The sequence below is a fragment of the Flavobacterium muglaense genome, assembly GCF_014305155.1.
In the GTDB taxonomy this organism is placed as follows: Bacteria; Bacteroidota; Bacteroidia; order Flavobacteriales; family Flavobacteriaceae; genus Flavobacterium; species Flavobacterium muglaense.
Window position 1 is genome coordinate 1 of sequence record NZ_JACRUK010000025.1, and the last position, 50,486, is coordinate 50,486.

The window sequence follows — 50,486 nt, forward strand, 5'->3', positions numbered from 1 at the left end:
AATGTTCCTGATGCTGTTGGAGTACCACTAATTGTAATTGTATTCGAAGCAAAAGTAGCTGTAACTCCTGCAGGTAATCCTGTTGCAGTTCCTATTCCTGTTGCTCCTGTTGTTGTATGCGTAATAGCTGTTAAAGCGGTATTGATACACAACGTTGGTGTTGTCGAAGCCGTTCCTGCTGTATTAGCTGGTGTAACTGTAATAGTTCCTGTTGCATTCACAGTTCCACAACCACCTGTTAACGGAATGCTGTAGCTGAATGTTCCTGATGCTGTTGGAGTACCACTAATTGTAATTTTATTGGATGCAAAAGATGCTGCAACTCCTGCAGGCAAACCTGTTGCAGTTCCTATTCCTGTTGCTCCAGTAGTTGTATGTGTAATAGCTGTTAAAGCGGTATTGATACACAACGTTGGTGTTGTCGAAGCTGTTCCGGCTGTATTAGCTGGTGTAACTGTAATAGTTCCTGTCGCATTCACACTTCCACAACCGCCTGTTAACGGAATGCTGTAGCTGAATGTTCCTGATGCTGTTGGAGTACCACTAATTGTAATTGTATTCGAAGCAAAAGTAGCTGTAACTCCTGCAGGTAAACCTGTTGCAGTTCCTATTCCTGTTGCTCCTGTTGTTGCATGTGTAATAGCTGTTAAAGCAGTATTGATACACAATGTTGGTGTTGTCGAAGCTGTTCCGGCTGTATTAGCTGGTGTAACTGTAATAGTTCCTGTCGCATTCACACTTCCACAACCGCCTGTTAACGGAATGCTGTAGTTGAATGTTCCTGAAGCTGTTGGAGTACCACTAATTGTAATTTTATTGGATGCAAAAGTAGCCGTAACTCCTGCAGGTAAACCTGTTGCAGTTCCTATTCCTGTTGCTCCAGTAGTTGTATGTGTAATAGCTGTTAAAGCGGTATTGATACACAACGTTGGTGTTGTCGAAGCTGTTCCGGCTGTATTAGCTGGTGTAACTGTAATAGTTCCTGTAGCATTCACAGTTCCACAACCGCCTGTTAACGGAATGCTGTAGTTGAATGTTCCTGATGCTGTTGGAGTACCACTAATTGTAATTTTATTGGATGCAAAAGTAGCCGTAACTCCTGCAGGTAAACCTGTTGCAGTTCCTATTCCTGTTGCTCCTGTTGTTGCATGTGTAATAGCTGTTAAAGCAGTATTGATACACAACGTTGGTGTTGTCGAAGCTGTTCCGGCTGTATTAGCTGGTGTAACTGTAATAGTTCCTGTAGCATTCACAGTTCCACATCCGCCTGTTAACGGAATGCTGTAGTTGAATGTTCCTGATGCTGTTGGAGTACCACTAATTGTAATTGTATTAGAGGCAAAAGCAGCAGTAACTCCACTAGGTAAGCCTGTTGCAGTTCCTATTCCAGTTGCACCAGTAGTTGTATGTGTAATATTCGTTAAAACGGTATTGATACACAACGTTGGCGTTGATGATGCTGCTGTGACCGTATTGTTTGGGGTAACAGTTACCAAAACTGCTTTTACATCCGAACATCCGATCGCGTTTGTGCCTTTAATATAATAAGTTCCTGCCGTTGCAGCCGTTGGTGATGCATAAGCACTTGTTGCAGCCGAATTAGTCCAATAGGTATACGTTTGTCCAGAAGAACTGCCCGCTGTTATAGCTGCTGCCGTCAAATTAACTGTAGAAGGAGAACAAACTGCAGCTGGATTATTTATTGCTAAAACGTAAGCTGAGCAATCTGGATTTACAATAAGACATTGAGGCGTAAGATTTGATGCGATCCCTCCCGTTGTTGTTACATTAGAATTACTGTTTGTAAAAGCAGATGGATTACCTGAGCATGATGTATTATATTGTCCTAGTACATTGGTTATTTTAACTGTAAAAGTAGCTGTAGCACCTCCAGGTAATTTTAATCCCGAAACAGAAAAATTACCAGAACCTGCAACCGCCGTAACTGTTGCTCCAGAGCCTCCTCCTGTATAAGAAGTTGTCACCTGAGGACTAGCCGCAATTTTAATTTTACTTGGTAAAGTATCTACAAAACCTAAATTGGATAAAAGTGCCGCCCCTCCAGCAGTATTTTCTACTACCCATGTATATGTAGCAATTCCCCCATCGATAATAACCGAAGGAGAAACTGTTTTAGTTAAAGTTGGTGCCGAAACATCAATCGATATAAAATAGGAACCTGACGCCAGAAAATCCCCACCAGTTGATCTCTGCTGCAGACGAACATCCATTGGGTTATTAGAATTGGGTAAAATACCTGCTGCATCAAAAATATCAGCATCATAATCCCAAGCTTCAGCAGGACCATAGATATGACCACCACTTATTGGATTCCTTGAAGTAACGTTTCCTGACAAAGCTGGACCTCCATCTGAGGTCACATTATTATTTACCGAAACCGCTATACTACTATTCAAGGCATCATCTGTACGCCCTGTCATTGGATCTGCTAATCTCGTTAACGCTCCGGTAGTTTGTCCAAAACTTATTAAATCGCTATAATTTCTATCTCCATAAGTTCCTGTTACACCGATTACAGCGTTAACAACGCCTGAAGCTGGTACCGTTACACCTGTTACATCAGAATTTACCGTTGAATTATTAAAAAACTGCCAGTTATCAGCAACCGTTATATTTCGAGCTGGCGAAGCTGGGTTACTATATACCACAATAATAGACCAACCACCCATAGGTAAAGTAGTTGAATCTGGCAGAGGATCAGCAAGGAAATACCTTCCTGCAGTTCCACCTGAAGCCACACTAACATAACCATTTGCCGGCATCATTGAAGTAACATCCCAAATAGCTTGGTAATAAGAGTTTGTATTATTATTAGCTAAGGCAGTCGCAGTGGACAAAAGAGTGTATGAACCTGCACCCGGAGCTTTAAATTTTACCGAAGTAAACATCCCCCCTCCAATACCTTTTTCTATTGCTAAATAAGCTTTTTCAATAGTAGAACCAGCAGGAAGTATCAAATCCGAACTAGTCGAAAGCGTTGTACTGTTGTCATTATCTACATCTGGCGTAAGACGGGTATTACTAAAATACCCATTATTAGACGTAGAACTATAATACCATGAGTTTCCAAATAAGGTTGCCCCTCCTCTAATTACCGCTTGATAGCGGTTAGTGCTTTGAGCTAATGATACTGAACTAATCAATACCATAAAAACTACTAGAAATAACTGATTCTTTAGATTGTGTAATTTTTTAATCATGTATTTTTAATATAAAATATTATTAAAATATAAAATTCAATAACGTATGTTGATAAGCTTTTAATTCATTTTAAATAGTGTAGCTATGTTACTCAGTAACAATTTCAAGCACTACTCCTTATTCCTCATTAAACACGTTCGTAGTTATTAACAACAAAACGCCTTGTGTAGCAATTCCTACTAAATATTCAAAATAACCACTATGCCGCGAAAATATAATAATTTGAAGCACTTCAATATTATACTCGTCTATTCACATAAAAAATCGATTAAAGGTAATAATTTTCTAGATCATAGCAACAATTTCGGTCATCTACAACTATAAAATAGCTTTTTTTATAGTATTAAACTTACTCATTTATATTTTTTATTAACAATGAAAATCGTTAAAACAAGAGTTATCAACAATTGCCAAATAAATTATACTACACTATACCGCGATTGATTCTTGCATACCTCTTGAAGGTAGCGAATTATATTTAAAAATCCAAATTCTTTACCTACCTAACCTACATACGACATTAAGAGTTGAACGGTTTTAAAATAAAAAACCAAAATGACTCTTAAAACAAATTAATATTGTATTATCAATGGATCCATTTATTAATCGTTTTTTAATACTTCAACAGTCCCAAAAAAAAGAATGTTTGGTTACTTTTAAAAAATAGAAAAGTAAAAAATAGCAGAAAAATGAATATGAATTGTAAAACCATTTTGATAACACCACTAAATTGGGGCTTAGGACACGCTTCGCGATGTATCCCAGTCATTAAAGCATTACAAGAAAATAACTTTATCCCGATTATAGCTTCTGATGGTCCTGCATTAGATTTACTAAAAAAAGAGTTTCCCTATATCAAAACTTTAGTATTGCCTTCGTACCAAATTGAATATCCTAAAAATGGAGCTTACTTTAAATGGAAAATACTACTGAACAGTCCGAAGACCTTAATGGCAATTTGGAAAGAAAAAAAAATGATTGAAAAATGGATTCAGCAATATGAAATTGACGGCATTATCTCTGATAACCGCTTAGGATGTTATTCGACTAAAATCCCTTCTATTTATATTACACATCAAATCAACGTGCTTACTGGAAGCACAAGCTGGATTTCCAGTAAATTGCATCAACAGTCTATCCAGAAATTTACCCAATGTTGGATTCCTGACCTGGCCACAAAACCCAACCTAGCCGATGTACTAAGTCATACTAATGCCGCCAACTTAAAACTAAAACACATAGGCCCTTTGAGTCGAATGGTAAAAAAAGAACTTCCAATTCAATATGATCTAATGGTACTACTATCTGGACCCGAACCACAAAGAGGAATACTGGAAACGCGCTTAAAAACAGTACTCAAACGCTATAAAGGCGAAGTGCTTTTTATCAAAGGAATACTAGAGAAAACACAAACAAGAGAGAAGATAAAAAACATTAACTACTATAATTTTATGACTACCCGGCAGCTGGAACAAGCTTTTAACGAAAGTGAAACTATACTTTGTCGCTCTGGATATACCACCATTATGGATCTAGTTAAACTTGGAAAGAAGGCGTTTTTCATTCCAACACCGGGGCAATACGAACAAATTTACCTTGCCCAAAAATTTCAGAACGAAGGCATTGCACCCTACTCTAGCCAAGACGTCTTTACAATAGAACACCTATTTGAACTAAAAAAATACAAAGGTTTTGAGCGCATCAATAATCCCATTGACTGGGAGTCACTGTTTCAAGTATTTCAATAAAAAAACTGACTTTCTTTTAAAAAGAAAGTCAGTTTTTTTATTGAAATTACCTATCGTACAACGCTTACTTTTTATCTGTAAACTTTTCGTGTTTAATTGTTTTAGCATTGATCATAAAATAAACCGATTCGGCTATATTGGTGCAATGATCAGAAATTCGCTCGATATGCTTTAATGCTAATATTAAGTGCGTACCCGAAACAACAGTTTTAGAATTGTTTTTCATTTCACTTATTATATTTTCGATTGCTGTAGCACTTTTAGTTTTGATACTTGTATTCAACCTAAAGATATCTTCAATTATAGATTCATCCAAATTCTCAAAACACTGATTGGTTTTTAATGTTACCATCTCCACCTCGCTAGTAATCTCAGCAATATCAAACTTTGAGATTAGCTCATGCTTTTCTTTGATGCTCTTGGTTAATTTAATAATACTTATCGATAGATCACCTATTCTTTCGATCTCATTACTCATTTGCATTGCCGACATAATGAATCTTAAATCGCTAGCAACTGGTTGTTGTAATGCAAAAACACTTTGACAAATATCATCGATTTTAAGATCTAATTTATCAATTTTACTTTCTGTTTTTTTTAATTCTTTGTTTTCAGATCCTGGTTCAGATAGCAATGATTTTACCGCTTCGCTCACCTGAGATTCTGCCAAGCTTCCTATTTTTATTATAATATTTTTAAGCTTTCCTAATTCTGTTTCTAAGTGTGATGCCATTTTTTTTAAAGATTTAAGGATAAAGTTAAACGATTTTTGATTTAAATCAAAATCGGTATCAACCAAACCTTCCTGTTATGTAATCTTCCGTTTGTTTAATTGTAGGTTTTGTGAAGATTGTTTTTGTTTTATCATACTCAATCAATTTACCCATATAAAAGAAAGCAGTATTATCACTTACACGACCTGCTTGCTGCATATTGTGTGTTACAATAACGATCGTATATTTATTTTTTAGCTCGTAAATAAGCTCTTCTACTTTGGCAGTCGAAATAGGATCTAATGCTGATGTAGGCTCGTCCATTAACAAGACCGAAGGCTGAATAGCCAAAGCTCTAGCAATACACAAACGTTGTTGTTGTCCACCTGAAAGTTCAAAAGCCGATTTTTTTAACTTGTCTTTTACCTCATCCCAAAGCGCTACTTGTTCAATCGAAGTCACTACTCGTTCTTCGATTTCATTTTTATCCGTAATTCCGTTTACTCTTAAACCGTAAGCAACGTTTTCATAAATGGTTTTAGGAAAAGGATTGGGTTTTTGAAAAACCATCCCAACATTTTTTCTCAAATCATCAACATTCGTCTGTCTTTCATAAATATCAACTCCATCGATTAAAATACTCCCGGTCATGTGGGTGTTATCAATCAAATCATTCATTCTATTTAACAAACGTAAATAAGTAGATTTTCCGCAACCAGAAGGACCGATTAATGCCGTAACTGTGTTTTCCTTCATTGACATTGAAATGTCGTGCAAAGCTTGAAATTCTCCGTAATTAAAATTTACGTTTTTAGATTCTATTTTATGCATGTTAATTCGTTTTTACTTTGTTTCCATAATATTTACGAAGGGCATTCGCTAATAAATTAGAAATTAATACAATTATAATTAAAACAAGCGCAGTACCATAAGCCATTGCTCTTGATGCTTCAATATTTGTTCCGCTGGTTGAAATCACATATAAGTGATAAGGCAATGCCATGGCTTGATCAAAGATTGATGTTGGCAATTTAGGTAAAAAATACGCTGCAACGGTAAATAAAATTGGAGCGGTTTCCCCAGAAACTCTTCCTACTGACAAGATCAATCCTGTTATAATATTAGGGAAGGCAATAGGAAAAACAATTTTACTAGTTGTCTCCCACTTACTCGCTCCTAACCCATAACTCGCTTGTCTAAAAGTATCGTCTACTGCTTTTAATGATTCTTCGGTGGTTCTAATAACAATCGGTAAAACTAGTAAACCTAATGTTAAACCACCCGCTAAGATAGAATCACCAAAACCCATTTTATTTACAAACAATGACATCCCAAATAATCCAAAAACAATCGAAGGAACTCCCGCAAGGTTGTTTGTCATTTGCTTGATTATTTTTTTAATCCAACCGTCTTTTACATATTCGTTCATGTATATGGCAGCCAAAACCCCTACCGGAAAGGCAAACACCATACTTACTAGAACCAAACAAAGTGTCCCTACGATGGCAGGAAAAATCCCACCCTCGGTCATTCCGTTTTTAGGCATTTCAGTAATAAACTCCCAACTAATTACTCCGATTCCTTTTATAACAATAAAAGCTAATATTACAAACAACAGCGCCACGATCGCGTAACTAGTAAATGTAAATATTCCGAAAGCAATATTTTGATTTCTTCTTTTTTTCTTTGCTAAACTACTTTGTTGACTCATGCTTAATGTTTTTTATGAGAATTTCTATTAGTAACCAATTCTACTAACATATTAATTCCAAAAGTGATTATAAATAAGATACATCCCAAAGCAAATAGCGCTTCATAATGCAATCCTCCATTAGGCGCTTCGCCTAACTCAGCCGCAATAGTTGCTGGAATGGTACGTACTGGCTCTAAAAGCGTGTGTGGTATTACTGCCGCATTACCCGTAACCATCAATACTGCCATTGTTTCACCAATTGCACGACCAATACCTAATATCGCTCCTGCTGTAATCCCTGAAGCCGAATAAGGAATCACGATCTTGTAAATTGTTTGCCACTTACTTGCTCCTAAAGCTAAACTAGCTTCTTTCATAGCACGAGGCGTGTTACGCATTGCATCCTCGGATATCGTGATAATGGTAGGTAAGGCCATAATAGCAAGGACTACACTTCCTGCTAACCCTGTTTCTCCTACTGGTAAATCAAAGGTACTTTGTATTAAAGGAACAATGATCACCAAACCAAAAAACCCATAAACTACAGAGGGAATTGCTGCTAGCAATTCGATTAAAGGTTTCAACAAACTGCGGGTTCTTTTCTTAGCAATTTCACTTAAGTAGATTGCTGCTGCAAGTCCTATTGGCAAAGCCAACAAAATAGCTCCAAGACTCACCCATAAGGTTCCATAAATTAAGGGCTTCACTCCCATTTGCGCTATTGGCTGTGCGGTAGGAAACCACTCTTCACCAGATAAAAATTCAGACACTTTGATTTTATCAATATCTAGTTCTCTTCCTTTGAAATCTTTAGCCTTATACTTATCAGAGAAAAAGGCAATAATACCTGGAGTCTTTGCGATAAGCTCGTTTATTTTGTCTGGAAAAAATTCAAAGTTCTTTCCTAATTCTTCCTCCGTATAATAATCTGTAATATCGCCTGCTCTAAACAAAACGATCGGCAAATCCTTGCCTCCCAATTGTTTCCAATTGGTGATTTTTTGATCGTAGATATCTTTTATCTCTGAAGGTTTTATTTTTTTTACTTGGTTATCGACTGAGACTGCTAATAAAAAACCATCATCAATAGGTTTCTTTGTAAAAACTCCCGCTCCTTCGATAAATAGAAAAAAGACAATCAAAATAACCGTAATACTAGTCGCAGCGCTACTTAGCATTAAAATTGTTTCAATAATTTTTTCTTTAATCTGTTTAAAATTTGTTTTCAAATCAGTGTATTTTATTTTTAGCAAAATTACGCTAGGCCAGCCCCTTTAATGTTCACACAGCATTATCCTTATGTTAACTTAATGTTAAGCGAAAGTTGTACAAACACAAAAAAAGCTGCCTAAAAATAGACAGCCTTTCCTTCAATTATAATTATCTTTTATTATTTCAACGGTACGTATCCTACTTCTGAAACAATTTTTTGACCTTCTGGTGAAAGAGCAAAATCAACGATTGTTTTTACTTTTGCTGCATTTGTTTTATCAAACATGTAAAACAAAGGTCTAGAAATTGGGTATGATTTATCTTTAGCACTTGCTACAGATGGCTCAATAAAAGTTTTACCTTGATCATAAGATACTGAAAGTTGTTTTACTTCTTTTGTCTCATACGCTAAACCAATATATCCTATAGCTCCTTTAGTTTGCCCTACTGCTTGAACGATTGCTCCAGTAGCTGGTAAACTTAAAATGTTTGAAGCATAATTTTTCTTACCCATTACCTCATCTTTAAAGAACTCGTATGTTCCAGATGATGATTCTCTTGAATAAGCTACAATTTTAGCATCTTCTCCACCTACTTCTTTCCAGTTTGTAATTTGACCTGTAAAGATTTTTTCTAATTGCTCACGTGTCAATTTCCCTACTTTATTTGCTGGATTAACGATAACCGTTAACGCATCATAAGCAATAATCACTTCTTCTATTTCTTTTTTCATTTCAGAGAATTTCAATTTCTCTTCCGTCTTCATATCTCTTGAAGCCATTGCAATATCAGTAGTTCCATCGATCAACGCTGTTAATCCTACACCTGTACCACCACCTACAACAGTTACACTTACATTAGCATCTGCCTTCATTAAATCTTCAGCTTCTTTTTGTGCCAATGGCAAAACAGTGTCACTTCCTTTGATTGTTACCGATATAGCATTTGCTTTCGATTCCGCCCCTTTATCTTCTGTTTTTGCTTTACCACAACTTAACATACCAATCAATGGCAACATTAAAAACAATTTAGTTTTATTCATTTTTTTATTTTTTAGTTTTTTTTAATTTTTTACAAAAGTACCGACCCAATGTTAACTCTGTGTTAAGCTAATATTATCCAATATTTATTATTTATGTTTATAGAAATAACAATCCATTTCACAAACCAATTATTATATTCCTATTTCAACTTGAAAACGAGCAAACCAATTATTATCAACGCTTCCACTGTAATTTTTGACATTGTCATATGAGAACTCGCCTTGCACTTTTACTTTATGTCCAAATATATATTTAGATAATCCAATCGTGTACTCATCAACATTAGGACTTAATGTTTGAATATCGGCATCCACTTTTTGAGTAGAAAATCTACCGATAATTTGATAATCAGAAGGAAAAAGATAACTCAATTGAGCATCAACCCCATGCCCTACAAAAACCGCTTGTTTTTTAGTAGCATCTAAAGCACTAACGGTAATAGGATTATCAGCCATTCTTGACATATAAGCCGCAGATGCCGCCCATCCTTTGTACTTAAGCATGGTATCAAAAAACAAGGATTGCAGTGTTCTAGCCTCATATAAACTACTTCCTAATTGTCCCTGAGATCTTAACGCATTATTGTTTTGACTAAAAGCTCCAGAAACCATCCATTTTAAACTTTTTTCTCGCATTAAATCGGCTTCAAAATTAGATCCGTTCTTCGTAAAAGATCCTAATGGAAACAATTCTACTTTACCCGTTAAAGCGATTCCGTCGTCTTTAGTTTTTACCCAATTTCTACCTTCTCCTTTAGTAATTGCACCTTTCAATGAATAGGAAAAATGCTCTGGACTTCCTTTCGAATAATCTAAAAACACTCCAAAATCACGATCAATATTAAACTTTGAATTATTAATACTACGATCTGTAAGTTCTAATGAGTTAGAAGAAATTACACGCTGATTGTTTCCTGGCAATTTAGTCTGACCAAAACCAATTGTAAAATGAGGAGTAGCTTTGTAAAAAAGAACTCCGTCTAAAATTACATTCCCACTATTCCCTACTACTACAGTTCCTATATCTCTCGCTGAAAAACCTAGTTCTACTTTATAACCAAATCTAGGGTTATAAACAAAACCGTCTAATTTAAGACGCATTCTTCTAATTTCACCTTCTACAACTCCTGACTCACCATCTTCTTTACCATAACCTATTCTACTTTGAACTCTAAATCCAATATTCATTTGAAACAAGCTATCATTTGCTGTAAAGCCTAACTTTTTAGTTGAGTTAAGATACTGTGACAATACTGTTTTTTTAGCACCTTCATTTTCGTCTTTTTTACCTTCCTGAGCAGTGGTTACTAGCGTAAACATTAGCACTATACTTAATAAAAATTTCTTCATTTTAATTTTTTGTTACTGTTTTGTTATTCGGTTGCAAAATTAATGTTAATAAAGCCTTTTAGTATTAAGGTAAGGTTAACATAACAATAAGCTAAGGCCAATAAAAATCATTAATTTACTGATTTACAATAAATTAAATATTATTTACTATTTACCACTAATCCATTACTAAAGAATAATTCACTAAATTATAGACAAAAAAACTCCAAATACTCATTTTCAAAGCATTTGGAGTTTCTTCCTTTTACGTATCGTAATTTCTAAAAATTAAACTGCGCTTGCAACCTTAATAAATTTCCTTGTTGTCTATTGTTTTTTAATGCGCTATCCTCAAATGTTCTATCTGCAATCACCCAAGTGGCTGTTAACTCAAATACTTTGTAAGGCTGCCACTCTAGTCCCAACTCGTAATCTCTCACGGTATAACTTCTAGCATCTTTTTCAAATTTCTTTCCACCATCGTAGTACTGAAATTTAGCAAATGGATACATTAACTGGTGTTTTGGTAAATCCCATTTGTAATTTAAGGTGATATAACCCCCTTCTAAATGAGACACATCTACAGAGTTTGTGAGCTTGTTATAGCGAGGTCCTTTACCAATATTATATTCGGCTTGCACTCCAAAAGGTTTTGGATACAATACAAATGAAGCCGCTACCCTTTGATCTAAGGTGTTTTGCTTATTATTAACAGTTACACCCGTTGAGATTTCACTACCAAAAGCCCATTTACCCGTATACGCCTGAATTCCAGGTTCGATAATTTGGCTCCCAATTACAAATGGATAACTCACTCTCGTTACAACATGTAGGTTTCTATTTCCTTCTGATTTATTAGATGTTTGACCGTTGTAAGCCCCAAATGCAAAAACTCCATAATCTCCAGAACCTTTGTACCCATCTTTAACCAGCATCGCAAAACGCTCTCTTATTTCGCTTGGCGCCCAATAGAAAAACGCACCTAAATCACGCTCATTTGCAACAGCACTATTCAATGCATCATTACGATCCAGCGTTAAACGATTTTGACTTGATTGCATATTTTCAAATCCGTATGGCACTTTACTTTGTCCTATTCTAACTCTAAATTCTTTTTTAGCATCGAATGACAAATCAAAATAAGCATCTCTAATTTGCAGAAAGTTATTAACTCCTGTTGACGGTGAACTCGCTAAATCTGGCTGAATATAAAAAGACACGTTAGGTGTAATTTGACCAGAAAAAACAATACGTGCTCGTCTAATAAAAAAACCATTATTGGATTTCACATCATCACCTGTAGCGGTTGTACCCCACGATTTATCACATTGGTCACAAGATACTTTATCATTTGTAGACAGTAAACCATTGTAGCGTACTTGAGCATATCCTCGCATACTTATTTTATCATACCATTGGGCATCTTTCTTTGGCTTTGCCTTTTCTTCGGCTGTTTTTGCTTTGTTGATCGAATCTAAAACACGAACCACTTCTTTTGAAATAGCGGCTTTGTTACCATCTTGCGCTTGAAGTGCTCCAGCACCTAAAATAAATAATGCAAATAAAAGTTTTTTCATGGTTGAAATAGGTTCTTAATTTTTTTTGGCAAAGATGCTATTGCAGTGTTAAGTTAATGTTAGCGAATCATTAAAAAATTAACTTTATTTTTACATTTTTTTAACGCAATAAATACCAAAAAATAACCTACAAAAAACAGCTTTGTCCCATAAATTACAGCAGGTCCATAAACCTTCATTTTAACCTAAGATCAATTTTTTACTTCAATTGTATAATCCCTTTTTTATTTTTTTCTTCAATCCATTGAAAAGAGTCGGCTATGATGCGCTCTTTTTCGTTTTGAATGAATTGCAAATAAGCATTGGCAACAGGCGAAAATTTCTTTCCTTTTAACCAAATTAGATTCCAATTGGACTTTATAGGCAATCCTTTTACAGGAACGATTTGCAAACTACCATTATTCAATTCATTTTTTACCCCAATCAAAGGCATAATCGAACATCCTAAACCAGCCAAAACAGCTTGTTTTACGGCTTCGTTTCCAGTGAGTTCAAATTTCTTGGGTACATTAAGGTTATTGTTTTCTATAAATTTCTCCATGATGTATCGTGTCCCCGAGCCTTCTTCCCGATAAATCACTGCCAACTCTTCTAATATGGAAACATCATAATTTTTTTTATCGAAAGTTTGACTCGCGTTGACCATCATATACAGAGCATTGGGCAACAACTCTACTTTTTCAATTTGAATCGCATCAGGCAAGACCGAAACCAATGAAAAGTCAACTTCATTGTGTTCTAAACTTTCCAATACTTGTCTCTTATTGGTTACATCCAAGATCAAATCGACACCAGGATGCTGCTTTAAAAAATCCGACAAGAAATAAGGCATTACATACTTACCCGTAGAAACAATAGATATTTTCAAGCGTCCGCTTAACTCTCCTTTATACGCAAGTGTTTTGTAATTGATGGCTTCTACCTCACTCAACACTTTTTCGGCAGCAATGGCAATTTCTTGACCAAAATCAGTGATATACAATTTTCTACCGATTACCTCCGTCAATGGAAACTCAAATTGTTCTTGAAAATTCCGCAGCTGGATCGAAACGGCTGGCTGTGTAAGATGTAGCTCTACCGCTGCTTTTGTAATACTCTTGTTTTGAGCCACTTTTAAAAAAACATACAACTGATGCAATGTATAGTTCATAAAAATATTTTATGGATTTCATTACAAATATAAATAAAAACAAATGAATTAGCCGTTTTACCTTTGCAGCAAATAAAACAACAAAAACATGAAAACAGAAAAAGGATTAACGTTTCAATTAGTAGAAGGAGAATTTGCACCATTAGAAGCTAAAAAAATCTTACTAGGATTAATCAACAGTAAAATCAATTTTCATCAATTGGAGCATTTTAGCAATGAAGTGCGGTTTAACGAAAAAACATCTCATTCTAAGCAACGTGTAAAAATACTAACGGATGCTTCTGAACAAATATCAGCTTTAGTTGCCACCGCGAGCAACATGCAATTTATGATCGAAGGAAGTATACAAATTACCCTTGTACCTGCAGAAGAGTCTGTAATAAACGAGTAAAAAAAATAATTCAACCAAAAAATAAAAAAATGGCTTTAATCAGCTCTTCAGTTCAAGATGTTGCTACACTCTTACAACAAAATCAAATTGCTGCCATCCCTACTGAAACCGTGTATGGACTTGCAGGTAATGCGTATAACGAAACTGCTCTAAAAAAGATTTTTGAACTGAAACAAAGACCCTTTTACAATCCACTTATTGTACATATCAAATCGGTTAAGGATTTAAACTTAGTTGCCGCCCATGTTCCTGCACAAGCACAATTACTAGCAGCTGCTTTCTGGCCTGGACCGCTTACTCTAGTCTTAAAAAAGCAAGCCCATATTCCGGATTTAGTAACCGCAGGAAAAGATACTGTAGCAGTTCGAGTACCGAATCATCCGGTGACATTATCCCTTTTAGAACAATTGGATTTTCCGTTAGCAGCTCCTAGTGCAAATCCTTTTGGTTCTATTAGCCCAACAAAAGCTGTGCATGTAGCCAATTATTTTGCTGGATCCTCACTTACCATTTTAGAAGGTGGCGAATGCAGCAACGGCATCGAATCTACCATCATTGGTTTTGAGAATGACTTGGCGGTATTGTACCGTTTGGGTTCCATTACTATCGAAGCGATTGAAAACGTGATTGGCCCCTTGCAAATAAAAACACAATCTGAAGCTACACCCACAGCACCCGGAATGATATCGAAACATTATGCCCCAAAAACAGCAACCATTTTAAGCGATAACATACTCGAAAGCCTTCATGTAAATGCAACAAAAAGAATAGACTTACTTACTTTTAAAAATCGATTTGAACACCAGTCCATAGTCGCACAACAGGTTTTGTCTCCCAATGGTGATTTGGCGGAAGCCGCAACCCATTTATACCATGCATTACACGAATTAGATCAACTTGATCTTGACTTGATTATCACGGAGCAGTTCCCAAAACACAATTTAGGACGGACGATCAATGACCGACTAAAACGTGCAACAAAAAAATAAATCTATTTTAAAAAACTTAAAATGAACTTCGACTTATTACTTGAAAACATTACCAATCCTGCATTATTATTCTTCTTACTGGGCATCATCGCAGTTCGTTTAAAAAGCGATTTAGAAATTCCGAAAAATTCATCTAAGTTCATTTCGCTCTACCTACTTTTCTCTATTGGGTTTAAAGGAGGACAAGAATTAGCGCACAGTCACTTCACGATGGATATTATTTGGTCTGTCTTATTCGGGGTTTTCATTGCAGTTATTATTCCGTTCTATAGTTTCTTTATACTTAAAAAGCATTTTAGTATCGAAAACTCGGGAGCAATTGCGGCCGCATACGGATCTGTAAGTGCCGTAACCTTTGTAACTGCCATTACTTTTCTTGAAATGCAAAACTACACTTTTAGTGGGCACATGGTGGCTGTTATGGCATTGATGGAAGCACCTGCGATTATTGTAGGCGTAATTTTAATTCGATTGTATAACAAGAACGAATCGAGTACTACTAAAATTAGCTCACTCATCAAGCATTCGTTTACTAACGGAAGCGTGCTACTAATCACCGGAAGTTTAATTATTGGTTTACTCGCAAGTGATCAGCAAGCCTTAGGGATTAAGCCTTTTACGACTGATATGTTCAAAGGATTCTTGGCCATCTTTTTACTTGACATGGGAATTGTAAGTGGTCAAAAACTAAACGATTTCTTTAAAAGCGGCTGGTTCAGTTTTGTTTTTGCAATCATTATTCCACTGATAAACGGAATTATAGTGGCGTACCTTTCTCACCTGATAACAGACGATATAGGAAACCGATTTATATTTGCAGTCTTAGCGGCAAGCGCCTCTTATATTGCGGTTCCTGCGGCCATGAAAATCGCGGTACCAAAAGCCAATCCCGGTATCTTTTTACCCATGGCGCTCGCAATAACATTCCCTTTTAATATCACTTTTGGGATGCCCATTTACCTTTCCATAATTCTTTGTAGCGCTTAACTAGCGCTATCCTAAAACGTAAAAAAAGGTCCGTTTTTCAACTTCCACGATTGAAAAACGGACCAACTTTTATAAAATTAGATAGGAGTATTTTTATACTTTTTCGATAGTAAAAGAGAACTCTGAACCGATGCCAAATTCACTTTCTACATATATTTTTTCTTTGTGAGCTTCGATGATATGCTTTACAATTGCTAATCCTAAACCAGAACCTCCTTCAGATCTTGAACCACTTTTATTGACTCTATAAAAACGTTCAAAAAGCCTCGGAATGTTTTGTTTCTCGATTCCTTCTCCGTCATCACTTACACGAACTAGCACTTTTTCTTTGGTCAAATTAACAACAGCAATCTCGGTCAGTCCGCCTTTCTTACCATATTTAATTGAATTGACAATCAAGTTCTCAATTACTTGCTGTATGCGATCTTTATCTCCTCTTACAAAATTGGGCTGAATGTGATAATTCTCAAAAGCGAGGGTAATCTTCTTCTTCTCGGCTTTCATTTCTAATAAGTCGAATACATTTTGAATCAATTCGACGATATCAAATTCTGAATATTCTAAGTTCAAATCTCCTACTTCGAGTTTGGTAATCATATCCAGATCTTCAACAATATAAATAAGGCGCTCTACTCCTTTTTCGGCACGTTTTAAGTATTTTTTTCGAATGGTCTTGTCGTCCATCGCACCATCTAAAAGCGTGGAAACATAGCCTTGAACAGTAAATAATGGTGTTTTAAGCTCGTGAGAAACGTTACCTAAAAACTCTCTTCGATACTCTTCACGAACTTGAAGCATTTCGATTTCGAGTTTCTTATCTGTGGCAAATTTACGTACCTCCCTGGTTAGTGTTTCCATATCAGTAGTAATGGGCTGATTGATAAAACTACTCGATTCTAATAATGAAACCTCATCATATATCTTTTTGACCCGTCTATAAATAAACCGTTCTACTCTATATTGCAAAACGATAAACGAAAAAAGATACAATATCAATGTAAATACAATCCCAAAAAGCCACAACTTCTTTGACGTATAATCAAAAATCATAGTCACCAGCAGCAATACAAATCCGGTAGAAAACAGACTGATATAAAACGTAGATTTTACGGCAAACTTATAGGTTTTTTTAAAACTTAATTTCATTTATTTGGGTAACATTATTACTAAAACGATTGGATTGTTTTGACTATACTTCAAACTTATATCCAACTCCTTTTATTGTTTTAAAAAGGTCTTCGCCAATTTTTTCTCTTAATTTTCTAATGTGTACATCAATTGTACGTCCACCTACAACTACTTCATTACCCCAAACTTTATCCAGAATTTCATCTCTTTTAAAAACCTTTCCTGGCTTTGACGCTAATAGATAAAACAGTTCGAACTCTTTTCTAGGCAAAGCGATTTCGATATTGTCTTTGACTATTTTATATTCTTCACGATTAATCTCGATTCCACCTACATTTAGGGTTTCGCTATTTTGTTCTTTTTCTTTCAAACGGCGTAGTAATGCTTTGACTTTACTCACTAACAATTTTGGCTTGATAGGCTTTGTAATATAATCATCGGCTCCAGCATCAAAACCAGCTACTTGAGAATAGTCTTCGCTACGAGCTGTTAAGAATGTAATTATTACATTGGCTAATTCGGGAATTTTTCGAATGTTCTCACAAGCTTCCATTCCGTCCATTTCTGGCATCATGACATCCATGATTATAAGGTCTGGGATTTCCTTTTTTGCTTTAGCAATAGCTTCCTTACCATTGGTCGCTGTGAAAATTTGATACCCTTCTTGATTAAGGTTATATCCTACAATTTCTAAAATATCTGGTTCATCATCAACCAATAAAATCTTTGTGTGTTTCTTTTTCATGTGGGCAAATTTACTCTTACGCATGTAAATATAACATTATTTGGATTGTTAAAAAGCACTATTAACCATAATTTAATTTCATAACTATTTAGTAATACTGGCGCAACAAAATGGTAATAACGCAGTAACACCAACTTTACAATGAACCCATTACTTTGCAAAAAATTAAACACAACTATGAAACTTAAATTATTCATTTTGACGCTTTTTATCAGTACCCTAACATTTGCGCAAAGCAAAGGTACTATTACTGGAGTACTAACTGATAAGGATTCAAACAACGAAACATTACCATTTGCAAACGTATTATTAAAAGGTACAGCGATAAATGCAACTACAGACATTGACGGAAAGTACACCTTAAATGCGCCAGCTGGAAATTATGTGATTCAATTTAGTTTCATCGGGTATGAATCTGTAGAATTGCCTGTAACTGTAAAAAGCAATGAAACCGTTACACTTAATAAAGCATTAGGATCGGCTAGCTATAAACTAGAAGATGTGGTTATTACTACCAATGTCAATAAGCAAAAAGAAACCGCATTGTTACTAGAACAAAAAAATGCGGTTGAAATCAAACAATCCATTGGATCACAAGAACTAGCTCGAAAAGGAGTAAGTGATGTGGCTACAGCTGTCACAAAAACAACTGGAATTACAAAACAAGAAGGTTCTGGAAATATATTTGTGCGCGGTTTAGGAGATCGCTACAACTCTACTACAATGAACGGATTGCCTATCCCTTCTAACGATCCGGAAAAGAAAAACTTAAACTTAGAAATTTTCTCTACGGATATTGTAGAATACATTTCAATTGATAAAGTATATAACGGTAAAATCTACGGCGATTTTGCAGGAGGAAACGTTGATATCGTCTCTAAGGATTACAAAGGAGCTGGATTTTTGAAATTAGACATTGGAACAAAAGTAAATTCGAATGCAATTGCCCAGGACAACTTTAAACTACAATCAGGAATAAGCCGACTAGGATTTACAAACAAATCTATACCTGATAATGCACTTACGCAATACAACTACAGCTCGATGCAACAACGAAAATTGACGCCTATTGCAAATTCTTTTGGTATTTCGGGCGGAAAATCTTTTAACGTAGGAAGCCAAGGAAAACTTAGCCTTTTTGCAACGGCATCATTCAGTAACGATTTTTCATCAAAAAGTGATGGAACTGCAAAAGCAAGTGTGAATGGAAACGGAATTGCCAATAAAAACTTCGAAAAATACAGCGAACTAAAATACGAGACTAATACTACTGGAATGGCTAACATTGGATACAAAATAAACAACGCCAACAAAGTTAATTTCAATAGTCTTTACATCAACACCTCTACCCAATCAACAGAAGAATATTATGGTTATATTGTTGATATTGCCAATGATGGAAATGGATTAATACGCCGTTTTAACTACGAAAAAAACAGCTTATGGATCAACCAATTATTGGGAGATCACACCATAAATGATCGCTCAAAATTAAACTGGGGTGTTTCATACAATAAAATTGATGGAAATATGCCAGACAGGGTTCAAAACATCTTTAGAAACGAAGCCACTGGATACCAATTATCTAGTATCTCTGCACCAGACAACCACAGGTACTTTCAAAAATTAAAAGAAGACGAGCTAGCTGTTAATGCATCCTATGATTACAAATTCAATAAAGATGAAGCTGGAGATTACAAAGGTAAATTTACTTTTGGATACAATGGAAGAATGAAATCAAGAGGTTTCCAAGCGACACAGTTCAACCTGAAAGCTAACAATGGATATACCAACACTGTTGTTGATCCCAATAATCTGGACTTGTTTTACAACGCAGCAAACTTTAACAACAACTATTTTTCAATAGCTACTTTCCGCGGAAATTCTCAAGTATACAATGCGCTAGACCCACAAACATACAGCGGTGATCAAATGGTAAATGGTGCTTTTTTAAACACAGAATACCGATTTGAAAAATTAACGGCAATCCTAGGATTAAGAGGAGAACAAATTTCGCAAAAAGTAAATTGGTACACGCAATTAGGCGGTATTGGAAATGACAAGCTAGAAAAAACAGCTTTCTTACCTAGCGTGATCATGAAATACGAATTGAATGACAAACAAAACTTACGTTTGGGTGCTAGTAAAACGTATACATTGCCTCAATTTAAAGAAAGAGCCTTGTTTGTCTATGAAGAAGTATTACAAGTAAAAGTAGGAAATCCATTTTTATACGAATCGGATGATTATAACTTAGATTTAAAATGGGAAATGTTCCCAAAAAGCGACGAACTAATTTCGGTTACCGCTTTTGGAAAATACATCTTAAACCCTATGAACGAAGTAACCATTTCATCTTCATCAAATGATATCTCATTTATCAACACCGGAAACTACGGATATGTTGCTGGAGGGGAAATAGAATACCGCAAACAACTTTTTAGTACCGATACTGAAAACTCTAAAAAACTATCAGCCGGACTAAACGCTTCTTACTTGTACAGTAATCAAGAATTGAACACAAACAAGGTAAACAGCGAAACAAATTACCAAGTAGACTTTACAAACAAAACCAGTAAATTCACAGGAGCATCTGATTTATTATTAAATACTGATTTAACGTTTTTCAACGAATGGAACGCTAAAAAAAGTAACCTAACCACCACCATAGCCTACTCTTATTTTTCTGATAGAGTAAATGCCATCGGAACGAATGGAAAAGGAGATTTAGTTGACAAAGCTTTTGGCTCATTAGACTTTGTTGCCAAATCTAAACTAACTGAAAGGCTAGGACTTGGCCTAGTTGTAAAAAACATGCTCAACCCAGCAATTAATAGAGTACAAGAAAATGCAACTGGCGATGTCAATGTACTTTCATACAAAAAAGGAATGACTGCAAGCTTAAGTCTTAACTATCAGTTTTAAGAAAAAAGCTTCCATAGATTACAAAAAAGAACAGCCAATCGCTGTTCTTTTTTTTTTGTAAAACACTCAAAAGCAACAATTATAAAGGGCTTAACATAAGTAACCTTCGCTTAATATTCAATTGCCTTTTTATTAAACTAACATTGACATTTAGATAACATCCAAAAAAAGTTCTTGCTGCATCTTTGTACCAACAAAATAACTAAAAATAGTATCACAGAATCATGAAAAAAACAACACTAAAATTATTCGGATTTTTAGCATTAACTGCAGGTTTAATGGCTAGCTGTTCATCAAACGACACACCTACTCCATCAACGCCAGGTTCATCAACTTTTGTTGCTGATGCAACTAATTTTCAAGGAACAATTTCGGACGGTGAAGTAACTCTTGACGCATCAAAAACATACAAGTTAACAGGTAAAATTCAAGTGAATAGCGGAGCAACTTTAACAATTCCTGCTGGAACGGTTATTCAAGGAACTGGTGGAACATCGGCATATATTGCAATTGCACAAGGAGGAAAACTAAACGTAAATGGAACTGCTGCTAAACCAGTGGTTATGACAAGTGGATTAGCTACCAAAAAAGCGGGAGACTGGGGAGGATTAGTGATTTGTGGTAAAGCACCTATCAACCGTATTTCTGGAGGAGCTTCTACAGCACAATCAGAAGTAGCTGATTTGAGCTATGGCGGAACAGTATCAAATGATAACTCTGGTTCAATCACTTATTTAAGAATCGAATATGCTGGAGCTGCTTTCAACAGTGAAAAAGAATTTAACGGACTTTCGTTATTCGGAGTTGGTTCAGGTACAACTATTAGCTATGTAGAATTTTACCAAGGAGCTGATGATGGAGTTGAATTTTTTGGAGGAACTGTAAACACTTCTAACTTAATCTCTATTGGTAACGAAGATGATCAATTTGACTGGACTGAAGGATGGTCTGGAACTAACACAAACTGGTACGGAAAATTAGATTTCGGAAAAGGAAATAGAGGAATCGAAGCAGATAACTTTGAACTTGGATATGCTAACACACCTATTGCAAACCCTTCAATCACTAACTTAACATTAGTAGGACCTGGAAGTGCACCAACATCTGGAACATGGTTAGAGAACGATGCTATGAAATTAAGAAGAGGTACAAAAGGAATTTTTACAAACTTAGTATTAAGCGGATGGAAAACAGGTTTCAATGTTGAAAACAACGAAACAATCGCCTTTATCCCTACAGCGTTGAAAGTAGTAAACGTAAACTTATCTGCTGATGTTGCTACAAAAACTAAAGGTACATTAAACGCTGTTGCACCAGCAACTAGCGGCTTAAGCACTGATGTTTCTGGAATTATCACATCTGAATCTACTACAGCAACTGGAGCTGGAAACGGAACTGCAATGCCAACATGGGCAGCAGGATGGTCTGTTGGTTTCTAATTAAATAACACTTAATTCATCTTACTAAACACCTTTTTTAATCGAAAGGTGTTTTTTTTTTGGAATAGTATTTGTATTTTTTTGTATATTTACTACACAAAATCAATCAAATGGCAAAAAATTACTTTTACACTATACTCTTATTGGTTTTTTTCTTTTCAATAAACACCAACGCTCAGGAGGTAAAACAACAACCTAAAGCTCAAGAATCTTCGGTTATTGAAGGCTTGAACTTGTACCCAAACCCTGTGAGCAATGGTAAAGTTTATATTTCAACTAAGAATGATTTAGAAAAAGAAATAATTATTTTTGACCTTTTGGGTAAAAAAATATTTCAAACCATGCTCAATTCAAGAGAACTAAATATACCTAATATTTCACCTGGAGTCTACATCATTAAAATAAGTGAAAACAACGCTTCGGCAACTAGAAAACTCATAGTAAGGTAAATTTTACTTTTAAAATCATAAATAGATAAGCTTCAATTTCGATTGAGGCTTTTTTATTTTCTAGTCTTCCCCATGAATAACCAGCAAAGCGTTTTTAAAATTTATACCTTTGTAAAAAAAAGAAATCTTGATTACACCGGACAGCCTATTTGCTATTTCTAGTCATAAGCAATTTGAAAAAATAGCTTTAAAAGTTTTTCGTTTTCAACACGAGAACAACTTAGTCTATAAAGAATTTTGCAGCTTATTAAATGTTACCGTTTCCAGCGTCAAATCATTAGAACAAATTCCTTTTTTACCCATACAGTTTTTCAAGACTCATCATGTTGTTTCAAACACAGATGCAATTGAGGAAACATTTACCAGTAGCGGTACCACCGGAATGATCACCAGCAAACACCTAGTAACCGACGCTTCTATCTACGAACAAAGTTACCGCAATGGGTTTTCGCAATTTTACGGTAATATTGAAGACTATGTGGTTCTTGCCCTATTGCCTTCTTATCTAGAACGCGAAGGATCGTCATTGATTTATATGGTCGAAGATTTAATCAAACTATCAAACCGACCAGAAAGTGGTTTTTACCTTCACAATCACGATGAATTGATAAAAAACCTCATCGCCCTGGATCAATCTGGTCAAAACGTCATTCTTATTGGTGTTACTTATGCTTTACTGGATCTGATCGAAAAACAATCTTTTCAATTGCAAAACACCATCATCATGGAAACAGGCGGCATGAAAGGAAAACGAAAAGAAATGATTCGTGAGGAACTGCATGAGCAATTATGCAACGGTTTTGGCGTATCTGTGATCCACTCTGAGTACGGAATGACCGAATTGCTATCTCAAGCTTACTCCTTAGGCAACGGACTCTTTGAATGCCCTTCTTGGATGCACATCCTCCTGCGCGATACCGAAGACGCTTTGACTTACGTGCAAAACGGTAAAACCGGCGGCATAAACGTCATTGATCTAGCCAACATTAACTCCTGCTCCTTTATCGCCACACAAGATTTAGGTAAAAAAAATCCCAACAACTCTTTCGAGGTATTGGGACGTTTTGATAATTCTGACATACGCGGTTGCAACTTGATGGTGCTGTAATAGTAGTACAACTTCATTTTCTTTAACACAATCTCACCCGCTATTCGTTACAATCTCTAGTACTGAACACCAGTACTAGAGGATTTTCACTACTATCGGGACTATGCAAGAACAACTCTTTTTCAATAACCACCACCCTAAAAGTACGACCCCAACTCCTATAAAATTCAGAACTTCTTAACAAGTACACTATACCTTATCCTGACTTGACAAATATTAAAAAGTAAGTATTAACTTTACATTTTCAGCTAAACTTAACCCACTTCTTCCTGATGCGTATTCTTTTACTTCTTGTTTTTCTTTCCCCTTTTTTCCTATTGGCGCAAAACACCAAAATAGAAGCACAAATAGATTCGATTTCCTATACAGACACCAGTACAACACAACGCGATTTTGTGATTTACTACCACATTAAAAACAACACCAACCATCTTGTTCGCTTTATTCAAAATCCTACCGCAATGCGACCTAATGCTACAAATTCACTAGCTATTATTCCGTCCTATAATCTATATCAAGAAGGCAAGCCAGCTGTAACGGCTGCCCTATTTAACACCAAAAAAACAGAAGATTTTTACGAGCAAATGAGGAAGGACTTAATGGCAAATAAAACAAACCTAGACGAATTCCTAAAGAAAGAACAAAGCAAGCTCAAGACGCAACACAGCAAAGACATCATTAAAAATCGCATCCTATTAAATCCTAATGAAACTAAAGCGTATTCAATTCGTGTAAGTTGGGATAAAAAAAGATACCTTCAAGACGACGACAATGAATACTATATTGATGAAAAAGCCAATTATTACTTAGACCTCCATATTAATTTATTCAAAGTCGAATTGTATTCTCAGCTACTTCCCGAAGATTTAAAAACCATCTCCAATGACAATTCAATCCTAATGGGCTGGATTCAAACAAACAAAATGTTTATCAATTTTAAGGAATAAAAAAAGTCCGCAACTAAAATTACGGACTTATCACTTATAATATATGGCATCAAAGTTAAACCACTCGCACTACAAAATAATTTTTCTTTCCGCTTTGTAACAATACAAATTGGTTGTTGATTAAGTTTGTTGTTGAGAGTACAAAATCTTCTTTTACTTTCTCTTTATTCACCGAAATAGAATTAGCAGTCAATGCTCTTCTAGCTTCTCCATTCGACTTAAAAAAACCGGTTTTATCATTCAAAACCGTGATAATATCGATTCCTGCTTCCATTTCATTTCTTGCAATTTCAGCTTGAGGGACACCATCAAAAACTTCAAGAAAAGTCGCTTCGTCTAATTCTTTCAAATCATCTGCTGTAGCGTTTCCAAAAAGGATATTTGATGCTTTTATTGCTTTTTCAAGCTCCACTGCCGAATGAACAAAAACAGTTAACTCTTCGGCTAATTTACGTTGCAACACTCTTAAATGTGGCGCCGTTTTGTGCTCTTCGATTAAGGCATCAATAGTGTCTTTGTCTAAAAAAGTAAAGATTTTAATGTATTTTTCGGCATCAACATCTGTGGTGTTCAACCAAAATTGGTAAAACTTATACACTGATGTTTTATCAGCTGTCAACCATATATTTCCACCTTCTGATTTTCCAAATTTAGAACCATCAGCCTTGGTAATTAACGGGCAAGTCATTGCGTATGCTTTTGCCTCTTCGCCTACATTCATGCGGCGCACAAGCTCCGTTCCTGTAGTGATATTCCCCCATTGGTCTGAACCTCCCATTTGTAACAAACAGTTGTATTCTTTATGTAAATGGTAAAAATCATATCCTTGAATTAACTGGTAGGTAAACTCCGTAAATGACATTCCTTCTCCTTCTCCTGCTAATCTTTTCTTTACAGAATCCTTGGCCATCATGTAGTTTACCGTAATTCTTTTACCCACATCACGAGCAAAATTGATAAAAGACAATCCCTTCATCCAGTCGTAGTTATTTACTAAAACCGCGGCATTAGCATCAGTAGCATTAAAGTCTAAGAAACGTGATAACACTGCTTTTATTCCTTCAACATTATGATTTAAAGTAGCCTCGTCTAGTAAGTTTCTCTCATCTGATTTTCCGGATGGATCACCAATCATTCCCGTAGCACCACCCACTAAAGCAATAGGTTTGTGTCCAAAGTTTTTTAAATGAACCAATAAAATAATTGGCACTAAACTACCAATGTGCAAAGAATCTGATGTTGGGTCAAATCCTATATATGTAGCTGTCATTTCTTTTAAAAGTTGCTCTTCGGTCCCTGGCATGATGTCGTGCACTAAGCCACGCCATTGTAATTCGGAAATAATATTTTTCATTTTCTAAAAATCAATTTTCACAAAGATAGTTTTAATTGGATAATTAGAAAATCAATCGGTCTAAAAATCAAACAATCTAATTATCTTTACAAAATGGTATTAGTAACAGGAGGAACAGGATTAGTAGGCGCTCATTTATTGCTTGATTTAACCGAATCAAAGCCGCTCAATGGCGAAAAAATACGTGCGCTCTATCGTGATTTAAACAGCATTCAAAAAACAAAATCTTTATTCGATAAGTATCATAAAACCAATTTATTTGACAGTATCGAATGGGTAAAAGGAGATATTGTTGATGTGCCTTCGCTGGAAGTAGCTTTTACAGGAATTGAACAAGTGTACCACTGCGCCGCCACAATTTCATTTGATCCAAAAGACGAAAACCTATTGCGAAAAACAAATATTGAAGGAACCGCAAATGTTGTTAACTTTTGCCTTGAGCATAAAATCAAAAAACTATGCTATGTTAGTTCGATATCCGCTTTAGGAGATTTGAATGAAAACGAATCTATTATAACCGAAAAAACCGAATGGAATCCCGAGAAACCGCATAGCGATTACGCCATTTCTAAGTATGGTGCCGAAATGGAAATTTGGAGAGGCCTACAAGAAGGGTTAGGTGTAATCATTGTTAACCCAGGCGTTATTTTAGGACCTGGATTCCTTGATCAAGGTAGTGGTTTGCTATTGAAAAAAATCAAAAACGGACTGCCTTTTTACACTAAGGGAATTACTGGATTTATAGCGGTCACCGATGTGGTAAAAATCATGATCACTTTAATGCAAAGCGACATTAAAAACAAGCGTTTTACTTTGATTGCCACTAATATGGTTTTTCAAGATTTCTTGAATATCGCTTCGGATGCACTTCACGTAAAAAGACCTACCATTCATGCAAGTCCCGTTTTTATGAATCTAGCTTGGCAAGCTGATTGGTTATTCTCGTTGGTCTTTCGACAAAAAAGAAAAATAACTAAAGCCACCGCAAAAGCTTCATACTCTACCAATACATATTCGAATGACAAAATAAAAAAAGAGTTGAACTATTCTTTTACAGACATAAAAGAATACCTCAACTCTACCGTTTCATTAATTAATTAATTAGCTTTCTTCATCGGTAAAGCGTTCCGGCTACCCTCTTTTCCAGGCAACAACTCCCGATGATTAGGACCAATAGAATCTTCTATTTTTAGAATTGGCTTTTTGGCAGCCTTAATAGAATCTATCTTTGTTTTCTTCTTCTCTAGTTTGATAATCGAGTCTACAACTGTTTTTTGCTTGTCGATGCGTTTACCCACCTCATCATACATCTCTTTGTACTCCTTGTAATTTGCGGCATAATACACATTACTTTGGGCATACTGCAAACTATCAATTTTGTATTTTGTATAAATGTACTCAGTAGTATTAATTTTATTAGCAGTCAACGACGAAGGATTCTGATATTTAATAGCTTCCAAAACCGCTACATCATACATCACATTCATCATTTTGCCTTTTTCGATTAGCCCTACTGGCTTAGTTATCACTTCGTCTTTACAACTCGCAAACAGCACTACAATCCATAAAAATGATACTACTTTTTTCATCAGTCTTGTATTAACGATCAAACAACAATCTTTTTCCTGCTTTAATTTCTTTGACTTTAAAAGCAGCATAAACAAGTTTCCCGTTTACAATAGTATGGGTTACTCTTGACTTAAACGTGAATCCCATAAATGGAGACCATCCACATTTAGCCAAAATATTTTCTTTTTTAACACTCCAAGGCAAACCTGCATTTACGATAACTAAATCGGCATAGTAACCTTCTTTTATAAAACCACGTTTCTCAATTTTGAAAATCTTCGCCGGATTATGGCACATTTTCTCTACAATTTTCTCTACGCTTATTTTTCCTTGGTGAAAAGCTTCAAACATAGCTACAACAGCATGCTGCACTAAAGGCCCACCAGAAGGAGCGTTTAAATACGATTGTTGTTTTTCTTCTAATGTATGAGGAGCATGATCTGTAGCAATAACATCAATTCTATCATCTAGTAATGCTTCCCAAAGTACTTTTCTATCATTGGCCGTTTTCACAGCAGGATTCCATTTGATCAAATTCCCTTTGGTTTCATAATCATCATTTGTAAACCATAAATGATGCACACAAACTTCGGCAGTAATTTTCTTTTGTTCCAATGGTATTTTATTGGTAAACAATTCCATTTCCTTAGCCGTAGAAAGGTGAAATATATGCAATCTAGCACCTGTTTTCTTAGCTAAAGCAACAGCCTTAGACGATGAAATATAACAAGCTTCCTCCGAACGAATAAGGTGATGTGCCGTCACAGGTATATCCTCACCATACTCTTCTTTGTATTTTTCTAAATTTCGTTTGATCGTTCCTTCATCTTCGCAATGCACTGCAATCAACATAGGCGTACTTGAAAAAATCTTTTCTAGTGTTGCCTCGTTGTCAACCAACATATTTCCTGTTGATGAACCCAAAAATATTTTTATACCAGCAACATTCTTAGGGTTTGTTTTTAAAACTTCCTCTAAGTTATCATTGGTTGCACCCATCATAAACGAATAATTAGCATATGATTTTTCGGCAGCAATTTGGTATTTTTCCTCTAATATTTCTTGAGTAACTGCATTGGGCACCGTGTTAGGTTGCTCAATGAAAGAGGTAATCCCTCCTGCAACAGCAGCTCTAGATTCTGATTCGATATCACCCTTATGAGTCAGTCCTGGCTCTCTAAAATGCACTTGATCATCAATTGCTCCGGGCATTAAATAATTTCCTTCGGCGTCGATTATGACATAATCAGATGACTTCGCGCTTATACTCTCTGAAATCTCAACAATTAAGTCATTCTCAATTAAAACATCGCCTTCAAAAATCACCCCTTCGTTTACTATTTTGGCATTCTTAATTAAAATCTTATTCATTGTTTTTTTATTATAAACTATTTACTAATTTTTTCAATCTCAGTGCAATCACTCCAAACACCGCTTCGACAATAATCGAATTACTCATTTTGGACTCTCCTTTGGTACGATCTGTAAAAATAATTGGCACTTCGACAATATTGAATTTTTTACAAAAAGTACGATATTTCATTTCAATTTGAAAGGCATACCCAACAAATTTAATCTTATTTATTTTAATTTCTTCTAGTACTTCTCTTTTATAACATACAAAACCAGCAGTAGCATCATGGATTTTCATTCCGGTAATGATACGCACATAAACAGAGGCAAAATAAGACATCAAAACCCGGTTCAATGGCCAGTTTACCACATTTACACCCGTTACATAACGGGAACCAATTGCTAGATCGGCATTTCCAAAATGACACGCATTGTACAATTTTTCTAAATCATTGGGGTTATGAGAAAAATCGGCATCCATTTCGAAAATAAAATCATATTTTCGCTCTAAAGCCCATTTAAAACCATGAACATAGGCCGTACCTAAACCTGATTTCTTTTTTCTGTTTTCCAAAAATAACCGACCTTCAAACTCTTTTTGCAGCATAACAACCTTATCTGCCGTATGATCAGGAGAATTATCGTCTACAATAAGAATATGGAACGGCTTATGTTGAGAAAGCACCGATCTAATAATGCTTTCAATATTTTCAATTTCGTTATAGGTAGGGATTATAACAACACAATCGTTCATAAGTCTAGTAATTTCAGCGCAAAAGTAAACTTTTTATGCGATTTGATTCATAATAAAATTATAATAAAAAGAATGATTGAAAAAATTAGTAATTTTGTCGCACTATGATTGAACACCTACTTCATCCAAGAATAACCGAAAACAAAGACTGGGCCACCGCTCTGTTTATTTTGGCTTTAGCTATTATAGCCGTCACTAAATCTGTTAATGAAAATCGATTTGGGGATTTTGTTAATTTACTATTTTCAGACAAGTACACTAAAATATACAGAGACAATAGTAATTTAAATAGTGCATTCACTGTTTCATTATTTGTTGTTCAGGTAATTTCAATTGCCTTTTTTATTCAATTATCCCTTCATGTTTTTGGTTATGCCTCCAAGACTGATTGGTTGTTGTACATTCAAATCATTACCTTTTTAATCTTCTTTATCCTATCTAAATTTTTAGTCGAAAAAATCATTGCTACCGCTTTTAATATTGAAGAATTAGCCGAACAATTGAACCTCCAAAAAGTTACTTATAGAACATACATAGGACTAATTATACTCCCAATCAATGTAATTCTATTTTATTACGACACAATTTCGGTAAATTTTTTAGTGATTTTAATCTCTATTTTACTGGTAATAAACATTTTAGTTTATTTGATATCAATAAAGAATTATCAAAAACTAATATTCGGCAAGTTGTTTTATTTTATTTTATATCTTTGCACTCTCGAAATAGCACCTTATTTTTTTATGTATTTCTGGTTCATAAAAGTGGGTACTTAGAAAATGTTAATATATGAAAGTGAAAACAATTTTGGTGTCACAACCTGAGCCTAAAGTAGAGAACTCTCCTTACTTTGAGCTACAACAAAAGCATAAAGTTAAAATTGATTTCAGACCTTTTATCCATATAGAAGGTGTTAATGCCAAAGAGATTCGTCTTCAAAAAATCGATCTTAACCATTATACTGCAATAATTTTAACTAGCCGAAATGCTGTAGATCATTTCTTTAGAGTAGCTGATGAAATGCGTTTCAAAGTTCCTGAAGGATTGAAATACTTCTGTCAATCAGAAGCTGTTGCATTTTACCTACAGAAATACGTAGTATACAGAAAACGTAAAATCTATGTAGGACCTAAGGATTTCGCTGATTTGTCTCCTTTGATAAAAAAATACAAAGACGAAAAGTTCTTACTACCTGCCTCTGATCAATTAAATGCAGATGCACCTAATACTTTAAATAACCTAAAAGTAGACTGGACGGCAGCTGTTTTTTACAAAACAGTAATGAGTGACTTATCTGATCTTGCTGATGTTTATTATGATGTTTTGGCTTTTTTCAGTCCAACTGGAATTAAATCATTATACAAAAACTTTCCTGGATTTGAGCAAAACAACACGAGAATTGCTGTTTTTGGTAGCACTACTCAAAAAGAAGCTCTGGATCACGGTTTAAGAATCGATATTCTTGCACCTACTCCTGATACACCTTCGATGACAATGGCTTTAGAAAAATACATTGTAGAAGCTAATAAAGGAAAATAAAAAATTACATATACCATGAAAAAGTCGCAATTTGCGGCTTTTTTTTGTTTTACAACCCAAACAAAAAAGTATCAACATAGAAATATTGATCTTTTTTATTTAATTTTGATTGATAATTATAACTGAAATTGATTTTTTGGTTCTAAAGTTAAACAAAATGAAAATCAATTCACTTCAAGTAGAAATAGACGGTATCGACAAAGAAATTCTTAGAGATTTGATGGAAGATGCCCGCAAGCCTATCCTACAAATTGCTAACAAAATAGGAATCTCTGGCGCAGCTATTCACCAACGATTGCGAAAACTAGAACAATCGGGCGTGATATCCGGTTCTAAATTCACCGTTAGCCATAAAGTACTAGGCTATAATACCATGGCCTTTGTAGGGATCTATCTCGACAAAGCCGCACGTAACCCCGAAGCCGTTAAGGATTTAAAAAAAATCCCCGAAGTACTAGAGTGCCATTATACTACCGGAAACTGGTCTATATTAATTAAAATGATTTGTAGAGACAATGAACATTTAATGCAATTATTAAATACCAAAATCCAAGCCATTGAAGGCGTTTCTAGAACAGAAACCTTTATCTCCCTTGACCAACAAATCGATCGACAGATTCAGCTTTAAATAACCGCAAATAAAAATCCCAAATCGCAATTGATAAAAATTGAAATTTGGGATTTTGTATTTAAAATGAATTTTGCTTTAGTCTCTTCGGCTACCAGCTCCCATGTAAATGGAAATATAATACAACAAAGTCGCAATAGACCCTAAGGCTGCAACCACGTACGTTCTAGCTGCCCATTTCAAAGCATCCTTTGCACCTGCTTGCTCTTGCTGTGTTAACATTCTCTTATTTTCTAACCAAGCGAGCGCACGATTACTAGCATCATATTCTACCGGTAAAGTCACAATTGAGAATATAGTAGTTGCTGCAAAAAGTACAATTCCACCCAACAATAAAGCCGGAAAAGTATTGATTAACAAAATCCCCCCTAGTAAAACCCATTGCATATACTTTGAAGCCACATTAACAAACGGCACCAACTTAGAGCGCATGGTCAACCATTGATACCCTACCGCATGTTGCACAGCATGACCACATTCGTGAGCCGCTACTGCAGCCGCAGCCGCATTACGTTGATTATATACCGCCTCACTCAAATTCACCGTTTTATCCATAGGATTGTAATGATCCGTCAATCTACCCGGAGTAGAAATCACGCGTACATCACGAATTCCATTATCGGCTAGCATTTTTTCGGCAATCTCAGCTCCCGACATTCCGTTTTGCAAATGCAATTTAGAATATTCTTCAAATTTACTTTTTAGTCTTGAACTTACTAACCAGCTAAAAAGCATGATCGCTCCAGCAAGAATTAAATAACCCATTCCCATATCTTTGTTTTTTTTTTATAAAGTTACAAATGAAATAGCAAATTCTGAACCAAAATCCAAAAATGTCAATTTGGCATCCGTTAAATAAAACAAAAAATCCAAATTTCACAAAATGTGAAATTTGGATTTTTTTATATATTATGTAGAGACGCACTGTAGAAACGCACGACACGATAGAGACGCACTGCAGGATAGAGACGCACTGCAGTGCGTCTCTACAACGTGGTTTTACCCAACCAAATTAATTATTTTCCCTGGAACGATAATCACCTTATTTGGTGTTTTCCCTTCTAATTGTTTGATTGTTCTTTCGTCTTTCATAACGATTTCTTCAATTTGTCCTTTGGTTAAATCCAAAGGCAAAGTGATTGTGAAACGCATTTTTCCGTTGAAAGAAACGGGATATTCTTTTTCAGATTCTATTAAATGTTTGGGTTCGAATACCGGAAAAGGAACCGTTGCAATAGAACCTGTATTCCCTAACAACGACCATAATTCCTCAGCAATATGTGGCGAATAAGGCGAAATCACGATAGCCAGTGGCTCTAAAATAGCACGGGAATGACAGCCTTGAGTCGATAATTCATTTACACAAATCATAAATTGGGACACCGAGGTATTGAAAGAGAAATTCTCAATATCATCGGCTACTTTCTTGATGGTTTTGTGTAATGTCTTTAAGTTATCTTTTGTAGGCGCTTCATCAGTCACAATCATGTTGTGTTCATCAAAATACAAACGACATAATTTTTTCAAGAACCCAAATACTCCCGAAATACCCGCTGTATTCCAAGGCTTTGCTTGCTCTAATGGTCCTAAGAACATTTCATACAAACGCAACGTATCTGCTCCATACTCATTACAAATATCATCTGGAGTAACCACATTGTATTTCGATTTAGACATTTTCTCTACTTCGCGACCTACAATGTATTTTCCGTTTTCATCTAATAGGAATTCGGCATCTTTGTAATCTTCTCTCCAGTTTTTGAATCTTTCGATATCTAATTCATCTGAAGAATTAACCATCGAAACATCTGCGTGGATTGGAGTAATTGAAATATTAAACAGTGTAAAATCCTCTTTTTGTAAACTTTCAATTTTATCCTTCAAATCAGGATATTCTTGAATTAAATAAACTTTAACTTGTTCAAAGCTTTTCGCAATAACTCTTTCATCAATAACATTTCTAAAATCATTTACATCCTTATATTTTGAAGTTATTAAAAACGAAGGGATTTTCAATGTTGTTTCTAATAATCTAATATTTAAACTTTCAATAAAGAAAAAAGGAGTTATTCTATAAACAAACGCACTTGTCCCCAAGATCATTCCTTGATTGATCAGTTTTTTGAATGGCTCTTCGGTTGGTGCAAAACCTTTGTCTTTTAAAAATTTATTCCAAAAACGAGAATACAATAAATGACCCGTTGCGTGCTCGCTACCACCAATGTATAAATCGACAGATTCCCAATATTTCAAGGCTTCCGCCGAGGCAAATTCCCCTTCATTATTCGCATCCATATAACGCATCCAGTACCAAGAAGAACCTGCCCAACCTGGCATGGTGTTCAACTCCAATGGAAATATTGTTTTGTTATCGACTAAATCCGTATTAACTACTTTATTTGCTGTTGTATCCCAAGCCCAAACCGCTGCATTTCCTAATGGAGGCAAACCGTCTTCGGTAGGTAAATACTTTTCTACTTCGGGTAAAATGATTGGTAAATGTTGCGCATCGATCATTTGCGGCAAGTCATTTACATAATAAACTGGAAAAGGCTCTCCCCAATAACGCTGACGCGAAAAAACAGCATCGCGCAAACGGTAATTGATTTTTCCGAAACCTTGATTTAATTTTTCTAAAGCTTCAATTGCTTTTTTAGTTCCTTCTTTATATCCTAATCCCGTTAAGAAATCCGAATCCACTAATTGAAAACCATCTTTAGATCCAAAAGCCGCCTCTGAAATATCTTTATCAAAAATATTTTTGATAGCTAGCATTCCGTCTTGTCCTTTAAAGAAATTGGCAAAAGCATAATCACGCTCATCACCACAAGGAACCGCCATTACAGCACCTGTTCCGTATCCTGCAAGTACATAATCACCTATCCAAACCGGAATTGCTTCCTTAGTAAACGGATGCTCAGCATACGCACCAGTAAAAACTCCTGAGATGGTTTTCACATCGGCCATACGTTCTCTTTCAGAACGTTTAGACGATGCTAGTATATATTCGTTTACTTGAGCTGCATATTCTGGAGTTGTTATTTGTTGAACCAAAGGATGCTCTGGCGCCAATGTCATAAAAGTTACCCCGAAGATGGTATCAGGGCGTGTAGTAAAAACATCTATATATCGTTGCTCACTTTCGACTTTCGACTTTTGACTTTCGACTTTAAAACTAACCATTGCTCCTATTGATTTTCCAATCCAGTTTCTTTGGCTTTCTTTGATGCTTTCACTCCAGTCAATCTCGTTTAATCCTTGTAACAAACGTTCGGCATAAGCAGAAATACGCATGCTCCATTGTGTCATTTTTTTACGTACAACTGTAAAACCACCACGTTCCGAAACACCGTTGACGATTTCGTCATTAGCCAAAACAGTTCCTAATCCAGGACACCAGTTTACTTCTGTTTCTGCTAAATAGGTCAATCTATATTGCAACAAAATTTTCTCTCGAGACTCTTTTGCGTAAGCGTTCCATTCAGCTGCCGAGAAAGCTATAATTTCATCATCACAAACCGCATTGATGGTTGCATTTCCTTCTTTTTCGAATAGGGCAACTAAAGTCGAAATGTCTTCGGCTTTATCGCTGTTTTTATTGTACCAAGAATTGAATAATTGGATAAAAATCCATTGTGTATGCTTGTAATAATCAGGGTTTGAAGTACGTACTTCTCTATTCCAATCAAATGAAAAACCTATTTTATCTAATTGTTTGCGGTAACCCGCAATTTTATTCCCCTCTTTATCTACACCTCCATCAATATTTACACTTGTAGTATCCTCCGGACGTTGCCCTGTTTGAATAGCATATTGTTCTGCTGGCAAACCAAAACTATCATAACCCATTGGGTGTAAAACATTGAAACCTTGGTGTCTTTTGTAGCGAGAATACACATCTGAAGCGATGTAACCCAGCGGATGCCCCACATGCAATCCTGCTCCAGATGGATAAGGAAACATGTCCAGCACATAATGCTTTGGTTTTTCAGAATTATTTGATGCGGCAAAAGTTTGATTTTCTGCCCAATATTTTTGCCATTTGGCTTCTATTTCGTTCGGATTGTATTTCATTTAGGTGACAAAGTTACAAAGTGACAAAGTTTCTTAGACTTTCACTCCTGAATTATAAAGTTGCAAATTTACGTTTATTGTACGAAAATTGAAACTTTGGACGTTATTAACTTCATATAAAGAAATTCTTTATTATTTTTACCGCATAATTAAAGTAAACTATGAGTTCTTCATTTGATAAATTTCAAAAACGCAGATTAATTTCGTCTTATTTTTCAGTAGTACTAAGTGTATTCTTGGTTTTATTTCTATTGGGAATTTTAGGATTATTCATTATCAATTCACAAAAACTAGCGAATGATTTTAAAGAAAAAATTGCCATGACGGTATTTTTCAAAAACGAAGCTAATGATACTATTCTAAAATCTTTTGGAAAAGAATTAAAAACTGCGCCTTACGCAAGAACCACAGTTTATGTAACCAAAGAGCAAGCTGCTAAGCAACATACCGATATTATAGGAGAAGATTTCATGACGTTCCTAGGTGAGAATCCATTACAAAACTCCTACGACATTCACTTAAAAGCGGACTATGTAGAGAAAGATAGCATTTCTAAAATCGAAGCTAAATTACGTACCAACCCTATGATTGATGATATTGTTTATGACAAACAATTAGTAAATCTAGTGAACGACAATATTAAAAAAGTGAGTATGTGGATCTTAATAATAAGCGGTTTCTTGACTTTTATCGCGGTTTTATTGATCAACAGCTCCCTACGACTTTCTATCCATTCTAATCGTTTTATCATTAAAACGATGCAAATGGTGGGTGCAACTAAATCATTTATTAGAAAACCATTTGTGATGCGTAGTATTAAACTAGGAATGATAGGAGCTGCACTAGCCATCTTATCCTTGATTGGTGTTCTAGTTTATGTTGAAACTAGCTTTCCAGATTTAGGCATACTAGAAAACAAAGGACTTATTGCTCTTGTTTTACTAACTGTACTAGGAATAGGGATTTTGATCACCTGGTTAAGCACGCATTTTGCAACGCAACGTTTCTTAAATTTAAGAACAGACGACCTTTATTAATAAAAGATTGCTTTGAATCTCTTGCCCTACAAGCAAGCACACTCTCTTTTTAACTTCAGCATTTAAATAAAACAGCATGAAAGATAACAACCAAAAACAGGATTTCCTCTTTGACACTATAAATTACAAAATCCTTTTGATTGGAATTGGGTTAATCGCCCTAGGATTTCTATTGATGTCAGGGGGAGGTAGTGAAGACCCAACTGTTTTTAACGAAGAAATTTTTAGTTTTAGAAGAATTAGACTAGCACCAACCACTGTTTTAATAGGTTTTGGAGTAACTGTTTATGCCATTTTAAAAAATCCAAAAAAAGCATAAATGAATACATTACAAGCTATTATTCTAGCAATTATTGAAGGAATAACAGAGTTCCTTCCTGTTTCTTCTACAGGACACATGATTATCGCTTCATCTTTTTTTGGAATTGCGCACGATGATTTTACTAAACTTTTCACTATTGTCATTCAGCTGGGAGCAATCCTTTCTGTGGTAGTATTGTATTTCAAGCGTTTCTTTCAAACATTTGATTTTTACTTCAAATTATTAGTAGCCTTTATCCCAGCAGTAGTTTTAGGGTTGCTTTTAAGTGATAAAATAGATGCCTTACTAGAGAGCCCGCTTACGGTTGCTATCTCGCTTTTAGTAGGAGGAATTATCCTTTTAAAAGTAGACGACTGGTTCAACAATTCTGAAGAAACAAAAATTACCTACCTGCAAGCTTTCAAAATAGGAATGTTTCAATGTTTAGCAATGGTTCCAGGTGTTTCACGCTCAGGTGCCAGTATTGTAGGTGGTATGTCTCAAAAACTAGCACGTACATCAGCAGCCGAATTTTCGTTTTTTCTTGCCGTCCCTACTATGTTAGGAGCAACCGCTAAAAAATGTTACGACTACTATAAAGATGGTTTTGTACTGAATCACGACCAAATTAACTTATTGATAATTGGTAACGTCATTGCTTTTATCGTGGCTTTATTAGCAATAAAAAGCTTCATCGGATTTTTGAGTAAAAAAGGATTTAAACTATTTGGTTACTACCGAATTGCAGCTGGACTTATTTTACTAATCATCCACTATTTCATACACCCTTTGACTATTATTTAATGACTGTAGAAGACTACTTAGACGGACAAATATTACTAATTGACAAACCCTTAGAATGGAGTTCTTTTCAGGCGGTTAACAAATTAAAGTATGCCTTAATTAATAAAAAAGGACTTCCAAAAAAATTTAAAATAGGACATGCAGGAACTTTAGACCCGCTAGCCACAGGACTTTTACTGGTATGTACCGGAAAATTCACCAAGAGAATTTCGGAACTTCAAGGTCAAGCCAAAGAATATACAGGAACTTTTTTTATAGGAGCCACTACTCCATCCTATGATCTAGAAACCGAAGTCGACGCCACTTTCCCAACTGATCATATTGACACAGCATTAATTCACGAAACAGTAAAGCAATTTCTAGGCGAAATTGACCAGAAACCACCTATTTTTTCGGCTATTAAAAAAGACGGTGTGCGTTTATACGAGCATGCTCGCGCTGGAGAAACTGTAGAAATTGCTAGCAGAAAAACAACCATTCACGAGTTTGAAATTACCCGAATCACACTTCCTGAAATTGATTTCAGAGTAGTTTGCAGCAAGGGAACCTACATTCGTTCCTTAGCATTTGATTTTGGCCGCGCTATGCAGTCAGGATCTCACCTAACTGCTTTGCGACGTACTAAAATTGGTGAGTATAATGTAATAGACGCTACAGATGTTGTTTTATTCGAAGAAAGCTTAGATTCATAAACTTCATATACTAAAAAAAAACACATCCCAAAATTCAATTGATTTTGACATGTGTTTTTTAACTAAAATAAATTTCCGTTATTTTATGCTTTTTTTTTTTTTTTGCTCACGGGAATAGCGCCCTTAATTCAATAATGAGGAATATTTTGACCCCCAAATAATAAATTAGATAAAAAATCATAAAACTTTTCAAATAACTTTCTCATAATAATGTTTTTTTGATTGTTATACAATGGTTTAAACACCTCAAGAAAAGTAGATCAAAAATAATAGATTTGGTTAGCACTGTCTAATATAGTAATAATTAGCCACACAAAAAACACACAACTTTCTTATTAACAATACTTTATAATAACTTTTAAAGTTTTGTACTATTTCTTTTATAGATCTGAATTTACAGTAAAAAAATAGTTTACTTTTGAAAAGCAGCTTCTTAGCACTCTTATTAAATCCTGCCATTGTAAAAGACTGGCCACATGTTTTTTAAAAAAAATTAGCACTACTATTAAAAGCTTAAAACCGTTATTTTGAAACGATACTTCACCACTCTACTCTTTTTCATTGGCATCACAACAGCTATTGCACAAACAAAGAAAACCTATACGCAGTTTGAAATTACAGTTCCCTTAAAAGGAAATCCAGATCGAGATCAAGTAAATAACTACACCCATGAAAAAGGTAGCTGGTTCATTCCGGATGGAATTAGCGCAAAGCTAGGATATGGCCTACATTATAAAAAATGGATTGGACTAGGAGTACACAGTGGACTAGAATGGAAATGGACCGACAAATTAGTTATCGCTCCCGTTTACGGTAATTTAAGATTAAGTCCAAAAGTTGGAGAAGAGACAAGAATAACGCTTCAACTAGGTCTTGGAAAAGCCATAGCGCTAGGACGAGGGAACTTAATGGGAACGTACAAGAAAGTAAGCTTAGGACTTCAAACTTCCGATGACCTATTGATTTTTGTCGAAATAAGCAGCTTTGGACTACCTATCAATAACCAACCAGAAACCGGAAGTGTGAGTCTAGGAATTGCTTTGATTAGTTTTTAACTGCATCTAAATCCAGCATCATATCTAAAATTTCAAGCTGAGAGCTTTCGCCTTTATCATGCAAATACCACAATTGCAAATTAGCCTTAGCCTCTTCGTCTATACTCCCATGTTCTTTTTTATAATCGGTAATTAAATCAGATGCCCCTTTTGGTCTTGGCCCCCAATGTCCAAGTGCCATACCTAATTCTTTGTTGATCACAATTAATTTAGGAATAGCCTTTCCTTTATTCGTTAAAAATAAATTCATTAATTCTTCGTTTTCATCTCTCAAAACTATTTTCATATCTATTTTCCCCTCCGATGCTAAGGCCATTTTATTAAAAACAGGTAGTAATTGAGCCGCATCACCGCACCAACCCTCAGAAATCACTAACCAAATATAGTTTTCTTCTAGCCCTTTTAATTTTTGGACAATGGCATCCGAAACCTTTATTGTTTTATCCAAACGCTTCATTCTAGTATCATTTAAACTACTATAATGTGTTAACTCCTCTGATTGCACAGGTCCTGTTGATTTCTCGTCCTGTAACAAATCCGATGCTAATTTTCTGTATTCTAGGTAAGAATGACTATTGAATAAAGCTTTTGCTATTGAAATTTTCATAATAAAGTACTTTTTAAGTAAAGTTACTATAAATTTCCTATTACAAAGACGATAAATATCATATTTGAATAACTAAAAAAGTGTAATTTTATCTCCAAGAAAACGGAATAATGGACTTAAAATCAAAATCGATTGGCTTAGTACTCTCTGGCGGCGGTGCAAAAGGTTTAGCACATGCAGGGGCGATACAGTTTTTAGAAGAACAAAATATCCAACCTACTCGAATAGCCGGTACTAGCTCTGGCTCTATTGTGGGAGCACTCTACTCCTGGGGGAAAACACCACGAGAAATCTTAGAACTTTTCAAATCGATCTATATTTTTCATTGGCGTCATATCACTTTTAAAAAAGCCGGAATCATTGATTCAGAATCCTTTAAGATGCATTTTTATTCCATCTTTAAAGATGCCATCCTAGCCGATTTGAAAATTCCGATGCAAATTACAGCTACGGATATGGTCAAAGGCAGACTCCGTATTTTTGAACAAGAAACTAAAATAATCGATGCCATTCTCGCCTCATCGGCATTTCCAGGAATTATTTCTCCATTTGAAATTGATGGAAAACCCTATAGTGACGGCGGTATATTAAACCATTTTCCCACTGACATACTGCAAGGGCAGTGCGACACTATAATAGGTATCTATGTGAGCCCTATCCAAAACATAGAAGCTGCCGACTTAAATTCAATACGAGCAGTAACAACTAGAGCCTTCGATATACTTTCGGCCGACTCTAATACCCATAAATTCAATATTTGCGATTGGGTAATCGAGCCAAAAAAACTAAGCAACTATAGCACTTTCGAAACAAATAAAACCAAAATGGACGCCATTTTCAATATTGGATATGAAGCAGCCAAGGAATCCTATGAGAAACTTAATTTATAAAATTTAAGTCTCCCTATTTCAAAAAAAAAGAATATCACTATATTTGCACCAAACAACTCTATAAAGACATGAAATACAAAAGAATTCTTCTGAAATTAAGTGGCGAAGCATTAATGGGAGATAGACAATACGGAATTGATCCTGTGAGATTAGCTGAATATGCCGAAGAAATCAAAAAGATTCACGACAAAGGAGTGGAAATTGCTATTGTTATTGGTGGTGGAAACATTTTTAGAGGTGTTGCAGGTGCTAGTAACGGGATGGACAGAGTGCAAGGTGACTATATGGGAATGCTTGCTACTATCATCAACGGAATGGCATTGCAAGGTGCACTTGAAGACAAAGGAATGCTAACGCGCTTGCAAACGGCATTGAAAATCGAAGCTATTGCTGAACCATATATTAAAAGAAGAGCCGTACGCCACCTTGAAAAAGGACGTATCGTGATTTTTGGTGCAGGAACAGGAAACCCGTACTTTACCACTGATACTGCCGCAGTACTTCGTGGTGTTGAAATTAATGCCGATGTGATCTTGAAAGGAACGCGTGTTGATGGAGTTTATGATTCTGATCCAGAAAAAAACAGCTCGGCTGTGAAATATGAAACAATTTCATTTGAAGATGTTATCAAAAAAGGATTAAACGTAATGGACTCTACCGCATTCACATTAAGTCAAGAAAACAAGTTACCTATTGTCATTTTTGACATGAACAAAGTAGGGAATTTAGAGAAAATTTGTGCCGGAGAAAACATTGGAACCGAAGTAAATATATAGTTAGCAGTATGCAGTGCCCAGTTTACAATAATAACTGATCACTAAAAACTGACCCATAAATAAAAAGTTATGACTGAAGAAATAGATTTTATATTAGATAGTACAAAGGAATCAATGACTGGTTCTATTGCGCATTTAGAAAAAGAATTTTTAAATATTCGTGCTGGTAAAGCATCTCCTGCCATGTTAGGAAGTGTTTTTGTAGATTATTACGGATCAGCAACACCCTTATCACAAGTTTCAAAAATAAGTGTACCTGATGCTCGTACCATTACATTGCAGCCTTTTGAAAAAAACATGTTGCAAGTTATTGAAAAAGCAATTATGATCGCAAACATTGGGTTTAACCCAATGAACAATGGTGATTTAATTATCATAAGCGTACCACCATTGACGGAAGACAGACGTCGCGACCTTGCAAAACAAGCCAAAGTAGAGGCCGAAGATGCAAAAATAGGTATTCGTAACGCTCGTAAAGATGCTAATACTGATATTAAAAAATTAGAGAAAGACGGAACATCTGAGGATATGTGTAAAAGCGCCGAAGACGAAGTACAAAATATCACCAATACTTTTATTAAAAAAATTGACGAACTTCTAGTTGTAAAAGAAGCCGAAATTATGAAGGTATAAACTTTCGAAAAAATTAAAAAATTAAGTCCGTCATGTTTCAAAGGAGCATGACGGATTTTTTATTACTACTTTTGCTCTAATAAAAAAGGATTATATCCGTTTTCAAAATAAACCGTTTTCATGAAGCAAATATGTTTTCTTTTTTTCTTTTTTACACTTACACTTCAGGCACAATTTCAAGTAAACGGAATTGTAAAAGACGGTAGTTCTAACAAAGCACTACCATTTGCAACACTTACCACTGATGACGGACTACAATTTGTATCTGATGTAGATGGAAAATTTAATATTAAAACAAAAAAAGCATTTAGCCAGTTATTCATCTCCTATATTGGATACCAAAGCAATAGCATTTTAATCTCACAAAATAATTCATACACTATTGTTTCGCTGCTGCAAAAGGAAAACAACCTCAACGAAGTTGTTGTAGGCCATGAAAATCCAGCATTGGCCATAATTAGACAAGTAATTGCAAATAAACACCACAACAATCCGCAAGAAAAGTTAAGCAGTTTTGAATTTAAATCGTACAACAAACTAGTCGTAACAGCCAACCCTGACTCCATTTCAGAGCGCGTAGATTCGGTGTTTGTTAGTAACGCTGACCGTGAATTCGTGAAAATTGATTCGTCAAATTACAAATTCAAAGAATTAATTAATAAACAACATCTTTTTCAAACCGAAAAAGTATCTCAAGTACAGTACAGCAACAAAGCCTTGAAAGAAATTATATTAGGAACTAAAATGGCTGGCTTTAAACAACCCATCTATGAAGTGCTTGGTTTCAACTTGCAATCCTTTTCTATTTACGACGACAGCTACGAACTCTTTGAAACCAAATACAATAGCCCGATTGCATATGATGCCTTCAAAGATTATAATTTTACTATATTAGATACAGTAGCTGTAAAAGGCCGCCAGTCTTATATGATTTACTTTAAAAACAAAAAGAAAAGCAAGGCCGCCGGTCTCGAAGGGGTTTTATACATTGATCAATTAACCTTTGCCATATCCAAAGCGATTATGCGCATCAAAGGCATTCTAGATATTAGTGGGATACACGAATTTCAATTCCTACCCGAAGAAAACATCTGGTTCCCCATCCAAAAGACTTTTAAAATTGTGAAAGGAAAAAACGATGACGACATTAAAATATTAGGAGGAACCATTCAATTTGATGGTGATGATGCACCGGACTTCAAAACAAGAAAGAAAACAGTTACTGATTACTCGTATCTTCTTTCTAATACAACCAATTTTGACCTTAAATACAACAATCCTCTAATCATAAAAAAGCCGTTCATAGCGGTTGAAATAGACGAAAAGGCCATTCATAGGCCGGAGCGTTTTTGGGAAACCTTTAGAAAAGACAGCCTAGACAGCCGTAGCCAAAAAACATATCTTGCCTTAGACAGTATTGTTATTAAAAAAAGAATTGAAAGCAGGCTGCGTTTTGGTCGAAAAATAATTAATGGTTATCTACCACTTTCGTTTTTTGACATGGATCTGCGCAAAATATTTAGCTACAACAACTACGAAGGATTTAGGTTGGGGTTTGGAGGCGTAACTAATGATCGATTTTCTAAAAGCTTTAAAATAGAAGGCTACTCTGCTTATGGAACTAAGGACGGTACCTTTAAATACAATCTAGGATTATCTACTCGAGTAGACAAAACCTCTAACTCGTGGATAGGCGCAGCGTACACTGATGATGTAAAAGAGATTGCCAGCACCTCCTACGCTATCGAAAAAAGACCCTTTAAAATTTACGATCCTAGACCGATTAACATTAGTACCTTTTACAACTATGTAAGTTGGAGCACTTTTTTAGAAACGCAATTAGTCCCTAAAACCGAAAGCATATGGGAGCTCGCACACACGGTGGTGGAACCTAAATTCAATTATAGCTTCAATGTAAACGGCAATTTATATACTAATTACACCATGACAACGGCCAAAGTTTCCTTAAAATGGAGTCCGTTTAGTGATTATATGCAAACACCTACGGGACGTATTGAAATTGAAAAACGATTCCCAAAATTCGCCTTCCAATACACCCAAACTTTGCCCAAAATAACGAATAATGACTTTGAATACAGCAAGTTTGATTTTAAAACAGAGTATGAAAAAAAATACTTAAACGGTCAAAAAACTAGCCTATTGCTTGAAGCGGGATTAGCCATAGGAGATGTGCCGTTAACCCATTTATACAACACTGCACCAAACAATATTACCAAGGAAACTGTTGTGCAACGCATCACATTTGCAGGTAAAAAAAGTTTTGAGACCATGTATTTTAATGAGTTTTTCTCTACTGAATTTGTGTATTTTCAGTTCAAACACGGCTTTAAAAGAGTTCGCTTATTTGACAAAGTAAAACCTTCATTAGTCCTGGTTTCTCGAATGGCATGGGGTAATATGAAAAAACCCGAACAACACATTGGTCTAGAATACAAAACATTAGACAAAGGCTATTTAGAATCTGGAATCGAACTTAACCAAATCTACAATGGATTAGGGCTTACCGCATTTTACCGATATGGCCCCAATCAATTACCAAAATTTGAAGATAATATTGCTATAAAACTAAGCTTTGTATTGAATTTAGGCCTTTAGATTTATGGTTTAATAATCAAAACCGAAGGAACACCAATTAGCCAATCACTGTCTGAATCAATAAGTATTTTCCAGCTTTCGAGGCTAATTAGCATTAAATCTTGTTGCTCTAAAAAAACAAGATCTACCGTTTTCTCCGTCAATACTTTTAAATTATTTGGATGTTTTTGTTCTAAAGAATCAACTGCACTTTCTAAAACAAAATTATTTTTGACGTGATTATTAACGTCCAAAATTGTGATTTTAGAATTGTTATTATTGATTAACTTTTGAGCATAATCAATTAAAAAAGAATCTTCCGATCTGAAAATGGGCACAAATACGTGGTCAATATCTTGAAATTCTTTGTCTATCAAAATCCCTAATGGCATCTTGGTTTTGGTAACAATCTGTCTTGTTCTTTCGTCAAAAGGAGAATTTTCAAACAAGCCTTCTTTTCCAGTAAACTTATCAATAAGACGATCTGGATTTATAATTCGGGTTGTAAAACCAACCACTTTACCCAATAAAGTACCTTCAAAAATAGACTTTCCTAACCCAACTAAAAGCAAATCATAGTCGCCTTGATTAGCCACATCAGCGATCTCCGTTTCGATGTCATTAGTTACCTTAAAAATAGTGTCTATTTTTAGATTTAAATGTTCTGACTCTTCAAAAATAGGTTCAAAACTATCACGCTCTTTCTCTTCCATATTAAACGAATGCAGCTCGTCACTTAACGTAAGATGCAAAGCCGTAATAACCGAACTTGATTTTTGTTTCTTTATTAAACTATTGGCCAATCGTAAAAGTGATTTTCCTTTTTCATTATTTCCAAATGAAACTAAAATGCGGTATTTATTATCAAGGACTAACTCCTCTTCTTCTGAAACATTTTTATTTTTAAAAAGAAAATCTATCAAATCTAAAGCTGGACCCGTCATAAAAGTGGTAACAAGTGCCATAATCACCATCATGGTAAAAACAGCCGGAGTAAGTACTTTTAATTCTAAACCAATATTCAAAACGATCAATTCCATCAAACCTCTTGTATTCATCAAAGCACCAATTGTTAAACTGTCTTTCCAGTTTTGCCCCACAAATTTGGCAGCCAAAGCACTTCCCAAAAATTTACCAACCACCGCAACCAGAATAATAGCTCCAGTCACCTTCCATAAATAGGGATCGTTGATCAATCCAACTTCTGTTTTTAATCCGGTGAAAACAAAAAACAATGGCAATAGCAAAATCACTGATACATCTTCGACCTTATCGATAAATATCATTCGGAACTTAGCAACATCAGGCATAATAGCTCCCATCATAAACGCACCAAAAAGAGCATGGATACCAATAACCTCAGTAGCGTATGATGATAGAATTAAAAACAAAAAGAAAATTGCGATAACAGGCTTCCCAATATTATCTTTCGACCCGTATAAATCTCCAATTCTTTTTAAAAATGGTTTTACAACAAAAATCATTATCCCAACATACAATAGCGCTAATGAAATAACATATAACGAACCTACAAAATCACCTGCTTTTACGATCGCAATTACAACCGCTAACAAACACCAAGCGGTAATATCATCGGCAGCAGCACAGGTAATTACTATGGCACCCAACTTGGTTTTATGAATCTCTCTTTCTTGAACAATACGCGCCAAAACAGGAAAAGCCGTGATACTCATTGCAATTCCCATAAAAAGACTAAAAGACAAAAACTCCACGCCATGAGGTGCAAAATTATTATACACATAATAAGAAAGTCCGATTCCTAAAGCAAAAGGGATCACAATACTAGCATGACTAATAACGACCGCTTCACTCGCTTTGTTTTTTAAGACCTTAATATCCAACTCCATTCCGATGACAAACATGAAAAGAATCAAACCAATCTGGCTTAAAAACTTTAAATTACCCAACGATTCTACTGGAAAAAGTGCTGCCGAAAACTCAGGAAAATACATTCCTACTAGTGATGGCCCTAAAACAATTCCAGCAATAATTTCGCCAATCACGGTAGGTTGTCCTATTTTTTTAAACACCCAACCAAATATTCGTGCTACCAGAATAATAGTAACAATTTGAGCCAGCAAGATCGCCAATGGATCTTGAAAATTATGTTTCATGGACAAAACGAAATCTTCCCATGAATTATGTGCTGTAGTAGAAACAGCTATAGACTCGATTTTTTCGAGCTCTTTTCCTCTCTTAATTATCCAATAGATCAAAGCCGAAAAACCACCAGTTACTCCTAAATAAAATAAGCTGTTTTTGTATTTTTTTAAATCCATTTTACAGAAACGTATTCGTTATTAAAATCACACAAAGATGTAAAATTCTACTATACGTTTGACACGCTCAAAATTAATTTTTGATAAAGAAAAAAAGCTGCTAAAATGGACTGTTCTCCCTTTCAAAATGTTTTGCCAAAAAAAAAGCTTTTAGCGTGGATTTCACTACCTTTGCACCCATTTTTAAAACATTTATGAAAAAGAAATTAAAAGTAGGTTTCTGGGAATTTATCGCACGAATCGTACTTAAAAACAGACTATTTATACTCGGTATAATTCTCTTATTGACCGTTTTTTTGGCTTTGCAATGGAAAAATATTCGCTTTTCATTTACTGAAGCTAACCTGCTACCAGATAACGATATTATCAACACACAATACAACGCCTTTCTAGACAAATTTGGAGAAGAGGGTAACCTAATCGTTGTAGGTGTAAAAGATGATGCTTTTTTTACCCCAAAAGCATTTGCTGCTTGGGATAAATTAATGGCTGATTTTAAATCGAACAAAGAGGTTGATTTAGTCGTATCGGTTAGTGATTTAAAAAAACTTCAAAAAAACGACTCTATTCAATCTTTTGAATTGGTTCCTTTTGTTGATCAAAATAAAATCACGGATCCTGCTTATTTAAAATCCATTCAAAAAGATTTATTTCACAATATGCCTTTTTACGAAGGGTTACTTTTTAATAAAAAAAATGGAACCATTCGATCTGCGATTTATTTAGACAAGAAAATTGTAAATACACCGCACCGTAAGGACTATATTTTAAAAGATTTTATTCCGAAAATCGAAGCCTTCGAAAAAGAAACCGGAATCGACTTAAGAGTTTCTGGAATGCCTTACATCCGAACGCTAAATGCAAAAAGCATCACCGATGAAATTAGCCTTTTTATTGGGGCATCATTATTAATTACGTCGTTGATTTTCTTTTTCTTCTTCCGTTCCTTAAGAGCCACATTAATCTCAATTGTAATTGTAGTTATTGGAGTAATGTGGACCTTCGGATTATTGGGATTATTCCATTATGAAATCACGGTCTTGACTGCAATTGTTCCGTCATTAGTCATCGTAATAGGAATTCCAAACTGTATCTTCCTGACTAACAAATACCAACAAGAATACAGTGCTCACGGTAATAAAGCCAAAGCTTTGCAACGTGTTATCACCAAAGTAGGAACTGCTACTTTAATGACCAACTTAACAACGGCAGCTGGATTTGCAACATTTATAATTACAAATAGTGAATTACTAAAAGAGTTTGGTATTATTTCGTCTCTAAGTATCATCGCTTTGTTTTTCTTATGTCTAATTGTAATTCCCATTTATTACAGCTACCAACCTGTTCCAAAACCAAAACATCTTGAACATTTAAACCGCAATTACACACGTGTTTTTATGAACTGGATCGAAAAAACCGTAAAATACAACAGACGCTATGTGTATGTTGTAGCTATCTTTTTGTTTTTAGTGAGTACTATTGGAGCGTTTAAAATCAAAACTTCGGGTAGTTTAATTGAAGATATGCCTCAAAAAACAGGCTTTTATAAAGACATTTTATTTTTCGAAAAAGAATTTGAAGGCATCATGCCTCTAGAAATAACGATTGATACCAAAAGAAAAAAAGGCGTAATGAAATTGTCTACTTTGAGAAAAATGGACGATTTTCAAAAAACCATCGAAGAAATTCCTGAGTTATCAAAACCTATTTCGATCCTTAACCTAGTGAAATATTCGAAACAAGCATACTATAACAACAATCCTGAATATTACGAACTACCTACTTCTCAAGAACAAAGTTTTATCTTAAGTTACGCTAAAAATGCCACAAAAAACACTAAAAACAACTTAATGAAAAGTTATGTTGATAGCACAGGGCAAGTAGCTAGAATTACCACTTTCATGAGGGATATTGGTACGGGAAACATGGCGAAAATTGAAACCAAACTATGGGACAAAGCCAACAAAATATTCCCAAAAGACCGCTACAACGTAGTAATGACTGGAAAAGCATTGGTCTTTGAAAAAGGAACCAAATACTTATTAGACAATTTAGTAAGCTCACTCCTTTTTGCAGTATTCTTAATTTCGTTGCTAATGGTTTTCATGTTCCGATCATTTAAAATGGTAATCATTTCATTGATCCCTAATTTACTGCCCTTGATGATTACGGCAGGATTGATGGGTTATTTTGGCATTCCATTAAAACCGTCTACTATTTTGGTATTTAGTATTGCATTTGGTTTATCGGTAGATGACACCATCCACTTCTTGGCGCAATACCGCCAGGAATTAACCCGAAACAATTGGAAAATCAAAAAATCTGTTTTTGCCACACTCAAAGAAGCAGGAATTAGTATGTTCTACACTTCGGTAGTTTTATTTGCAGGATTCTCTGTCTTTATGTTATCAGATTTTGGTGGAACAGTTGCCTTAGGTGGACTAGTTGCCATCACATTAGGATTTGGAATGTTGTCGAACCTTATGTTATTGCCTTGTTTAGTTTTGACTTTGAACAAATCATTGGCAAATAAACAGGAATTTATCGAACCAAAGATTGATGTTTTGAGCAGCATCGAGGACGATGAAAACCTAGATTAATCCCTACACTAAATTATTTTTTTTACATACCCCCTAAATTCACCCGTCTCTCCAGGAGGGCACTGAAAAAGTGTTTCTAATAAATTAAGACCTAAAAAGGAGTAGATATCTATGGATTTCTACTCCTTTTT

At 35.2% G+C, this 50,486-nt stretch carries 42 protein-coding genes; 23 read left to right on the top strand and 19 right to left on the bottom strand.

Features of this window, described 5'->3' with window-relative positions:
* The coding region (locus H8R24_RS10870; protein WP_187038203.1) for a beta strand repeat-containing protein at window positions 1–3,221 on the bottom strand (3,221 nt) is incomplete at its 3' end.
* Window positions 3,222–3,911: 690 nt separating this feature from the next.
* Between H8R24_RS10870 and H8R24_RS10875 the strand changes: the two genes are divergently transcribed.
* Window positions 3,912–4,970, top strand: a complete 1,059-nt coding sequence (locus H8R24_RS10875) for a glycosyltransferase (RefSeq protein WP_187019101.1) — start codon at window positions 3,912–3,914, stop codon at window positions 4,968–4,970.
* A 64-nt stretch (window positions 4,971–5,034) separates the two neighbouring features.
* On the opposite strand, the gene phoU is transcribed toward H8R24_RS10875, so the two are convergent.
* The 8 genes from phoU to H8R24_RS10915 all read right to left on the bottom strand — a co-directional run bounded on the left by phoU (window position 5,035) and on the right by H8R24_RS10915 (window position 13,686).
* The gene (gene phoU, locus H8R24_RS10880; protein WP_187019098.1) at window positions 5,035–5,703 is read right to left on the bottom strand and encodes a phosphate signaling complex protein PhoU; all 669 of its coding nucleotides are present in this window, start codon (window positions 5,701–5,703) and stop codon (window positions 5,035–5,037) included.
* Window positions 5,704–5,761: 58 nt separating this feature from the next.
* On the bottom strand, window positions 5,762–6,514 hold the full coding sequence (gene pstB, locus H8R24_RS10885) for a phosphate ABC transporter ATP-binding protein PstB (protein WP_187019096.1): 753 nt from the start codon (window positions 6,512–6,514) through the stop codon (window positions 5,762–5,764).
* Between the two features lies 1 nt (window position 6,515).
* On the bottom strand, window positions 6,516–7,394 hold the full coding sequence (pstA, locus tag H8R24_RS10890) for a phosphate ABC transporter permease PstA (RefSeq protein WP_187019094.1): 879 nt from the start codon (window positions 7,392–7,394) through the stop codon (window positions 6,516–6,518).
* Between the two features lie 2 nt (window positions 7,395–7,396).
* A complete protein-coding gene (gene pstC, locus H8R24_RS10895) occupies window positions 7,397–8,605 on the bottom strand; it encodes a phosphate ABC transporter permease subunit PstC (protein WP_225876812.1) in 1,209 nt (402 codons plus the stop codon).
* A gap of 161 nt (window positions 8,606–8,766) precedes the next feature.
* On the bottom strand, window positions 8,767–9,630 hold the full coding sequence (locus tag H8R24_RS10900) for a PstS family phosphate ABC transporter substrate-binding protein (RefSeq protein ID WP_187019091.1): 864 nt from the start codon (window positions 9,628–9,630) through the stop codon (window positions 8,767–8,769).
* Window positions 9,631–9,762: 132 nt separating this feature from the next.
* On the bottom strand, window positions 9,763–10,980 hold the full coding sequence (locus H8R24_RS10905) for a porin (protein ID WP_187019088.1): 1,218 nt from the start codon (window positions 10,978–10,980) through the stop codon (window positions 9,763–9,765).
* 260 nt (window positions 10,981–11,240) lie between these two features.
* Window positions 11,241–12,536 (bottom strand): porin, encoded by a 1,296-nt coding sequence (locus H8R24_RS10910; protein WP_187019086.1) that lies wholly within the window; start codon window positions 12,534–12,536, stop codon window positions 11,241–11,243.
* Between the two features lie 199 nt (window positions 12,537–12,735).
* Entirely contained in the window at window positions 12,736–13,686 is a 951-nt protein-coding gene (locus tag H8R24_RS10915) for a LysR substrate-binding domain-containing protein (protein WP_187019084.1), read from the bottom strand.
* Between the two features lie 88 nt (window positions 13,687–13,774).
* On the opposite strand from H8R24_RS10915, the gene H8R24_RS10920 reads away from it, so the two are divergent.
* Genes H8R24_RS10920 through H8R24_RS10930 form a run of 3 tightly spaced genes read left to right on the top strand, consistent with a single transcriptional unit; the run spans window position 13,775 to window position 16,053 of the window.
* Complete coding sequence (locus H8R24_RS10920) at window positions 13,775–14,077, top strand: hypothetical protein (RefSeq protein ID WP_187019081.1); 303 nt, start codon at window positions 13,775–13,777, stop codon at window positions 14,075–14,077.
* 29 nt (window positions 14,078–14,106) lie between these two features.
* The gene (locus H8R24_RS10925) at window positions 14,107–15,066 is read left to right on the top strand and encodes an L-threonylcarbamoyladenylate synthase (RefSeq protein WP_187019079.1); all 960 of its coding nucleotides are present in this window, start codon (window positions 14,107–14,109) and stop codon (window positions 15,064–15,066) included.
* A gap of 21 nt (window positions 15,067–15,087) precedes the next feature.
* Window positions 15,088–16,053 carry a sodium-dependent bicarbonate transport family permease gene (locus tag H8R24_RS10930; RefSeq protein ID WP_187019076.1) on the top strand — a complete coding sequence of 322 codons (966 nt, stop codon included), beginning with the start codon at window positions 15,088–15,090 and terminating at the stop codon, window positions 16,051–16,053.
* 93 nt (window positions 16,054–16,146) lie between these two features.
* On the opposite strand, the gene H8R24_RS10935 is transcribed toward H8R24_RS10930, so the two are convergent.
* Both H8R24_RS10935 and H8R24_RS10940 read right to left on the bottom strand, forming a co-directional pair.
* A complete protein-coding gene (locus H8R24_RS10935) occupies window positions 16,147–17,199 on the bottom strand; it encodes a sensor histidine kinase (RefSeq protein WP_187019074.1) in 1,053 nt (350 codons plus the stop codon).
* Window positions 17,200–17,242: 43 nt separating this feature from the next.
* Entirely contained in the window at window positions 17,243–17,926 is a 684-nt protein-coding gene (locus H8R24_RS10940) for a response regulator transcription factor (protein WP_187019072.1), read from the bottom strand.
* A 177-nt stretch (window positions 17,927–18,103) separates the two neighbouring features.
* On the opposite strand from H8R24_RS10940, the gene H8R24_RS10945 reads away from it, so the two are divergent.
* From H8R24_RS10945 to H8R24_RS10965, 5 genes are all read left to right on the top strand, one after another.
* Window positions 18,104–20,851: a TonB-dependent receptor gene (locus H8R24_RS10945; protein ID WP_187019069.1), complete on the top strand. Its 2,748-nt coding sequence runs from the start codon at window positions 18,104–18,106 to the stop codon at window positions 20,849–20,851.
* Between the two features lie 224 nt (window positions 20,852–21,075).
* On the top strand, window positions 21,076–22,290 hold the full coding sequence (locus H8R24_RS10950; protein WP_187019067.1) for a hypothetical protein: 1,215 nt from the start codon (window positions 21,076–21,078) through the stop codon (window positions 22,288–22,290).
* A 110-nt stretch (window positions 22,291–22,400) separates the two neighbouring features.
* Entirely contained in the window at window positions 22,401–22,739 is a 339-nt protein-coding gene (locus H8R24_RS10955) for a T9SS type A sorting domain-containing protein (RefSeq protein ID WP_187019065.1), read from the top strand.
* Between the two features lie 127 nt (window positions 22,740–22,866).
* A complete protein-coding gene (locus H8R24_RS10960; protein ID WP_187019062.1) occupies window positions 22,867–23,847 on the top strand; it encodes a LuxE/PaaK family acyltransferase in 981 nt (326 codons plus the stop codon).
* A 272-nt stretch (window positions 23,848–24,119) separates the two neighbouring features.
* Window positions 24,120–24,794 (top strand): hypothetical protein, encoded by a 675-nt coding sequence (locus tag H8R24_RS10965; RefSeq protein ID WP_187019060.1) that lies wholly within the window; start codon window positions 24,120–24,122, stop codon window positions 24,792–24,794.
* A gap of 55 nt (window positions 24,795–24,849) precedes the next feature.
* On the opposite strand, the gene tyrS is transcribed toward H8R24_RS10965, so the two are convergent.
* Complete coding sequence (gene tyrS / locus H8R24_RS10970; protein ID WP_187019058.1) at window positions 24,850–26,148, bottom strand: tyrosine--tRNA ligase; 1,299 nt, start codon at window positions 26,146–26,148, stop codon at window positions 24,850–24,852.
* Between the two features lie 93 nt (window positions 26,149–26,241).
* On the opposite strand from tyrS, the gene H8R24_RS10975 reads away from it, so the two are divergent.
* A complete protein-coding gene (locus tag H8R24_RS10975) occupies window positions 26,242–27,249 on the top strand; it encodes an NAD-dependent epimerase/dehydratase family protein (RefSeq protein ID WP_187019056.1) in 1,008 nt (335 codons plus the stop codon).
* Here the strand turns inward: H8R24_RS10975 and H8R24_RS10980 are convergent.
* From H8R24_RS10980 to H8R24_RS10990, 3 genes are read right to left on the bottom strand one after another with little or no spacing between them, the layout of a single operon-like run.
* Entirely contained in the window at window positions 27,246–27,737 is a 492-nt protein-coding gene (locus H8R24_RS10980) for a DUF4296 domain-containing protein (protein ID WP_187019054.1), read from the bottom strand. The genes H8R24_RS10975 and H8R24_RS10980 overlap by 4 nt on opposite strands.
* Window positions 27,738–27,747: 10 nt before the next feature.
* Window positions 27,748–29,088, bottom strand: a complete 1,341-nt coding sequence (locus H8R24_RS10985) for a dihydroorotase (protein WP_187019051.1) — start codon at window positions 29,086–29,088, stop codon at window positions 27,748–27,750.
* A 10-nt stretch (window positions 29,089–29,098) separates the two neighbouring features.
* Window positions 29,099–29,824 carry a polyprenol monophosphomannose synthase gene (locus H8R24_RS10990; protein ID WP_187019049.1) on the bottom strand — a complete coding sequence of 242 codons (726 nt, stop codon included), beginning with the start codon at window positions 29,822–29,824 and terminating at the stop codon, window positions 29,099–29,101.
* 104 nt (window positions 29,825–29,928) lie between these two features.
* Here H8R24_RS10990 and H8R24_RS10995 point away from each other — a divergent pair, with 104 nt between their 5' ends.
* The 3 genes from H8R24_RS10995 to H8R24_RS11005 all read left to right on the top strand — a co-directional run bounded on the left by H8R24_RS10995 (window position 29,929) and on the right by H8R24_RS11005 (window position 31,991).
* A complete protein-coding gene (locus H8R24_RS10995; RefSeq protein WP_187019047.1) occupies window positions 29,929–30,600 on the top strand; it encodes a DUF4271 domain-containing protein in 672 nt (223 codons plus the stop codon).
* Between the two features lie 13 nt (window positions 30,601–30,613).
* Complete coding sequence (locus tag H8R24_RS11000) at window positions 30,614–31,363, top strand: uroporphyrinogen-III synthase (RefSeq protein WP_187019045.1); 750 nt, start codon at window positions 30,614–30,616, stop codon at window positions 31,361–31,363.
* Between the two features lie 157 nt (window positions 31,364–31,520).
* A complete protein-coding gene (locus H8R24_RS11005; protein WP_187019043.1) occupies window positions 31,521–31,991 on the top strand; it encodes an Lrp/AsnC family transcriptional regulator in 471 nt (156 codons plus the stop codon).
* A 78-nt stretch (window positions 31,992–32,069) separates the two neighbouring features.
* Here the strand turns inward: H8R24_RS11005 and H8R24_RS11010 are convergent, their stop codons facing one another.
* Window positions 32,070–32,762: a zinc metallopeptidase gene (locus H8R24_RS11010; protein WP_187019040.1), complete on the bottom strand. Its 693-nt coding sequence runs from the start codon at window positions 32,760–32,762 to the stop codon at window positions 32,070–32,072.
* 228 nt (window positions 32,763–32,990) lie between these two features.
* Entirely contained in the window at window positions 32,991–36,065 is a 3,075-nt protein-coding gene (locus tag H8R24_RS11015) for a class I tRNA ligase family protein (RefSeq protein ID WP_187019038.1), read from the bottom strand.
* A 161-nt stretch (window positions 36,066–36,226) separates the two neighbouring features.
* Between H8R24_RS11015 and H8R24_RS11020 the strand changes: the two genes are divergently transcribed.
* From H8R24_RS11020 to H8R24_RS11040, 5 genes are all read left to right on the top strand, one after another.
* Window positions 36,227–37,102 (top strand): cell division protein FtsX, encoded by an 876-nt coding sequence (locus tag H8R24_RS11020; protein WP_187019036.1) that lies wholly within the window; start codon window positions 36,227–36,229, stop codon window positions 37,100–37,102.
* 76 nt (window positions 37,103–37,178) lie between these two features.
* Window positions 37,179–37,421: a DUF3098 domain-containing protein gene (locus H8R24_RS11025; protein WP_187019033.1), complete on the top strand. Its 243-nt coding sequence runs from the start codon at window positions 37,179–37,181 to the stop codon at window positions 37,419–37,421.
* Window positions 37,422–38,207 (top strand): undecaprenyl-diphosphate phosphatase, encoded by a 786-nt coding sequence (locus H8R24_RS11030; protein WP_187019031.1) that lies wholly within the window; start codon window positions 37,422–37,424, stop codon window positions 38,205–38,207. It begins immediately after the preceding gene.
* Complete coding sequence (gene truB, locus H8R24_RS11035) at window positions 38,207–38,899, top strand: tRNA pseudouridine(55) synthase TruB (protein ID WP_187019029.1); 693 nt, start codon at window positions 38,207–38,209, stop codon at window positions 38,897–38,899. Before H8R24_RS11030 ends, truB begins: the two co-directional genes overlap by 1 nt.
* A 527-nt stretch (window positions 38,900–39,426) precedes the next feature.
* On the top strand, window positions 39,427–39,954 hold the full coding sequence (locus H8R24_RS11040; protein WP_222617396.1) for a hypothetical protein: 528 nt from the start codon (window positions 39,427–39,429) through the stop codon (window positions 39,952–39,954).
* On the opposite strand, the gene H8R24_RS11045 is transcribed toward H8R24_RS11040, so the two are convergent.
* Complete coding sequence (locus tag H8R24_RS11045) at window positions 39,944–40,561, bottom strand: thioredoxin family protein (protein ID WP_187019026.1); 618 nt, start codon at window positions 40,559–40,561, stop codon at window positions 39,944–39,946. The two genes, H8R24_RS11040 and H8R24_RS11045, sit on opposite strands and share 11 nt — an antisense overlap.
* A gap of 110 nt (window positions 40,562–40,671) precedes the next feature.
* Here H8R24_RS11045 and H8R24_RS11050 point away from each other — a divergent pair, with 110 nt between their 5' ends.
* The 4 genes from H8R24_RS11050 (at window position 40,672) to H8R24_RS11065 (ending at window position 45,476) form a co-directional block, all read left to right on the top strand.
* On the top strand, window positions 40,672–41,451 hold the full coding sequence (locus tag H8R24_RS11050) for a patatin-like phospholipase family protein (RefSeq protein ID WP_187019024.1): 780 nt from the start codon (window positions 40,672–40,674) through the stop codon (window positions 41,449–41,451).
* A 68-nt stretch (window positions 41,452–41,519) separates the two neighbouring features.
* Window positions 41,520–42,227 carry a UMP kinase gene (gene pyrH, locus H8R24_RS11055; RefSeq protein WP_187019022.1) on the top strand — a complete coding sequence of 236 codons (708 nt, stop codon included), beginning with the start codon at window positions 41,520–41,522 and terminating at the stop codon, window positions 42,225–42,227.
* 69 nt (window positions 42,228–42,296) lie between these two features.
* Entirely contained in the window at window positions 42,297–42,860 is a 564-nt protein-coding gene (gene frr, locus H8R24_RS11060) for a ribosome recycling factor (protein WP_187019019.1), read from the top strand.
* A 120-nt stretch (window positions 42,861–42,980) separates the two neighbouring features.
* The gene (locus H8R24_RS11065; RefSeq protein WP_187019017.1) at window positions 42,981–45,476 is read left to right on the top strand and encodes a DUF5686 family protein; all 2,496 of its coding nucleotides are present in this window, start codon (window positions 42,981–42,983) and stop codon (window positions 45,474–45,476) included.
* 2 nt (window positions 45,477–45,478) lie between these two features.
* Here the strand turns inward: H8R24_RS11065 and H8R24_RS11070 are convergent, their stop codons facing one another.
* On the bottom strand, window positions 45,479–47,755 hold the full coding sequence (locus H8R24_RS11070; RefSeq protein WP_187019014.1) for a cation:proton antiporter domain-containing protein: 2,277 nt from the start codon (window positions 47,753–47,755) through the stop codon (window positions 45,479–45,481).
* A gap of 194 nt (window positions 47,756–47,949) precedes the next feature.
* Here H8R24_RS11070 and H8R24_RS11075 point away from each other — a divergent pair, with 194 nt between their 5' ends.
* Window positions 47,950–50,355: an efflux RND transporter permease subunit gene (locus H8R24_RS11075; RefSeq protein ID WP_187019013.1), complete on the top strand. Its 2,406-nt coding sequence runs from the start codon at window positions 47,950–47,952 to the stop codon at window positions 50,353–50,355.
* The last annotated feature ends 131 nt before the right edge of the window (window positions 50,356–50,486 follow it).

Excerpts from the sequence above, each read along its gene's own strand:
- H8R24_RS10875 (WP_187019101.1), top strand. The coding sequence starts at position 3,912 with ATGAATATGAATTGTAAAACCATTTTGATAACACCACTAAATTGGGGC.
- phoU (WP_187019098.1), bottom strand. The coding sequence starts at position 5,703 with ATGGCATCACACTTAGAAACAGAATTAGGAAAGCTTAAAAATATTATA.
- pstB (WP_187019096.1), bottom strand. The coding sequence starts at position 6,514 with ATGCATAAAATAGAATCTAAAAACGTAAATTTTAATTACGGAGAATTT.
- pstA (WP_187019094.1), bottom strand. The coding sequence starts at position 7,394 with ATGAGTCAACAAAGTAGTTTAGCAAAGAAAAAAAGAAGAAATCAAAAT.
- H8R24_RS10900 (WP_187019091.1), bottom strand. The coding sequence starts at position 9,630 with ATGAATAAAACTAAATTGTTTTTAATGTTGCCATTGATTGGTATGTTA.
- H8R24_RS10905 (WP_187019088.1), bottom strand. The coding sequence starts at position 10,980 with ATGAAGAAATTTTTATTAAGTATAGTGCTAATGTTTACGCTAGTAACC.
- H8R24_RS10910 (WP_187019086.1), bottom strand. The coding sequence starts at position 12,536 with ATGAAAAAACTTTTATTTGCATTATTTATTTTAGGTGCTGGAGCACTT.
- H8R24_RS10915 (WP_187019084.1), bottom strand. The coding sequence starts at position 13,686 with ATGAACTATACATTGCATCAGTTGTATGTTTTTTTAAAAGTGGCTCAA.
- H8R24_RS10920 (WP_187019081.1), top strand. The coding sequence starts at position 13,775 with ATGAAAACAGAAAAAGGATTAACGTTTCAATTAGTAGAAGGAGAATTT.
- H8R24_RS10925 (WP_187019079.1), top strand. The coding sequence starts at position 14,107 with ATGGCTTTAATCAGCTCTTCAGTTCAAGATGTTGCTACACTCTTACAA.
- H8R24_RS10930 (WP_187019076.1), top strand. The coding sequence starts at position 15,088 with ATGAACTTCGACTTATTACTTGAAAACATTACCAATCCTGCATTATTA.
- H8R24_RS10935 (WP_187019074.1), bottom strand. The coding sequence starts at position 17,199 with ATGAAATTAAGTTTTAAAAAAACCTATAAGTTTGCCGTAAAATCTACG.
- H8R24_RS10940 (WP_187019072.1), bottom strand. The coding sequence starts at position 17,926 with ATGAAAAAGAAACACACAAAGATTTTATTGGTTGATGATGAACCAGAT.
- H8R24_RS10945 (WP_187019069.1), top strand. The coding sequence starts at position 18,104 with ATGAAACTTAAATTATTCATTTTGACGCTTTTTATCAGTACCCTAACA.
- H8R24_RS10950 (WP_187019067.1), top strand. The coding sequence starts at position 21,076 with ATGAAAAAAACAACACTAAAATTATTCGGATTTTTAGCATTAACTGCA.
- H8R24_RS10955 (WP_187019065.1), top strand. The coding sequence starts at position 22,401 with ATGGCAAAAAATTACTTTTACACTATACTCTTATTGGTTTTTTTCTTT.
- H8R24_RS10965 (WP_187019060.1), top strand. The coding sequence starts at position 24,120 with ATGCGTATTCTTTTACTTCTTGTTTTTCTTTCCCCTTTTTTCCTATTG.
- tyrS (WP_187019058.1), bottom strand. The coding sequence starts at position 26,148 with ATGAAAAATATTATTTCCGAATTACAATGGCGTGGCTTAGTGCACGAC.
- H8R24_RS10975 (WP_187019056.1), top strand. The coding sequence starts at position 26,242 with ATGGTATTAGTAACAGGAGGAACAGGATTAGTAGGCGCTCATTTATTG.
- H8R24_RS10980 (WP_187019054.1), bottom strand. The coding sequence starts at position 27,737 with ATGAAAAAAGTAGTATCATTTTTATGGATTGTAGTGCTGTTTGCGAGT.
- H8R24_RS10985 (WP_187019051.1), bottom strand. The coding sequence starts at position 29,088 with ATGAATAAGATTTTAATTAAGAATGCCAAAATAGTAAACGAAGGGGTG.
- H8R24_RS10990 (WP_187019049.1), bottom strand. The coding sequence starts at position 29,824 with ATGAACGATTGTGTTGTTATAATCCCTACCTATAACGAAATTGAAAAT.
- H8R24_RS10995 (WP_187019047.1), top strand. The coding sequence starts at position 29,929 with ATGATTGAACACCTACTTCATCCAAGAATAACCGAAAACAAAGACTGG.
- H8R24_RS11000 (WP_187019045.1), top strand. The coding sequence starts at position 30,614 with ATGAAAGTGAAAACAATTTTGGTGTCACAACCTGAGCCTAAAGTAGAG.
- H8R24_RS11005 (WP_187019043.1), top strand. The coding sequence starts at position 31,521 with ATGAAAATCAATTCACTTCAAGTAGAAATAGACGGTATCGACAAAGAA.
- H8R24_RS11010 (WP_187019040.1), bottom strand. The coding sequence starts at position 32,762 with ATGGGAATGGGTTATTTAATTCTTGCTGGAGCGATCATGCTTTTTAGC.
- H8R24_RS11015 (WP_187019038.1), bottom strand. The coding sequence starts at position 36,065 with ATGAAATACAATCCGAACGAAATAGAAGCCAAATGGCAAAAATATTGG.
- H8R24_RS11020 (WP_187019036.1), top strand. The coding sequence starts at position 36,227 with ATGAGTTCTTCATTTGATAAATTTCAAAAACGCAGATTAATTTCGTCT.
- H8R24_RS11025 (WP_187019033.1), top strand. The coding sequence starts at position 37,179 with ATGAAAGATAACAACCAAAAACAGGATTTCCTCTTTGACACTATAAAT.
- H8R24_RS11030 (WP_187019031.1), top strand. The coding sequence starts at position 37,422 with ATGAATACATTACAAGCTATTATTCTAGCAATTATTGAAGGAATAACA.
- truB (WP_187019029.1), top strand. The coding sequence starts at position 38,207 with ATGACTGTAGAAGACTACTTAGACGGACAAATATTACTAATTGACAAA.
- H8R24_RS11045 (WP_187019026.1), bottom strand. The coding sequence starts at position 40,561 with ATGAAAATTTCAATAGCAAAAGCTTTATTCAATAGTCATTCTTACCTA.
- H8R24_RS11050 (WP_187019024.1), top strand. The coding sequence starts at position 40,672 with ATGGACTTAAAATCAAAATCGATTGGCTTAGTACTCTCTGGCGGCGGT.
- pyrH (WP_187019022.1), top strand. The coding sequence starts at position 41,520 with ATGAAATACAAAAGAATTCTTCTGAAATTAAGTGGCGAAGCATTAATG.
- frr (WP_187019019.1), top strand. The coding sequence starts at position 42,297 with ATGACTGAAGAAATAGATTTTATATTAGATAGTACAAAGGAATCAATG.
- H8R24_RS11065 (WP_187019017.1), top strand. The coding sequence starts at position 42,981 with ATGAAGCAAATATGTTTTCTTTTTTTCTTTTTTACACTTACACTTCAG.
- H8R24_RS11070 (WP_187019014.1), bottom strand. The coding sequence starts at position 47,755 with ATGGATTTAAAAAAATACAAAAACAGCTTATTTTATTTAGGAGTAACT.
- H8R24_RS11075 (WP_187019013.1), top strand. The coding sequence starts at position 47,950 with ATGAAAAAGAAATTAAAAGTAGGTTTCTGGGAATTTATCGCACGAATC.